The 57671-nt window shown below is 54.8% G+C and carries 39 protein-coding genes, 8 pseudogenes and 1 other annotated feature (2 of these 48 only partly in view); of the genes and pseudogenes, 27 read left to right on the forward strand and 20 right to left on the reverse strand.

The features are described from left to right. The 13 genes and pseudogenes from ASB66_RS26670 to ASB66_RS07355 form a co-directional block, all read left to right on the forward strand. Nucleotides 1–85, forward strand: a pseudogene (locus tag ASB66_RS26670) (integrase core domain-containing protein) (its annotated part extends 104 nt beyond the left edge of the window); the annotation flags it as partial. 241 nt (nt 86–326) lie between these two features. Further along, nucleotides 327–7745, forward strand: a complete 7419-nt coding sequence (locus ASB66_RS07295) for a glycosyltransferase (protein ID WP_060717987.1) — start codon at nt 327–329, stop codon at nt 7743–7745. Between the two features lie 100 nt (nt 7746–7845). Next, complete coding sequence (locus ASB66_RS07300) at nt 7846–11760, forward strand: glycosyltransferase (protein WP_081089024.1); 3915 nt, start codon at nt 7846–7848, stop codon at nt 11758–11760. 86 nt (nt 11761–11846) lie between these two features. Further along, complete coding sequence (locus ASB66_RS07305; RefSeq protein ID WP_060717985.1) at nt 11847–12659, forward strand: ABC transporter permease; 813 nt, start codon at nt 11847–11849, stop codon at nt 12657–12659. Next, nucleotides 12656–13309 carry an ABC transporter ATP-binding protein gene (locus tag ASB66_RS07310; RefSeq protein WP_060717984.1) on the forward strand — a complete coding sequence of 218 codons (654 nt, stop codon included), beginning with the start codon at nt 12656–12658 and terminating at the stop codon, nt 13307–13309. Before ASB66_RS07305 ends, ASB66_RS07310 begins: the two co-directional genes overlap by 4 nt. Nucleotides 13310–13462: 153 nt before the next feature. Then, nucleotides 13463–14734: a KpsE/RkpR family capsule polysaccharide export protein gene (locus ASB66_RS07315; RefSeq protein ID WP_147274019.1), complete on the forward strand. Its 1272-nt coding sequence runs from the start codon at nt 13463–13465 to the stop codon at nt 14732–14734. Between the two features lie 10 nt (nt 14735–14744). Next, on the forward strand, nt 14745–15836 hold the full coding sequence (locus tag ASB66_RS07320) for a hypothetical protein (RefSeq protein ID WP_060717982.1): 1092 nt from the start codon (nt 14745–14747) through the stop codon (nt 15834–15836). A gap of 3 nt (nt 15837–15839) precedes the next feature. Beyond that, nucleotides 15840–17162 carry a KpsE/RkpR family capsule polysaccharide export protein gene (locus ASB66_RS07325; RefSeq protein WP_147274020.1) on the forward strand — a complete coding sequence of 441 codons (1323 nt, stop codon included), beginning with the start codon at nt 15840–15842 and terminating at the stop codon, nt 17160–17162. Nucleotides 17163–17323: 161 nt separating this feature from the next. After that, a pseudogene (locus tag ASB66_RS07330) lies at nt 17324–18625 on the forward strand (ISL3 family transposase); the annotation flags it as partial. A gap of 88 nt (nt 18626–18713) precedes the next feature. After that, nucleotides 18714–19178 (forward strand): IS66-like element accessory protein TnpA, encoded by a 465-nt coding sequence (gene tnpA, locus ASB66_RS07340; protein ID WP_081088899.1) that lies wholly within the window; start codon nt 18714–18716, stop codon nt 19176–19178. After that, nucleotides 19175–19528 (forward strand): IS66 family insertion sequence element accessory protein TnpB, encoded by a 354-nt coding sequence (gene tnpB / locus ASB66_RS07345; RefSeq protein ID WP_060716442.1) that lies wholly within the window; start codon nt 19175–19177, stop codon nt 19526–19528. The genes tnpA and tnpB overlap by 4 nt, the downstream gene beginning before the upstream one ends. A gap of 64 nt (nt 19529–19592) precedes the next feature. After that, entirely contained in the window at nt 19593–21245 is a 1653-nt protein-coding gene (tnpC, locus tag ASB66_RS07350; protein WP_060716441.1) for an IS66 family transposase, read from the forward strand. Between the two features lie 99 nt (nt 21246–21344). Further along, nucleotides 21345–21608, forward strand: a pseudogene (locus tag ASB66_RS07355) (transposase); the annotation flags it as partial. Here the strand turns inward: ASB66_RS07355 and ASB66_RS27110 are convergent. Then, the gene (locus tag ASB66_RS27110; RefSeq protein ID WP_081088887.1) at nt 21498–21827 is read right to left on the reverse strand and encodes an N-acetylmuramidase domain-containing protein; all 330 of its coding nucleotides are present in this window, start codon (nt 21825–21827) and stop codon (nt 21498–21500) included. The pseudogene ASB66_RS07355 and the gene ASB66_RS27110 overlap by 111 nt on opposite strands. Next, a complete protein-coding gene (locus ASB66_RS07365) occupies nt 21824–22033 on the reverse strand; it encodes a hypothetical protein (RefSeq protein WP_060716334.1) in 210 nt (69 codons plus the stop codon). The genes ASB66_RS27110 and ASB66_RS07365 overlap by 4 nt, the downstream gene beginning before the upstream one ends. Before the next feature lie 129 nt (nt 22034–22162). Here ASB66_RS07365 and ASB66_RS07370 point away from each other — a divergent pair, with 129 nt between their 5' ends. After that, nucleotides 22163–23041, forward strand: coding sequence for a class I SAM-dependent methyltransferase (locus tag ASB66_RS07370; protein WP_060716335.1), 879 nt, complete (start codon nt 22163–22165; stop codon nt 23039–23041). Between the two features lie 213 nt (nt 23042–23254). Here the strand turns inward: ASB66_RS07370 and ASB66_RS07375 are convergent, their stop codons facing one another. After that, on the reverse strand, nt 23255–23494 hold the full coding sequence (locus ASB66_RS07375) for a hypothetical protein (RefSeq protein WP_060716336.1): 240 nt from the start codon (nt 23492–23494) through the stop codon (nt 23255–23257). A 50-nt stretch (nt 23495–23544) separates the two neighbouring features. Here ASB66_RS07375 and ASB66_RS07380 point away from each other — a divergent pair. Beyond that, nucleotides 23545–24791 (forward strand): annotated as a pseudogene (locus ASB66_RS07380) (IS3 family transposase). Continuing rightward, nucleotides 23829–23945: a sequence feature (AL1L pseudoknot), on the forward strand. (Overlaps the previous pseudogene by 117 nt.) A gap of 155 nt (nt 24792–24946) precedes the next feature. On the opposite strand, the pseudogene ASB66_RS07385 reads toward ASB66_RS07380, so the two are convergent. From ASB66_RS07385 to ASB66_RS27115, 3 genes and pseudogenes are all read right to left on the reverse strand, one after another. Continuing rightward, nucleotides 24947–25467: pseudogene (locus ASB66_RS07385) on the reverse strand (IS3 family transposase); the annotation flags it as partial. 24 nt (nt 25468–25491) lie between these two features. After that, nucleotides 25492–26532, reverse strand: a complete 1041-nt coding sequence (locus tag ASB66_RS26040; RefSeq protein WP_147274022.1) for a hypothetical protein — start codon at nt 26530–26532, stop codon at nt 25492–25494. A gap of 185 nt (nt 26533–26717) precedes the next feature. Then, nucleotides 26718–26810, reverse strand: coding sequence for an integrase core domain-containing protein (locus tag ASB66_RS27115; protein WP_411910125.1), 93 nt, complete (start codon nt 26808–26810; stop codon nt 26718–26720). A gap of 603 nt (nt 26811–27413) precedes the next feature. Here ASB66_RS27115 and ASB66_RS07410 point away from each other — a divergent pair. Beyond that, a pseudogene (locus tag ASB66_RS07410) lies at nt 27414–27667 on the forward strand (transposase); the annotation flags it as partial. A gap of 116 nt (nt 27668–27783) precedes the next feature. On the opposite strand, the pseudogene ASB66_RS07415 reads toward ASB66_RS07410, so the two are convergent. From ASB66_RS07415 to ASB66_RS07425, 3 genes and pseudogenes are all read right to left on the reverse strand, one after another. Further along, a pseudogene (locus ASB66_RS07415) lies at nt 27784–27993 on the reverse strand (leucine zipper domain-containing protein); the annotation flags it as partial. A gap of 92 nt (nt 27994–28085) precedes the next feature. Continuing rightward, nucleotides 28086–28278, reverse strand: a pseudogene (locus ASB66_RS26430) (hypothetical protein); the annotation flags it as partial. 232 nt (nt 28279–28510) lie between these two features. Beyond that, nucleotides 28511–30310, reverse strand: coding sequence for a glycosyltransferase family 2 protein (locus tag ASB66_RS07425; RefSeq protein WP_234614258.1), 1800 nt, complete (start codon nt 30308–30310; stop codon nt 28511–28513). A 182-nt stretch (nt 30311–30492) separates the two neighbouring features. Here ASB66_RS07425 and ASB66_RS07430 point away from each other — a divergent pair, with 182 nt between their 5' ends. After that, on the forward strand, nt 30493–31413 hold the full coding sequence (locus ASB66_RS07430) for a transporter substrate-binding domain-containing protein (protein ID WP_060716343.1): 921 nt from the start codon (nt 30493–30495) through the stop codon (nt 31411–31413). A 19-nt stretch (nt 31414–31432) separates the two neighbouring features. On the opposite strand, the gene ASB66_RS07435 is transcribed toward ASB66_RS07430, so the two are convergent. From ASB66_RS07435 to ASB66_RS07445, 3 genes are all read right to left on the reverse strand, one after another. Next, on the reverse strand, nt 31433–31846 hold the full coding sequence (locus tag ASB66_RS07435; protein WP_015914840.1) for a tellurite resistance TerB family protein: 414 nt from the start codon (nt 31844–31846) through the stop codon (nt 31433–31435). Between the two features lie 174 nt (nt 31847–32020). Beyond that, on the reverse strand, nt 32021–32695 hold the full coding sequence (locus ASB66_RS07440) for a S24 family peptidase (protein WP_060716344.1): 675 nt from the start codon (nt 32693–32695) through the stop codon (nt 32021–32023). Nucleotides 32696–32919: 224 nt separating this feature from the next. Next, the gene (locus tag ASB66_RS07445) at nt 32920–33567 is read right to left on the reverse strand and encodes a response regulator (protein WP_060716345.1); all 648 of its coding nucleotides are present in this window, start codon (nt 33565–33567) and stop codon (nt 32920–32922) included. Between the two features lie 448 nt (nt 33568–34015). On the opposite strand from ASB66_RS07445, the gene ASB66_RS07450 reads away from it, so the two are divergent. Then, on the forward strand, nt 34016–34363 hold the full coding sequence (locus tag ASB66_RS07450) for a DUF952 domain-containing protein (RefSeq protein ID WP_060716346.1): 348 nt from the start codon (nt 34016–34018) through the stop codon (nt 34361–34363). Next, nucleotides 34360–35451: a quinone-dependent dihydroorotate dehydrogenase gene (locus ASB66_RS07455; protein WP_114386342.1), complete on the forward strand. Its 1092-nt coding sequence runs from the start codon at nt 34360–34362 to the stop codon at nt 35449–35451. Before ASB66_RS07450 ends, ASB66_RS07455 begins: the two co-directional genes overlap by 4 nt. Here ASB66_RS07455 and ASB66_RS07460 read toward each other — a convergent pair. The 3 genes from ASB66_RS07460 to ASB66_RS07470 are packed head-to-tail and all read right to left on the reverse strand — an operon-like array spanning nt 35427 to nt 37672. Continuing rightward, nucleotides 35427–36770 (reverse strand): MATE family efflux transporter, encoded by a 1344-nt coding sequence (locus ASB66_RS07460; protein ID WP_060716348.1) that lies wholly within the window; start codon nt 36768–36770, stop codon nt 35427–35429. The two genes, ASB66_RS07455 and ASB66_RS07460, sit on opposite strands and share 25 nt — an antisense overlap. Nucleotides 36771–36813: 43 nt before the next feature. Continuing rightward, a complete protein-coding gene (locus ASB66_RS07465; RefSeq protein ID WP_409049935.1) occupies nt 36814–37404 on the reverse strand; it encodes a CAP domain-containing protein in 591 nt (196 codons plus the stop codon). Nucleotide 37405: 1 nt separating this feature from the next. Further along, the gene (locus tag ASB66_RS07470; protein ID WP_060716349.1) at nt 37406–37672 is read right to left on the reverse strand and encodes a DUF6460 domain-containing protein; all 267 of its coding nucleotides are present in this window, start codon (nt 37670–37672) and stop codon (nt 37406–37408) included. 169 nt (nt 37673–37841) lie between these two features. On the opposite strand from ASB66_RS07470, the gene ASB66_RS07475 reads away from it, so the two are divergent. After that, nucleotides 37842–38822, forward strand: a complete 981-nt coding sequence (locus tag ASB66_RS07475; RefSeq protein ID WP_060716444.1) for a class I SAM-dependent methyltransferase — start codon at nt 37842–37844, stop codon at nt 38820–38822. Between the two features lie 128 nt (nt 38823–38950). Beyond that, nucleotides 38951–39589, forward strand: a complete 639-nt coding sequence (locus ASB66_RS07480; protein ID WP_060716445.1) for a DUF6198 family protein — start codon at nt 38951–38953, stop codon at nt 39587–39589. Between the two features lie 403 nt (nt 39590–39992). Here ASB66_RS07480 and ASB66_RS07485 read toward each other — a convergent pair whose 3' ends face one another. Continuing rightward, entirely contained in the window at nt 39993–40874 is an 882-nt protein-coding gene (locus ASB66_RS07485) for an EamA family transporter (RefSeq protein WP_060716350.1), read from the reverse strand. A 75-nt stretch (nt 40875–40949) separates the two neighbouring features. Here ASB66_RS07485 and ASB66_RS07490 point away from each other — a divergent pair, with 75 nt between their 5' ends. Further along, on the forward strand, nt 40950–41945 hold the full coding sequence (locus ASB66_RS07490) for a LysR substrate-binding domain-containing protein (RefSeq protein WP_060716351.1): 996 nt from the start codon (nt 40950–40952) through the stop codon (nt 41943–41945). A 134-nt stretch (nt 41946–42079) separates the two neighbouring features. Here ASB66_RS07490 and ASB66_RS07495 read toward each other — a convergent pair whose 3' ends face one another. Next, on the reverse strand, nt 42080–43525 hold the full coding sequence (locus tag ASB66_RS07495; protein WP_060716352.1) for an IS1182 family transposase: 1446 nt from the start codon (nt 43523–43525) through the stop codon (nt 42080–42082). 47 nt (nt 43526–43572) lie between these two features. Between ASB66_RS07495 and ASB66_RS07500 the strand changes: the two genes are divergently transcribed. After that, nucleotides 43573–44112 (forward strand): GNAT family N-acetyltransferase, encoded by a 540-nt coding sequence (locus ASB66_RS07500; protein ID WP_060716446.1) that lies wholly within the window; start codon nt 43573–43575, stop codon nt 44110–44112. Nucleotides 44113–44293: 181 nt separating this feature from the next. On the opposite strand, the gene ASB66_RS07505 is transcribed toward ASB66_RS07500, so the two are convergent. The 3 genes from ASB66_RS07505 to ASB66_RS07515 all read right to left on the reverse strand — a co-directional run bounded on the left by ASB66_RS07505 (nt 44294) and on the right by ASB66_RS07515 (nt 49600). Next, complete coding sequence (locus tag ASB66_RS07505; protein ID WP_060716353.1) at nt 44294–46507, reverse strand: FAD-dependent oxidoreductase; 2214 nt, start codon at nt 46505–46507, stop codon at nt 44294–44296. A 15-nt stretch (nt 46508–46522) separates the two neighbouring features. Further along, a complete protein-coding gene (locus ASB66_RS07510; protein ID WP_060716354.1) occupies nt 46523–47731 on the reverse strand; it encodes an acetyl-CoA C-acetyltransferase in 1209 nt (402 codons plus the stop codon). Nucleotides 47732–47806: 75 nt separating this feature from the next. Then, on the reverse strand, nt 47807–49600 hold the full coding sequence (locus ASB66_RS07515; protein WP_060716355.1) for an acyl-CoA dehydrogenase C-terminal domain-containing protein: 1794 nt from the start codon (nt 49598–49600) through the stop codon (nt 47807–47809). Nucleotides 49601–50052: 452 nt separating this feature from the next. Between ASB66_RS07515 and ASB66_RS07520 the strand changes: the two genes are divergently transcribed. The 4 genes from ASB66_RS07520 to ASB66_RS07535 form a co-directional block, all read left to right on the forward strand. Then, nucleotides 50053–53814 carry a peptidoglycan-binding protein gene (locus ASB66_RS07520; protein ID WP_060716356.1) on the forward strand — a complete coding sequence of 1254 codons (3762 nt, stop codon included), beginning with the start codon at nt 50053–50055 and terminating at the stop codon, nt 53812–53814. A 388-nt stretch (nt 53815–54202) separates the two neighbouring features. Then, nucleotides 54203–55126, forward strand: a complete 924-nt coding sequence (locus ASB66_RS07525) for a sulfite exporter TauE/SafE family protein (RefSeq protein ID WP_060716357.1) — start codon at nt 54203–54205, stop codon at nt 55124–55126. A 2-nt stretch (nt 55127–55128) separates the two neighbouring features. Continuing rightward, the gene (locus ASB66_RS07530) at nt 55129–55941 is read left to right on the forward strand and encodes a TIGR02186 family protein (protein WP_411910127.1); all 813 of its coding nucleotides are present in this window, start codon (nt 55129–55131) and stop codon (nt 55939–55941) included. 105 nt (nt 55942–56046) lie between these two features. Then, nucleotides 56047–57671: the 5' portion of an alkaline phosphatase gene (locus ASB66_RS07535; RefSeq protein ID WP_060716358.1), read on the forward strand. 130 nt of this gene lie beyond the right edge of the window; 1625 of the gene's 1755 nt are visible here — the first part of the coding sequence; it begins with the start codon at nt 56047–56049; the stop codon falls past the right edge of the window.

A 57671-nucleotide genomic window follows, 5' to 3' on the forward strand; every position in this document is an offset into this window, starting at 1 on the left:
GGCAAGCCGACCGGGCTTCATCGAGGCCTTCAACAGCAAGCTGCGATCAGAGTGCCTGAACCTTCACTGGTTCCTGCCCCTCGCATATCCCGGTGACGTAGCCAGCCAGCTATCGTGATCACAAAAACTCCAGTGTCCGGCGGTCCAGGCTATGGGTTCAGAGGATAATAGGCCGGACTTTAATTCATTCTAACGGAATTCGCAGTGGCAGATCACTCTATGGGCCAACTCAAATTGACCCCCTCTGACCTTTCTGGTTTAAAGGCATACGCTTGATAGTAAGCTTTTTTCTTCAAACCAGCAGTCCTAAAAAGAGTGATCGCAGCATGGGTGAATTATTTAAACGTGAATTTCCGAAGGGCAACCTGGACTTCACAGGGGAAAGGTTCACTTCTGCTGTCACGGGGCAGACAGCAATTGAGCATCTGCACCGCACGGTTATCGCCCGGAACTTTTGCAAGGGTAAAGCCGTATTGGATATCGCGTCCGGCGAAGGATATTGTTCCGCGATCCTAGCTCAGGTTGCGCAGAGTGTGACTGGTGTCGATATTTCCTCTGAGGCGGTTGATTATGCGAATCGTGAATACGCACGGGAGAACCTTGTTTATAAATGCGGTAGCGCCCTGGATATTCCTGTTGACGATCACTCGGTAGATGTTGTCGTCTCTTTTGAGACCATAGAACATTTCACCGGCCATCAGCGTTTTCTTGATGAGATCAAGAGGGTCCTCAAGCCGGGAGGTCTCCTGATAGTCTCAACGCCGGATCAGGCCGTTTACTCGCCTGAGAGCGAGCCGGCAAATCCCTATCACGTTCATGAAATGTCGCGTACTGAATTCGTTGACCTTGTATCAGGGTCATTTGCACATTTGGCCCTGTTGGGACAGCGCACTTTGATAGGGTCAATTGTAGCTCTAGATGAAGTCAACCTAGCAGACGCAGGACGCACTTTTTACACTTATGACCAGCGCCCAGGCAATGCTTTCGAACGATCAAAGGGCTTGGCGAGAGCCAAATATCTCATTGCGCTTGCGTCGGACGATCCCATCAAACTCCTTGACATTGAAGAAAGCGTATTCGTTTCGACTAGTGAGATCGATCGGGCGTTGAATGCATGTGTGGATGTGAGAAAGGAATTGGCGGATGCCAAAACGGCACTTGCCGAAAGTCTTGGATCAGAGGCACGGTGGCGTGTGGACATTGAGACTATTGCAGGGAGGCTTGAAGCAAGTAAGGTCGAAAATGCCAACCTGACCAACAATTTAAAGCGTGTCGAAGGTGAATTGAGTCACCAGTTACAGAATGTTGTTCCCGCACTTGAGGCGGCGGTTGCTGACCAACGTCAAGATGCTGGTAAATTAAGTCTATATTTGCGGGAGTTAGAAGAGCAAGTTCAGTATCTAAAAAACTCCTTGGAACTGACGAGTCAGCAAAGAGACGCCATAATTTCTGAAAAAATAGAGCTCGAGAAAATCGTTACTGAGATAGAATTCTTCCAAAATAGCATAGAACAGTTGGAGGAAAATTATAGAATTAATAGTGAGAATATCCGTCAAGAACATCAAAAAAAGGAGGATGATTATAAAAGGCAGCTTACCGAGTTGGAGTGCTGTCTACATGTTGAGCGCGAAAGGCTTTCTAAGCTAGCAGTCGATTACGATAAACTTAAAGTGGAATTTCACGCCTTGAAGCGGCGTGAGGCTGACATTGCTCTTTTTGACTGTATGGCGGCGGGCGCACCTGGAGATGCCAGACTTGTGGAGATGACCGCTAGGTTGTTAAACGTCCCACAAAATTCTGGAAGCGCCCTCACTTTAGAAAGTAATTGCCGTATAGGGGTCATTGTAAAGCCCGATGCGTCTGAACGCTGGGAAGAATACGCGCGAGCGCTCCACCGAAATGCACGGTATCAAGCGGCACTTGGAGCTTGGAATCGTGCGGTTTTCCTGGCCCCTGCCAGCGCGTCCGCTCTTAGTGGTCTATCTGGTACGCTTAAGGCTCTCGGAAATCTCGAAGAAGCCAAGATCATGGCTATGAAGGCCTTTGCCCTCAATCCTGCTTCTCCAGCAATTGAGAAACAATTGGATGACGAGGATATTGATCTGGTTGGAAAGGCAGATATCGTATTAAATTCAGATCAGCCGTCATCGCACTTTAATATGAAGGAAGCTCCGAAGGGTATTCGTCCGTTTGTCATAACGCAACTTGCAAAAAAAGCAGAGAGAAATGGGCGCAACAAAATTGCCGCGAAGTATTATAGCGAGCTTGCCCTTTTATATTCCAAAGACGTTGAGGCGCTTATTCGCCACGGTGATGCGGTCGCGAGAAATAGAGGGCTGCGGGCAGCTTCGACCTTTTATCTTCAGGCTTGCGCAATAGCACCGGAACTTCCCTTGGCGCGGCGGCGAGCGCTTGACGTCAAGCACGAGAATTTCGGTTTCAAGCCTTATATAAAGGCGGGCATTGTTCGGGACGATGACGGCGTATTTACGAGTGTATCTGATGATCCTCAATTGATTTTTGATCCCGATCATCGAATTTTACCATCCGGACCCACACTTTTTTCTTTTTCTATTCAAGTGTTGTCTCAGGAAATACGTCCTGTCGTCTACGTTTGGCATGGGGAAAATGGTGAAGAGGTGTCGGCATTTACGTTGCCCGTAATGAGAGGGGACGTAAACCTGGATATCCTTATTCCCCTTCCTGACCATATAACAGGAATTCGTTTTGACCCGGATGCGTCTGTCGGAGCCAAATTTTTAATTGGAAGAATGGGTTGGCTTTCAGGCCCGTCGTTGGAAGGGCGTTTCTTTAAGCTCGCCCCCCCTAGCTACTGCTTTATGGGTGACGGAAATCCAAGTCAGCAGGAAGTAGCTCCTCCTCAATCAGAGCGCATCTTAACGGCCACTCCGAAAAACGACCTGCAGTCCGTGAGAGACAGTTTTTGGATTAGTACAGATATAGATCCGCAATTTGACCTTGGTCACAAATCGGAACTTCCATCTGGCTGGGTTTGGCTTGATTTGGAAATGTCTGCTGTGAACCGCCAAATCGATCCGATACTTTATATTTGGACTGAGGGCGAGATTGTTGAAATTCCCGTGCCGCTGTCGATCTGCGATGGCGGGTCGGCTGTGTTGGTGCACCTTCCGAATAATATAAGCCAGATGCGACTTGATCCAACGTTTCATAGCGGTATCGAATTTAGGCTCGGTAAGCTTTCGTGGCGTGAATTTCAGCGTAGTTCAGCAGTTTTTCTGCCTCTGACGAGCGAAATTGATGAGGCTAATATAGTGGATTCCAAGCCTCAGCTTGGATTGCTACCTTTTTCTATTGATTTGCAGCTAAAGCCAAGCACGGGTTTGAACCGGATAAACGAGACGATATTTGAGACCGTCAATGACGATCCGCAATGCATTTTAGAAATCGTAGAGTTGCACAAGATTGAGGGCTTGTTAAAGATCACAATCGAAACGGGAAGCAGCGACAAGGTTTTAAACTCATCGCTTTATGCTTGGTCCGGTGCCGCGGACAAACCAGTTGAATACTATTTCGATCATCTCGAAGCTAATCGGCAATATGAATATTTAATTATTTTGCCCAAAAACACGACATCTTTGCGCTTTGATCCTGCTGATATGGCCGGTATCACGATGGCATTGCCGAAGATAACTTTGACAAATGATATAGATGAAAGCGACAGTTACCAAGTCGCAAGAAACGGTGTTGCCGACAATTCAATATTGGAGCAGCATGCTGAATTAGTGCCTCTTCAACATTTGGAAAAAATATCAGACGGTTATTGGACGACAGGAAGTGATCCTCAGTTTTCTGTGTCGCTTGACAAGGGAATGCCTTCGGGCTGGACTCTTGTATCTATCGACATGAGTGTCCAAGGTGTCGTAGCACGACCATATTTGTACATATGGCAAGGGGAAAATATCCATACCATCCCATTGGCACCCATTGATGGTACTATGGTTGTAGAACAATTAATCCGGATGCCAGACCAGATAACGGCTATCCGTTTTGATCCTACTGATGCGGAAAATGTAAGGTTTTCTGTTAACAGACTGAGTTTCGTACCCGTTGTCGATGTCGCTGGCGCCGATGTGTATCGCATACGGGGAGGAGATCGTGGAGTTGATTATGCGTTGTGGAGTGAGCGTTTTGATACTCTGACCGCCACGGATCGATCTTTGATTGTTTCGTCTGTTGCACGCCTTTCGTACCGCCCGCTGATTTCGATAGTTATGCCGGTTTACAATCCGGAACCTCGGTTTTTGCGTCGTTGCCTTGATACGATTCTTGATCAACTCTATCCGCATTGGGAGTTGTGTGTCGCGGATGATTGCTCTCCCAATCCGGCAATCCGGTCCATTCTTTCAGAATATGCAGCGCGCGATGAACGTATAAAGGTCATTTATCGCTCCGAGAATGGTCACATTTCTCGTGCATCCAACTCTGCAATTGAGCATGTGACTGGTGAGTTTGTGGCCCTCATGGATCATGACGACGAGATCCCAGCGCACGCCCTCTACATGGTTGCTCACGAACTAAATCGTCACCCTGAAGCCGATATCATCTATACGGATGAAGATAAGATCGATGCCTCAGGCCGCAGACACGATCCTCATTTTAAAACGGACTGGAATCAGGAGCTGTTCTATTCGCAGAACATGGTTGCCCATCTTGGTGTCTACCGTACCAGCCTTGTCAAAGCTGTAAACGGTTTCAGAGCTGGCTTCGAAGGAAGCCAAGATTATGATTTCACTCTGCGGCTTCTCAAGCTGACGTCACCTGAACGGATTCGCCATATTCCTTTCGTTTTATACCACTGGCGTATTTTTGAGGGCGTCCGTACCTTCTCAAGCAACAATCCTTCTCGTTCAATCGACACGGCACGGCGGGCAATGGAGGAATATTTCGCCGATGTAGAGCCCGACAGTACTGTTCTTCCGATAGAAGCCTTCCCGAGTTGGTGGCGGATCAAGCGGCCTCTGCCGCAGGATTTACCTTCGGTGACGATTGTAATTCCGACTCGTGACAGAGTTTCCCTTGTGCGCAATTGTGTTAGTGGTGTTCTCGATGGCACCGACTATTCCAATTTGGATGTGATTATCATTGATAATGGAAGCACAGAGGATGATAGTCTTGCCTATTTCGAACTGATTGGCAGGGATCCACGCGTCACGGTCTTGCGTGACGATGGGCCGTTCAATTATTCGAGATTGAACAATACTGCCGTAGCGATGGCCAAAGGCGATTATATTTGCTTTCTCAACAATGACATCGAGGTCATTGAAGCTGGTTGGCTGAGTGAGATGATGAGCCAGGCGGTTCGCGACAAGGTCGGTGCGGTCGGAACGCGCTTGCTCTATGGTAATGGCACGCTTCAGCATGCGGGCGTCACTTTAGGTATATATGGTGTCGCAGCCCATGGTCACCGCCACTTCCCTGGCAATTCTATAGGGTATTTTGGTCATCCTCAGCTGGTACGAGAGACCTCTGCCGTCACTGCAGCAGCACTCGTTATGCGCAAGGATTTATTCACGGCAATCGGAGGCTTTGATAGCGCCAATCTTGCCGTCAGTTACAATGATGTCGACCTATGCCTGCGTGTTCGAGAGGCTGGTTACAAAGTTGTCTATACGCCATTTGCCCCGCTACGCCATCTTGAGTCCGTTAGCCGAGGTCCAGATGTAACTCCAGAGCAGAAAGAACTGCAACGCATCGAGCGAGGTTACATGCAAGCTCGCTGGGGTGCCCTGCTAAACAAGGATCCGCACTACAGCCTTAATCTTTCCCTTGACAATGAGGACTATCGACTTGCGTTTCCTTCTCGCGCCGTCAAGCCTTGGCGTCAGGAGGCAGATGTCGTTGAGCAGATCGTAAGAGATGCGCAGAGCAAACTTGCTGCCGCATCAGATATCGATCTCTTCGATGTTCGCGAACTGGCGATATTGGCTGCTCAGACCAGTGTCATTATAGCCGCGGCTCAACCCTTTGCCGTTCTCGACACACTCAGCGACGATTTTGAACAAAGCGGTCTTTCGCCGGCCTGTATAGCCGTTGTTGATAATACGGGTGCAAAAGAGCGATTTGTGAAGGAAGGAAGCCTGGCCCGATTTAAAATAAGGCACCCAGATATACCTGTTATTCTCATCACAGATACAGAGCAGGATTTTAATGCGTCACGCACAGTGAATCTTGCGCTTTCAGCCATAACCGCCACGCCTTATTTTCTCATCATGACCGAGAATTGCAGCCTTTCCAGCAGTTTCCTCTCGGCTGTGCTTGCGTCATATCGGGCAGCAAGCAATCCTCAGGCAGTCATCGTGCCACGTGTTTTCGTGCGTGAGAATGAAGCACGTGATGGTGTCTTCACTGACGGCTATATCGATATGCCTTTGTCGCAGATTGCTCCCAGTCTCGACACGATGTCTCCGGTACGCTCGGATATGGAGGGCCTACAACTGGCTGATCGACTTGCGCCGAATGATGTCGTCAAACGTCCAGCTATAGAGACAACGGATCTCATGGCAGGTGGCATTCTTTTCGCACAACGAAGCCTCTTAATCCCACAGGCCCAGGAGCAACCGAACACAGAGGGCGACAACTCTTCATCTGCGTTGTATGATGTATTGTTTTTAACGCAGCCAGCGCGACTTGAGGATGTTGGGCGAAAGTTGAAGGTACGTGGCGCTGATATTTACGCGACAACAGCAGCGCTCAGTGTTTTCGCTGCTCCTCGCCCCTTGGATATTGTCCATGTCTGGCAATATTGGCATGATTATTTGTGGCTGAATCAAAAGGCCCATGGTGTCCCAGACACTGGTCGTATCGAATTTGTTTGCCCATTCCATCGGGGCGACGTGTTGATCGGATTGCAAGTCGCTTTTACCGCATACAAGGCAGGTAAAAATCTGCGTTTTCACGTTGCCGAAAGCTTGCTGAGCTGGGTTCAGGATTTCCATCCGCCTTTCCCTGTCGAGGGCTTGCCAGTTCCAGTTCCTTCCGCCCAGGAAACATCTCTGTATTTGCTCCGATCCTATGAGCATCTTCTCAAGAGAGGTGATAGCAGTCCTATGATTGCTCGTTCGCATCCCTTCCGCGGTCTGGATGCAATGGATAACAATTTGGTTAAAGCAATGCTGGGGTCTGTGGGCTTAGCCCCAGATACGCCCATCGAAAGCCTTCTCCCAGTTCCCAGCGTCGAGCAACAACAAGACATTGATAAGCTGCTGGCACCTTTTGGCAACAAGGTTATCTTACTCCACCGTTCTGGGGGGTGGGGCCTGAAAACGATACCTGATACCATTCTGCAGGAGTTGGCCGAAGTTGTTAAAGATAAAGGATTTAAACTCGTCCAGATCGGTGGACCGGGCGATGCTAAATGCGCGCAGGCCGACGGTATCATTGCTCAAAACCTATCCGCCGGCCATTGGGCGGCTCTCTTTAAGAAGGTGGCCGCAGTTTTCGGTGTAGACAGTTGGTCCGCGCATATGGCCGCTATTCTCGACGTTCCACAAGTTACATTCTATGGGTCAACTCAGCCCAGGCATGTCGCTTCAAAACCGTTCTTCAAAAAAAATAATGCACCTGCGTTGATGGTAAGCCCAACAGTCGCATGCTCTCCATGCAACTCGCTAACATGTCTCATCGCTCCAGACCCGTTCTGTAGAGGCTATAATATCTCAAAATCAAAAATCGGAAGCTTCTTAGAGGAGATAGGTGGTGAATAAAATTGGTAATTAAACAACCAAGAGTAACGTCCTATATAATATAGGAATACGAGTTTTACCTGATATCAAGGGTCGTTGAAAGTGACGCTTGGTAGTAGTCATGCCGTCATTGCCGAAGGAAATTTCTTTGCTAACTGAACACCAAAAAGATTTAATTCGGCATGGTCGGCGTATTTATAAACAAAGTGGTCTGGCCGCAGTTGCTGGCGCAGGCCTTAAAGAGCTTGCTCGGTCCATAGACGGGTCTGCTGCTAACAGGGCAACCGAAGCCCCTTGGTGGAAAAATGTACTGCGTGCTTACAAGGAGTACGGAAGAAAAGCTGCGGCTACGACATTAATTGTATATTTGGGTAGGGCTTTGGACCGAGGAGTAAATTTACGCAGCATACGGGGAGGAGATCGTGGAGTTGATTATGCGTTGTGGAGTGAGCGTTTTGATACTCTGACCGCCACGGATCGATCTTTGATTGTTTCGTCTGTTGCACGCCTTTCGTACCGCCCGCTGATTTCGATAGTTATGCCGGTTTACAATCCGGAACCTCGGTTTTTGCGTCGTTGCCTTGATACGATTCTTGATCAACTCTATCCGCATTGGGAGTTGTGTGTCGCGGATGATTGCTCTCCCAATCCGGCAATCCGGTCCATTCTTTCAGAATATGCAGCGCGCGATGAACGTATAAAGGTCATTTATCGCTCCGAGAATGGTCACATTTCTCGTGCATCCAACTCTGCAATTGAGCATGTGACTGGTGAGTTTGTGGCCCTCATGGATCATGACGACGAGATCCCAGCGCACGCCCTCTACATGGTTGCTCACGAACTAAATCGTCACCCTGAAGCCGATATCATCTATACGGATGAAGATAAGATCGATGCCTCAGGCCGCAGACACGATCCTCATTTTAAAACGGACTGGAATCAGGAGCTGTTCTATTCGCAGAACATGGTTGCCCATCTTGGTGTCTACCGTACCAGCCTTGTCAAAGCTGTAAACGGTTTCAGAGCTGGCTTCGAAGGAAGCCAAGATTATGATTTCACTCTGCGGCTTCTCAAGCTGACGTCACCTGAACGGATTCGCCATATTCCTTTCGTTTTATACCACTGGCGTATTTTTGAGGGCGTCCGTACCTTCTCAAGCAACAATCCTTCTCGTTCAATCGACACGGCACGGCGGGCAATGGAGGAATATTTCGCCGATGTAGAGCCCGACAGTACTGTTCTTCCGATAGAAGCCTTCCCGAGTTGGTGGCGGATCAAGCGGCCTCTGCCGCAGGATTTACCTTCGGTGACGATTGTAATTCCGACTCGTGACAGAGTTTCCCTTGTGCGCAATTGTGTTAGTGGTGTTCTCGATGGCACCGACTATTCCAATTTGGATGTGATTATCATTGATAATGGAAGCACAGAGGATGATAGTCTTGCCTATTTCGAACTGATTGGCAGGGATCCACGCGTCACGGTCTTGCGTGACGATGGGCCGTTCAATTATTCGAGATTGAACAATACTGCCGTAGCGATGGCCAAAGGCGATTATATTTGCTTTCTCAACAATGACATCGAGGTCATTGAAGCTGGTTGGCTGAGTGAGATGATGAGCCAGGCGGTTCGCGACAAGGTCGGTGCGGTCGGAACGCGCTTGCTCTATGGTAATGGCACGCTTCAGCATGCGGGCGTCACTTTAGGTATATATGGTGTCGCAGCCCATGGTCACCGCCACTTCCCTGGCAATTCTATAGGGTATTTTGGTCATCCTCAGCTGGTACGAGAGACCTCTGCCGTCACTGCAGCAGCACTCGTTATGCGCAAGGATTTATTCACGGCAATCGGAGGCTTTGATAGCGCCAATCTTGCCGTCAGTTACAATGATGTCGACCTATGCCTGCGTGTTCGAGAGGCTGGTTACAAAGTTGTCTATACGCCATTTGCCCCGCTACGCCATCTTGAGTCCGTTAGCCGAGGTCCAGATGTAACTCCAGAGCAGAAAGAACTGCAACGCATCGAGCGAGGTTACATGCAAGCTCGCTGGGGTGCCCTGCTAAACAAGGATCCGCACTACAGCCTTAATCTTTCCCTTGACAATGAGGACTATCGACTTGCGTTTCCTTCTCGCGCCGTCAAGCCTTGGCGTCAGGAGGCAGATGTCGTTGAGCAGATCGTAAGAGATGCGCAGAGCAAACTTGCTGCCGCATCAGATATCGATCTCTTCGATGTTCGCGAACTGGCGATATTGGCTGCTCAGACCAGTGTCATTATAGCCGCGGCTCAACCCTTTGCCGTTCTCGACACACTCAGCGACGATTTTGAACAAAGCGGTCTTTCGCCGGCCTGTATAGCCGTTGTTGATAATACGGGTGCAAAAGAGCGATTTGTGAAGGAAGGAAGCCTGGCCCGATTTAAAATAAGGCACCCAGATATACCTGTTATTCTCATCACAGATACAGAGCAGGATTTTAATGCGTCACGCACAGTGAATCTTGCGCTTTCAGCCATAACCGCCACGCCTTATTTTCTCATCATGACCGAGAATTGCAGCCTTTCCAGCAGTTTCCTCTCGGCTGTGCTTGCGTCATATCGGGCAGCAAGCAATCCTCAGGCAGTCATCGTGCCACGTGTTTTCGTGCGTGAGAATGAAGCACGTGATGGTGTCTTCACTGACGGCTATATCGATATGCCTTTGTCGCAGATTGCTCCCAGTCTCGACACGATGTCTCCGGTACGCTCGGATATGGAGGGCCTACAACTGGCTGATCGACTTGCGCCGAATGATGTCGTCAAACGTCCAGCTATAGAGACAACGGATCTCATGGCAGGTGGCATTCTTTTCGCACAACGAAGCCTCTTAATCCCACAGGCCCAGGAGCAACCGAACACAGAGGGCGACAACTCTTCATCTGCGTTGTATGATGTATTGTTTTTAACGCAGCCAGCGCGACTTGAGGATGTTGGGCGAAAGTTGAAGGTACGTGGCGCTGATATTTACGCGACAACAGCAGCGCTCAGTGTTTTCGCTGCTCCTCGCCCCTTGGATATTGTCCATGTCTGGCAATATTGGCATGATTATTTGTGGCTGAATCAAAAGGCCCATGGTGTCCCAGACACTGGTCGTATCGAATTTGTTTGCCCATTCCATCGGGGCGACGTGTTGATCGGATTGCAAGTCGCTTTTACCGCATACAAGGCAGGTAAAAATCTGCGTTTTCACGTTGCCGAAAGCTTGCTGAGCTGGGTTCAGGATTTCCATCCGCCTTTCCCTGTCGAGGGCTTGCCAGTTCCAGTTCCTTCCGCCCAGGAAACATCTCTGTATTTGCTCCGATCCTATGAGCATCTTCTCAAGAGAGGTGATAGCAGTCCTATGATTGCTCGTTCGCATCCCTTCCGCGGTCTGGATGCAATGGATAACAATTTGGTTAAAGCAATGCTGGGGTCTGTGGGCTTAGCCCCAGATACGCCCATCGAAAGCCTTCTCCCAGTTCCCAGCGTCGAGCAACAACAAGACATTGATAAGCTGCTGGCACCTTTTGGCAACAAGGTTATCTTACTCCACCGTTCTGGGGGGTGGGGCCTGAAAACGATACCTGATACCATTCTGCAGGAGTTGGCCGAAGTTGTTAAAGATAAAGGATTTAAACTCGTCCAGATCGGTGGACCGGGCGATGCTAAATGCGCGCAGGCCGACGGTATCATTGCTCAAAACCTATCCGCCGGCCATTGGGCGGCTCTCTTTAAGAAGGTGGCCGCAGTTTTCGGTGTAGACAGTTGGTCCGCGCATATGGCCGCTATTCTCGACGTTCCACAAGTTACATTCTATGGGTCAACTCAGCCCAGGCATGTCGCTTCAAAACCGTTCTTCAAAAAAAATAATGCACCTGCGTTGATGGTAAGCCCAACAGTCGCATGCTCTCCATGCAACTCGCTAACATGTCTCATCGCTCCAGACCCGTTCTGTAGAGGCTATAATATCTCAAAATCAAAAATCGGAAAATTTCTAGAAATTAGCTCTGGACCAGATTTTTGACACAAGGGTATTGCATTATGAAATGCTGAATTGAAGAGGAGTATTAGGCAATGTTGAAGCTTGACTGAACGGGCAAAGTGATTCTGATGATAGCAGACGAACTGAACGAGACGAAGCGCCGCCTAGGCGTTGAAAAAATCAAATCGCGCTGCAAAGTTATAGGGGCCCTTATTCTGCGGGATATGCGGACGCGTTTCGGTAGATCCCATTTAGGATACCTTATCGCAATCGCGTGGCCACTCGTTCATCTGACTGTAATCGTCTGCATGGTTTCTTTGGCAAACCGGGTGATGCCTCTTGGAACGGAACCATCAGTTTTCGTTGCGACAGGAGTAATTCCTTACATCTTGTGTCTCTATCCAGCCCGTATGATGTGTTTTGCAATTGACAGCAATAAATCTCTTTTTCTTTTTCCAGTAATAAGGCCGATTGATATGATTGTCGCTCGGGCAGTCGTTGAATTTCTGACAGCTTTTACTGTTGTTTTCATTTTTTGTATAACGTTGTATGCGTTTGGAGTTGATATAATGCCTCCTAACGTCGCATTATGGGCAAGTTCTCTCTTAGCAACTGTTTATTTTTCTATATGTTTTGGTGTTTTGAATACTGTTTGCTTTACTTTATTTAAGATGTGGAATGCGATTTTTATCGGTTGCATTTTAATAATGTACGCATCTTCTGGAACGTTTGCGTTGCCCCAGACGTTTTCGCCTGAGGTGCGTGCAATTATCTGGTTTAATCCTCTTTTGCACTGCGTTGAATGGCTGAGGTCGGCTTACTATGAGGGTTACGGTGATGATATGCTATCTAAAACATATCTTTTATGGTTCTCCACTTTCCTGCTGTTTTTAGGATTGACGGGCGAACGATTTTTGCGAGGGAAATTGATGTCGTCATGATCAAGTTGTCGAATGTTTTCAAATTTTATCGAATAAAAGGAGGAATGAAGATCATACTTGATCATGTATCTCTCGATTTGAGGCCGGGTATATCCTACGGCATATTGGGGATAAATGGTGCTGGTAAATCAACAACAATGCGTTTGCTTGCTGGTACCGAGCTTCCAAACTCAGGCACCATTCGGCGTACGTCGCGTATATCTTGGCCACTCGGATTTGGGGCTGGATTGCATCCAGAGATGACCGGAAAGGAAAATATCCGTTTTGTTGCTCAAATATATGGCCAAGAGCCGAGACGGGCAGTCGAGTTTGTGGAGGACTTTGCGGAGATTGGGGCTTACATTAATGAGCCCTATAAAAATTACTCATCAGGCATGGCTCAGCGTTTGGCGTTCGGTTTGTCAATGGCGATTGATTTCGAATGCTACCTTATAGATGAGGTCACGGCGGTGGGGGATGCGCGGTTTCAAGCCAGGTGCCACGAGGAGTTTGCTAAACGGCGCGCAAGGTCTGATATCATCATGATATCACATTCTATGGATACTGTTCGGGATTATTGTAGCAGGGCTATTGTGCTCGCGCATGGTGTGATGCATGAGTTCACGAATGTCGATGACGCTATTGAGATATATAAAAAGCTCAATCAGTAACCTGTGGTATCACTGTCGTTTTGCCGCATTAAATATCACCAATTAGGTCAATCGACGGACTTTAGTGGACAGTAGCGAAGCTGGTTTGGCAAACGTAAAGTTCCGCAGTTATGCAAACCTACTGGAACCTGTCATTAAACAAAACTGAGAGATATGAGCGAACTCACCCATCCACATGCCAATGACACATCAGAAGTCATCAATGGCGAGGTCTTTGCGGCAGCAATTTCTATTGAATTGCGGCGAGTTGCTCGGCGTGCACGTGTTCCGAAGCCTATAAGTTCAGGCGGTGGTGGATTTCGAGCTCGACGCTCTGAAAAAATATTCAAAGCTTTGTTGGTAGGATCTTGCGTTTTCATTTTTATAATACCGTCGTTTATAATGGGAGTTTATCTTTATTTTTTTGCTGCAGATCAATATGTGGCAGAATCTCGCTTTGTGGTTAGTTCCTCTCAGCAGTCAAGTCTGGAGGGAATGGCTAGCATCTCAAGCATTCTGAGTGGCACAAAAGGACAAGACGGTTTAATCGTTGCCGACTACGTCAGTAGTGGCGCAATGTTGGACGCTCTCAATTCTAAATTCGATGTACGAAAGATGTTCTCCCCTGGGACGCGCGATTTTATTGCAGAGTTACCAACTGACAGTTCACGCGAAAAGGTCCTCAAATTCTGGGAAAGTCACGTTTCCGTGTCGGTCAACCGAACGTCTGGTTTGGTGACAATGAAAATTAGAACCTTTTCACCGAATGATAGCCTTGCACTTTCCAATGCGATTCTCGAGCTGTCAGAGGGTATGGTTAATAAATTGACGCATCGCAATGAGGTCGACGCTTTCGGGCGGGCTGAAGACGAGATGCATTTAAGCAGAGAGAAATTGGAGCGCGCGACAGCCAGTTTGCGCGATGCACGCAATTCGGCTGGTGTGCTCGATGTCACCATAACCGCTAAGGCCTATGCGGACGTTGTTTCGCAACTGCGCTTAAATCTCTCAAAGATAGAACAAGATATTGCGGCGATGACGAAAGTTGGCAGCGCAACAGCTCCTCAGGTAATAGCATTGAGGAATCGCGCCTCGGCACTCAAGGATCAGATTCAGCAATACGAAAACAGCATTGCCGGTGGGGCAATCAACATAAAAGACCCAAATCAAAATCTTGCTCAACGTGCTTTGGAACTTAACCAAAAGGAACTAGAGCTCAAAATTGCACAAGAGGAATATGCCTCGGCTGTTGCTGAGTTTGAAAAAGTACGCCTTACATCACAGCAACAGCAGGCCTATCTTGTGCCTTACATTACTCCGAATTTGGTAGAGGAATCAAACTATCCTAAAAGAGGCTTGGTTCTCTCCATAACCGTTGCAATTTCTCTGTTGATCTGGTCCGCGTTTGCCGGTCTTGCGACACTCGTACGGGACCATATGGCATAGGCGGATAATCATGCTTTTCAATATAGACACTGATATGGGAAATACAGTCGGTGGTTGGTTGGTTCTTGATAATCCAAGTGACATCCCCGTCTTTCGTTTCTCCGTGGCCGGTCGTCAAGATCTAATTTTCAAATCAAATGTTTTTCGGAGAGATCTACAGGATATCGGAATACATACAACGGGTATGGCCGGTTTTCACATTGACGAGCAAATTGTTCCAGATTTGTCTAGTCTAAGCGAATTCGTTTTAAGGGAGGCAACAACTGGGCTGCCGCTCTACGCTAGATATAATCCAGATCGGCATCTAGCGCAGAAACTAATTATAATTGACACCGGGCTTTTGCCGCAAATGAGGTCCATGCATCTTCTTATGGATTTTTTTGCAATTCGTTATCCAATGATTGAACGGTTTTCTCTTGAAACCGTCTCTTCTGTTCTAGGGCGGAATTTTTTTCAATCTGTTGTCGTGTCTGGAGATGTAAATTGGATAAGATTATCGGATACAATTGAAAAATCTGGGTTTAAAGCAATAACATTGCTTCGAGATCCGTTTGAGGAAATGGCGGAAAAATTTATTTTTCTTAAAAGAATCGCCGATCATCCTCCGAGCGCATCGTCAATGCCGTTGATTGAGAAATATAACGTTCTACTTCCGTTGGTTAAGGATATGGATTTCGGAAACCCGAAGTCGGTTCTATCTTCATTACGGGGTTTAACACGCGAGCAACGGCGATTGTTGCGGTCTCCTGTAACCTACGCCTTTGGGGCATCGCCAGATGAAGAGCTCCAACGTCGCAATGTAAGTATTGCGTTGGATAATCTGGCGAAGCTTAATCTAGTAGGTATTCGGCCGAGATTTGAGCAATATGTTGCATCTGCTTCATATTTGCTTGGAGCCCCAATCTTTGCGGGGGTCGAGTTGAAATTTTTGCCTTTTACTGGAGATTTGGCTGCCACACTAGCTGGCATTGGCATTGCCTGCGATCTTTTGGATGAGGATATTGCTTTATATTCGTTTGTCCGAGAAGCGGTTGAAGCTGCCATTGAAAATAATTTTAATGTTCAACCAAGCGAAGATGTAATTCGTGGCGGGATAGCCTGAAAAATGAAAATCGTAGACAGGTTTCGTAACAGGATCACATATCTAAGTTCTCGTGCACCCGATGTGTCAGACCAAGAGCACGATCAAAAGGAAATTCAGTCGAACGAAATTATTGGACGGGTTCTCGCCATATTGCCTGCTCGGTTAATGCGGCGACCTATCAGCGATAGCAATGTTCCTCGTATCGTCTATCCATCTGTACCGTCAACGGGGCGTGGAGGATTTTTTTACTATTCATTCCTTTTATTTGTTGTGATTCCGTCTTTTGCTACTTTGATTTTTTCTGCTTTTTGGGCATCAAATATTTACGTGGTTGAGACCAAGATGACGGTCCGCCAAGCGATCGATCCGGAAACTAATGGCACCTCTTTGAGTGGTACTGCATCGTCAATTCTCAGCAGTTTTGGTCTTTCTCAATCATCTGGAACGGCTCAAGACACGTTGATTGTTTTAGACTATCTCAAGAGCCGCGCGGTAATTTTAGATGTTGGCGGGCGAGATACGATGGAGAAGTTCTACAACCGCCCGGCGCTGGATTGGTTGTCAAAATTAGGCTCTGAAATTGATCTTGAAGCACTTTGGTCCTATTGGCGCAGCCACGTACAAGCTTCTGTTGATACGCAATCTAATATTTTAACACTGAAGGTGGAAGCGTATACTCCACAGGATGCTTATGATTTGTCGTCTTCTATTCTCCAAAGTAGCGAAAATTTAATTAATCGGATTTCGTCGAGGAACCGTCAGGACGCTCTCAACCGTGCAAAAGAAGAAGTAGATAGAAGCATCGGCCAGTTGGCAGACGCCCGCTCTGAAATGCTGGCTTTCCAACAGAAAATCAATTCTCTTGATCCGGTGGAAACGGCAAAGCAGATTATGTCGCTGACATCTTCTTTATCTCTAAAAAGAATAGAGCTTGAAACAGGTATAGCCTCTTCAAGTCTTTCTGGAGCGACTGATCGTCCGGGTGATCGATATGCTAAAACCCAGTTGGAGGTCATCAATTCACAAATCGAAAACCTAAAGGGACTGTTAACGGCTCCGGATCAACCCTTATCAGTGTCTCAACAGCTTAAAGAGTTCGAAATCCTTAAGCTACGCCAAACTTTTGCCGAGCAAATGTACACTCTGGCTCATACTAGCTTCGAAGAAGCACGTCGTAAACTTAGCAAACAACAACTTTATGTAGTGGTCGTGGTGCCGCCATTATTGCCTGAAGAGGCGCTTTATCCGCAGCCATTTATAAATATGGCCCTCGTCTTTTTCGCTTGTTTTATAACTTGGTCTATTATGTCGTTGGCAATAGCTGCTATAAAAGATAGTGAATAAGGTTATACTAACGTTTGATCTGGGAGACCATGACCATGTGTGTTTCGGCGTGCAAAAATTGACCCATTAGCGGGGTGATCGGCGTCCAATTTTGGCTCTGACTCACTTTTGATGAATTCTGGGCGTTGGCCGGCGTTGGTTTTGCAAAAGGAATCAGCGCCATGGTTCATTCGCTTCGCCCCTCCGCACTTGTGCCTCGAGGCTTTGTTATCGATAAGACAGCTTCTGCTGGCGACGCAATAATACTCGCTGTCCGATCGGCGGATATGTTCAGCCGTTGTCCAGGCTGCGGAACAAGATCGGAGCGGATACACAGTCGTTATCATCGACGCCTGACGGATCTTCCTATCGCGGGAAAGTCCGTGCGATTGGTTATTGCCGCACGCCGGTTCTACTGCGACGCAGTGCTGTGTGGCCGAAGGATTTTTACCGAGCGCTTCGAAACAGATGTCCTGGCGCCGTGGGCGCGGCGTACTGCGCGGCTTGATCATATGGTCCATCATCTCGGGCTTGCTTTGGGTGGGCGACCGGCGGCGACTATCGCCTGTAGACTAATGGTGCCGGTCAGCAACGACACCTTGCTGCGTGTCGTCCGACGGCGTGGCACCCCGCGTTTCGTTCCGCCGACGGTAATCGGCATCGACGACTGGGCGTGGCGGCGCAACCAACGCTACGGGACGATCATCTGCGATCTCGAACGGCGCAAAACCATTGCGCTTCTGCCGGACCGAGAGCCAGCAACCGCTCAGGCCTGGCTTTCGGATCAACAACAGATCAGTATCGTCGCCCGCGACCGCGGTGGCGCCTACGCCCTTGCAGCAGCCAAAGCGGTGCCTGAGGCAACCCAAGTGGCCGATCGGTGGCACTTGATGGAGAACGCCAGTCGGGCATTCCTCGACGCCGTGCGCAAATCCATGCGGCAGATCAGAACGGCAATTGGGTCCGCAACGATCAACCCGGACCTGCTGACGGCCGCTGAGCGGATCCAATATCAGGGATATCTTCATCGAGAAGATACAAACGCCGCGATTTTGGACTTAGCCAAGTCCGGTGTTGCAATCAAAGAAGTCGTTCGTCGCACAGGGCATAGTCGTGGCCTCGTCAGGCGGGTGTTACGCGGTCAGCGATCCGACGTGTTCCGCGTACGAGAGAACTCGCTTGAGGTTTATCTGCCATGGCTCGACGCCCAGTGGAGTGCCGGTCACCGCAATGGCACACAGTTGTGGCGAGAGTTAACGCGCCAGGGGTTCCGTGGCTGCCTTCGCGTCGTAACCGAGTGGGCGACGCGAAGACGACGGGCGGAAAAGATGAACTGCGATGCGTTGAGTCGTACGCCATCGGCACGGACTGTCGCACGCCTCATGACCATCGGTCGCGACGATCTCTCCAAGTCTCAGACCGTTACGATTGCCGCGATTGAAGGCGGAGTGCCACGACTCGTCGAAGCGCGGGAAATCGTCGGTATGCGCCGCCTCCATCCCATTGATTCCGCGTGTTTGTGAACATTGAGGTTTGTGCCAGAAGGTTTTCGGCAAGAGCTGGAGATTTGGCATGGCGGATGGTGAGGGATTTGTCGGGCGATGCGAAGTTGTCGAGCCTCGTCGTGGAAACCGGCGATGGCCCAATGATCTGAAGGCGCGGATTGTAGCGGAAAGCCTTCAGCCCGGTGCGCGGGTTGTTGATGTTGCGCTGACTTATGATCTTGCTGCGCATCAGCTTTCGGACTGGCGACGGCAGGCGCGTCAGGGTCTTCTGGCGTTGCCTGCCGAACTGATGCCATCCATGCCGGCCGTGCCTTGCGACAATAGCGGCTCACTCGAGCCAGCCTTTGTGCCCCTGGCGATTACGACGGAGCCGCAGGAGGCTGCCGATGTATCGCCAGTTCCGGAGCCGGTCGCGGCCCCTTCGGGGATCGTGACTATAGAAATAGATGCAGACCTCGTTGTGAGGGTTCCCGGCGACGTGCCGGTTGGTCGGGTTGCAGCCTTGGTGCGGGCGATGCGAGGGACTGTATGATCGTCGCGGGCCAACGATTACCGATCCTGATCGCGACGCGGCCGGTGGACTTTCGCTGTGGTCATCAGGCGCTGGCATTGATGGTGCAGACCGAGTTGAAGCTTGATCCGCATTCCGGGGTCACCGTGATCTTCCGGTCGAAGCGCGGGGATCGCCTAAAAATCCTGGTATGGGATGGCACCGGAATGGTGCTGATCTACAAGGTTCTGGAGCAGGGCAATTTTGCCTGGCCGAAGGTGCAGGATGGAACGATGCGTCTTTCTCGGGCTCAATACGAAGCCTTGTTCGAAGGTCTCGACTGGCGACGAGTTATGGCGCAGCGGGTAACGGCGCCGAGTGCGGCAGGATGACTCACCGGCTTGATTTTAGCATTGTTTTATTGGGCTTTTCTGCTTCGGTTTGCTATGAAGACATATGTCGCAGCCGATCGATCTCAGCCAGTTCCCGGACCTTCCTGTCGAGGTATTGAACGCCTTTGCGGCGGTGCAGTTCGAGCTGTCGGTTGAGCGCGCGGCCCGTCAGCATGAGCAGGCGGTGGTGGCCGAAAAGGACGCCTTCATCACCGCGCTGAAGGAATTGATCGAGAAGCTGGAGAGCCAGGTTCAGGACTATCGCCGCACGAAGTTCGGGCCAAAATCGGAAAAGCTCGATCCGGCGCAGATGGAACTGGCACTGGAAGATCTGGAGACCGCGATTGCCGAAACGCAGGCGCAGATCGCCTTCGTCGAGGAAAAGATCGCGGCCAGCGGACCCGATCCCGAAAAGGCCGCCCCTCGCAAAGCGCGCAAGGCACGCGCGCTGCCCCAGAGCCTACCGCGCGTCGAACAAGTGATCGAGCCCGATAGCATTGCCTGTCCCTGTGGTTGCGGCAACATGGTCCGGATCGGCGAAGACCGGACGGAACGGCTCGATCAAATTCCTGCGCGCTATCAGGTGATCGTGACAATTCGCCCGAAATACGCTTGCCCGAAGGGCCGCACGGGCGTGGTGCAGGCGAAGGCGCCGGCGCATTTGCTGGAAGGTAGCTGGCCGACCGAAGCCCTATTGGCGCAGATTGCCGTGTCCAAACATTCCGAACATATGCCGCTGAACCGGCAGGCGGCTGTCATGGCCCGACACGGAGTGCCGATCGACCGCACGGTCCTGGCGGATTGGATGGGGCGGACGGGCGCTGCGATCGCGCCGGTGGTAGACCATATGGCCAAACGCCTGATGTCGGAAAGCACGCGACTGTATGTCGACGAGACTACGGCCCCGGTGTTGGATCCGGGGCGCGGCAAGACGAAAACCGGTTATCTCTGGGCTATTCTGCGCGACGACCGCGGCTGGAACGGATCTGCGCCGCCGGGCGTGGTGTTCCATTATCGGCCCGGACGTAACGGCGAATATGCCGCAGAAATCCTCGATGGCTTCAACGGCACGATCCAGGTCGATGCCTATGGCGGCTACTCCCACCTCGCCACGCCAAAACGCACGGGCGGCGATCCGTTGAGTCTGGCCTTCTGCTGGGCACACGGCCGCAGAAAGCTGATCAAGGCCAAGCCAAAGAAGGGCTCGCCCATCGTTGACGAGGCGCTGTTGCGTATCGCCGCTCTCTACAAGATCGAAGACAGCATCCGAGGTTGTGATCCTGAACATCGCCGGGCTGTCCGCCAGAACCTGTCCCGCCCTCTGGTGGACGAGTTCTTCACATGGCTGACAGCTCAGGCCGCGCGCGTCTCGCGCAAGTCCGACCTCGGCAAGGCCATGGCTTATATGCTCAAACGTCAGGACGGCTTCCGGCTGTTCCTGGACGACGGCCGCGTCGACATCGACTCCAACCTCGTCGAAAACGCGATCCGTAGCCCGGCCATGAACCGCCGCAATGCTCTCTTTGCCGGCCATGATGAAGGCGGCCGTAATTGGGCCCGTTTCGCCAGCCTGATTGGCACATGCAAGATGAACGGTGTTGAACCATACGCCTACCTGCGCGATCTCTTCATCAGTCTCGCAAATGGCCACCTCGCCAAAGACATCGACGCCCTCATGCCCTGGGCCTATGCGCAACGGATCAGCGCCTCACAATGAGCTCGTCCGGGACTCCCCGACGTGCTCATAGGACCATCTCCAAGCGCTAGACCCGACCTTTGCAACAGGGAAATCAATGGGACGGAGACGCCGCATACAATCGTCGCCGCTTTCCAAGCCATGATCCGCAAGAAATCTCTTGCCGATCTCGAGCCGTGGTTGGAGCGCGCCCGATCAAGCTTGGTCGCGGCCTTCGCCAATGGTGTCGCCAAAGACCGGGCAGCCGTAAGTGCCGCGATCAGTTCGACGTGGTCAAATGGACAGACAGAGGGGCAGATCACCAAGCTGAAGCTTGTAAAACGCCAGATGTACGGTCGAGGAAAAATCGACCTCCTCCAGGCGCGCGTCATCGGAGCCGGATAGGCTTTCGGCCACCAAAATTGCGTCAGAGCCAACATTGGACGCCGATATGGGGTCAACTTTCCGCGCGGATTGACAGACTTGGAAAAGGCCCCAACTGACAGCCATGAGGCCGGCTGCTTGATTGATAGAACACATCTGTTCGATCCGGGCATATCGATCTGACTGCGTCAGCGGGTACTTGACATCACCCCATTTTGGCCAAGCCAGCCCAGCCTTCACCGCTTCCGAGCGCTTGGGCTCCTTGAGGTTGCGAAAGAAGACATGACCTCGGGCAGAACGATCGGGCGGTTCTGAGCGTCGAAGCCCCTCCCCCTTGCCTCGACGGCAGCGACGCTGCGCAGTGCCGCCACCTCACACCCGATGCGGCGCGCACCGCGAACGAAATCATCGAGCGACAAGCGCCGCGCGGTTCCGATAAAATTCATTGTTTTACCTATTTGCTGAAGATCAGGTCGCCCCGATACTTGGATATCAGGTTTAGAATGTTACAAAGACGACCTTGTCCACACCCATTAAGGGTGATACCGATTTTTACGTTAAAAACGGAGGTGGGCATGGAAAAGGGGATAGTTTCATCTCATTGGGATGATCGATACGAAACAGGGGTTAGGTCGTCTTGGTTTTCCAGTAAGGCTGTCGGATCTGAGTTGAACCGACGCATCACTGGTTCCGATAAGTTTTGGCTCTGGTGGGTCTTCAATGAATACCTCCAGGAAAAGCCAAAGCGAATTATTTCCATTGGATGCGGCGATGGAGCCCATGAGCTAATTATCGCTCGCAACCACTGGGCTGAATCCGTCGACGCCTTCGATTTGTCGCCAATTGGCATAAGGCAAGCCGCAGAAACAGCGAAGGAAGAAGGCATAAACGCCAACTTCTTTGTGCGCGATTTCAATGACTTTATCCAGAATCCCGGCGGAGACTACGACGCGGCGATTTTCATTGGATCGTTGCACCATGTAACCGATCTCGAAGGCATGCTGGGAGCCGTCAGGAAATCACTCGTTCCGAACGGCCACCTCATAATCAACGAGTATTGCGGGCCGTGCTACAACATCTACGACAAGAAGAGAGTCGACCTGCTTAACAGCGTTATTCGCTCGATTTCTGTGCCCTATAAAAGGCACCCCGATGCCAAGTGGGTCAACCATAGCATCGAGCATGTCTTTGCCGTAGATCCATCCGAGTCCGTCAGGTCGTCGTTAATTCTTCCATTTCTCGAGTTTTATTTCGACAAGGAGATTCATCGACCTTTTGGTGGCGCTTTGCTCCATCCGATATTCGACTTGCTCAACGCCGAAAAAATCAACGACGGGTCGGAGGACTCCGACACCGTCGTCAAAATGTTGATCGAAATGGAAAACCAGCTCCAAGCGAACGGCGTCATTCCGAGCGACTTTATGTTCGGCGTCTACCGCAACTCGAAGGTCTAATCATCCTGGTCGGCTGATGGTTTGATTGCCATCAGCCGTTCGTCACTGGTACAAATTGTTCCGGATATGTCATAAAATTGCCTGAACTTGTATGGCGTAACGTCAACATGAAGGTGTTGTTCCAACGTATGCTTGATGCCGGTTGGGCCGCTTAGCACCCCTCAACATCAGCGGGTGCTTTCATCGTCTACTTGATGCCAGTGGCTTGTTGCATCATTTCGATGCTCCTTGTTCCAGGGCCTCAATGCGGGCCAGAGATTTGGAAAGCTCGCGTTCCAACCATGCTTGGCGCATGACTAAGAATTGGTCATATCGGATGCCCACTATGCTTTTTTGCGTACCATCTTCATCGAGAACAGGCTTCTTGACCTGTCGTGTCTTTGTCACCGTAGAGGTTACAGAAACACTGTAGGTAACTTGCACCGATGGCATCGCCTCGACGGATTCCGTCATTGAACCGCCCCGGGTTTGCTGGAGACCTTAACTCGTGAGAAGTAGGGTCTATGACAAGTAAAACGACGAACAAATTTTCACCTGAAGTCCGTGCCCGAGCCGTGCGGCTTGTTTTCGATCATGAAGCCGAACATCCGTCTCGGTGGGCTGCAGTCTCGTCGATAGCGGCCAAGATTGGCTGCTCGGCGCATACACTGCATGAGTGGGTCAAGAAGACTGAGGTGGATACTGGTAAGCGCGCTGGATTGCCGAGCGAGGTGGCCGAGAAGATGAAGGCTCTGGAGCGTGAGAACCGGGAGCTTCGTCAGGCCAACGAGATTTTGCGCAAAGCGTCCGCTTATTTCGCCCAGGCGGAGCTCGACCGCCCACTGAAGCGATGATTTCCTTCATCGACGAACATCGTTCCGTGCTCGGGCTCGAGCCGATCTGCAAGCTTTTGCCGATTGCCCCGTCCACTTATTATGAGACCCAGGCCAAGCGGCTGGACGTGGATCTCCTGTCGCGCCCGTTGCGACATGTCCTTGAAGATAGAGATACGCCGGGTGTTCAATGAGAACTTCCAGGTTTATGGCGTGCGGAAAGTCTGGCGGCAGTTGCAGCGGGAGGGTTTCGATGTTGCCCGCTGCACCATTGCCGGTCTCATGAGAACGATGGGTCTTCAGGGCATCATTTGCGGCAAGCCCATTAAGACCACCGTATCGGACAAGGCTGCTCCATGCCCGCTCGACCGGGTCAATCGTCAGTTTCGTGCACCGAGGCCGGACATGCTGTGGTTTTCCGATTTCGCTACGCGGTCCTTCGGTTCACGTATGTCGCCACTTGGCAGGGCTTCGTTTACGTCGCTTTCGTCATCGATGCCTTCGCCCGCCGCATCGTCGGTTGGCGAGTGAGCCGGACCGCTCATGCGAGTTTCGTCCTTGATGCTCTGGACCATGCGCTCCATGACCGGCGGCCCGTCCATCGTGGCGGGCTCGTCCACCACTCGGATCGCGGCGTGCAATATGTCTCCATAAAATACTCAGAGCGGCTGGCGGAAGCCGGAATAGAACCCTCCGTTGGCAGCGTCGGCGATTCTTACGACAACGCTCTCGCGGAAACGATCAATGGTCTTTACAAGGCCGAGGTCATTCATCGCCGAGGGCCGTAGCGAAACTTCGGAGCAGTCGAATTCGCCACACTTGAATGGGTCGACTGGCTCAACCACCGAAGGCTGCTGGAGCCCATCGGAAACATTCCGCCAGCCGAAGCCGAGGAGCAATACTATGCTATGCTGGACGAACCAGCATTGGCCGCATAACTTAAACCAAACGGTTCCGGCAAAACCCGGGGCGGTTCACTCCGCTTACCATTCTTGCTCCCTTTATCGAGATTTCACGGCAATAGTTCATCGATCCTGTTGATCGGATGGTCGGTAATGCGGGTCTGCACCCCACGGAGATAGGCCTCCGGTGCCGGCGAAAAGCGCGAGAAGGTATCGACAACGGTCAGAACCCTGATTTTGCGGCCGGTAGCCAACTGGTCGTGTGCGCAGTCCATCACCCAAACATGATTGGAATGGGTCGGTTCCGTACGGTTAGCCCGCAGCGTCGCCTTGACCCGACGCTTGGGAACCTTGTTGCGCAATTGAAGGTCCATCGCCTTGTAAAGACGATAGGTTTTCTTCGGATTGACCGCCCAACCATCACGCCTTATCAGGACATGTACACGACGATAGCCATAGCGCACGCGCGTCTGGCAGATATCCTTGATCTTCAGCTCAGCATATTCGCCCCGCTTGGACGTGTAGACATAAGGGACCGGTCGACTTTCAACACGGCACATGCACGCCGGATCGAAACCTTCTAGTCTGACTTGAATCGTGTCGACAAGCTTGCGCTTGCGGGCAGGCCTCATAGCTTTTTTGACAGAACATCCTGCAGCATGGCCTTGTCCAGGGGCAAGTCGGCAACAATCCGTTTCAGCTTGGTGTTCTCCTTTATTGAGGGCACGTCAGCGCATCATGCAAGATCCATTTGCCAAAATTTCTTGATGGCATATTTGTATAAAATCAAATCAAGATTGATGCATTTTCTGATTTCGTGGTTGACCTCGCTAAAATTCATGAACTCACGCTCAATCAAATCCGGAGTGACGTTTTCTTCACGGTACCTCAGTGGAAGTCCGAAAATTTTGCTGAACATTTGAAAACTTTGACGCGACCGTTCCGCCAACCCAATGAAGGAGAAATGCTTATCAATATTCTCAATGGCCGTTTGCAAATTTTCTTCCGTTACAGGCGCTTCAGGGCTGACGCCAGCGATTGTCCGTGTATAAAAGTTATCAAATTCCAGTCTCTTCACAGTATTCACTGCATCGACAATATTTTCCGCTACCAACATATTATGATCGCGCTGCACGTATTTGGCGAAGAAATACAATGAAATTACGAAATCATAGGGATTGCGGAGAACCGTCATATAGGTGACAGGCCGCGCAATCTGATCATGAATTCCGTAACGAACATGACCATAAGCAACATCAAACCTATCCATTGAGAGTGAAGACAAGTTTTTGATTTGCGAAAAATCGCGATGATAAAGCGGCAGTAGAAATAGGTTCTGTCGATGCTCTTCAAGTGCCTGGCGAAGACTGGTCCCGCCAGTTTTTGGCATATGCAATACGATCTTCAGAGGCTGTGTTGTGGTTTCCAGCCGATCCTTATACCGGAAGTGACCTTGAGCGATTGTTTGCGTTCTGACCCGGACATCAAAAACGATAGCATGACCATTATCTCTGGCGCTTTGCCCGATATCACAGACCACATGCCAGCCAATCGCGCTCCAGCCAGCCCCAAGGGCCTGCTCTACATCCGACCGAGTGACCAAATGTATGTCATCGACTCTATCATCGTTAAGATAGATATCGAAATTATCCCTTTCGCCGAGAAATGCCACCCACCCATGAAATTCCACAACCGGCCAAACCAGTGCCTCTTGTGGTGTATCAATCCTCGCTTGGACGAGCATATCACCTATTCTATAACTTGAACCCTCAGACATCCCGAAATTAATCCCCCTAATGCTAGCGATTAAACACGCTTAAGCAGCCCTTACATTTGAAATCTCAATTATGTCAAATGCCCGATGTCTTGCAGAATTGAACTGAAAATCATCTTCCCTTTATTTTTCAGGTGAGGCTTTGGTTTTAATCTGGCCTCTTATGGCCTGTTTTCCCATAGCTATCTTCATTGCGAATTCGCTGGGCGTGATGTTCCCAACGATGAGTGCGGTCTGTTTCGATTGTAGTTCTCCTTCCATACTGTGATGTCCGTCGGCAATCATGCCAGCGATGAGAACAATGGTTCGTGGAGGCATTCGTCGCGGAAAATGCCATTGAACGTAATAACGTCGTTAAATAGCAAATTTGCAAGCGCCTTTTTAGTTGTGATAGGATGGTTGCCGATTGCATCGGTCGTCTATGCGCACGACACGGGGAGCCGCTTTATGGCGTTTCGCGTGGTGGTCCTTCCAATGTATGTCTCGCACGCTCCGAGCAAATGAGTGGTGAAACGGTCTTAACGCAATGGACCAGCCTCCGTCCCCGCAGGGACGCCTCGTCACGCTGTGGGCGTTACAGAACTTGAGAGTTAGATGGTGGCTGTGTCCTGTTGAAGAACTCACTGGTGCGCAGCATCGCATGCATGATGGCCTTGAGTTTGCGGGCGACAGAAACTCTGGAGCGCTTGAAGCCTAGAGTAGGCTCGGGAAATCTGCACAGCCAGTATAAGTGGAATTTCTTTCTGACTTCGGCTTATACGAAGAGTCATTGAAGATGACTCTTCGTATTCCGTTTGCGAATATCTCAAGCCACTGATGCATTTGAGATATTTGCAATCCCTTCAAGGCGAGGATGCGTCAGCATCTTCGAGCCTTGGTATTAGATGCCGGGAACAGGAGATACCATGACGAGATGACTGCGCAAGGCGCCACAGTCCGGCTTTCAAGGCGAAAGTGGCACTTACCGCCATAAGAGGCGAGCAGACGTTGGTGGAATTATTCCAGCAGTTCGATGTGTATGCCAACTAAATCAAGCAATGGAAAGACCAACTCCCTTGAGGAGGCGACAGGCTTTTTCGGTGATGAAGCGAAGGCAGAACCGGCGGGTCCAACCGTTGATGTCCAAACACTGCACGCCACGTGACAAACCCCTTTTTGACAACAATGATGGTGGCGGCATAATCGAGGTGGAAATCCACTTAGCAACCTCCCCGAAACTGTTCACGGCAATACGATGCTTAACACTGTGTTTGTCTGCCGGGGACTATAATTGGGCCGTGAAGAACTGTCGGCCATCGCAGCGCGTCCGCCCTGCCTGAAGCGTTCAACCCACCGCGATACGATCTTGGCCGAAACAGCATAGACACAAGCGGCTTGCGACTTCGTGAGCTTGCTACCGAGAACGGTGATGGCCCTTTTCTCTCGACGAAAAGGTGTCAGTCGGACATTCTCATGGATGTTCATTCGGAGCAATCCAGGAAAACTGAGGTGTGGTATTCCAGTCTCTTAAATCCGCTCCGAATGGACAACCTCCTGAAAGCTTCACATCTAGGAGTCTTCACCTGGTTGATCATCGACACGTCCATGCCGCCATGTCTGGATCGCCATTTGTAAATGACGCCGTGATCATTCCCTGTTCCCGGCAAAGCTCAGGTACATGTAGGTACATCGCCTTCCGCTTGGCCAAGGTCAAAGGATGGAAAGGATTCGTAGTTCCCTAAATCTGCTCGTCTTCTTTTGTGCAAGCATGTTAATTGGTGTACGGATTATCCATCAATCTTAGTTCATAAAAAGGGTGAAGAGTTCGAACTCGGTCCTTGTTTTACGGCATTGCAACATTGAACTAAATTTCAAATTATTGGATGAGGGTTATGATTTCCTTCACTCTCTCTTTTTCGAATTGTCTGCGGTGGTTCATTGCGGCAGGCTTCACAGTCGATCCAGGTGCCGGCTAAATAATATCCTTCTTTGATTGCACTTTTCAGTTTCGCCCGCCGCCTCTTGGTGCATGCGGGGTCTTGTTCCAGAAGAACGGTTTGGTTTTCAGCTCGATCATCGCCCGCCAGGCGGCAATGGATGTCATCAGCCAATAGAGCGGGATGAACAGGTAGCGTTTGCCGATGCGGCGGCGCTCGAATTCGGTCATGGCGGCACGGCCGAGTGCCAGGAAAATCAAGTAACTGCCGAGAATATTCACCAGGTCGATCCAGAAAACCGTCAGGTCGCGCAGCGGAATGCCCTCGGCGGGTGGGTTGGCCATGCTGTAGACGGTCATGGTCAGGAACAGCAGAAGGGCGGGGTGGCTCAGCGATGATAGCAGCATGCCGCCAATCATCAGATGAAAGACGGCAAAGGCCGATCCCCCCATTTCCTTGCAGGCGATCCGCGGTTCGCGCATGACGATCAACCAAGTCTGTAGCCAGCCCTTGAACCAGCGGCTGCGCTGGCCCATCCAGATGCGGCTGCTGACGGGTGCATCTTCAAGGGTTTGTCGGGTGATCGTTTCACAGCGATAGCCGGCCCGGAACAGCCGCAGCCCGAGATCGGCGTCCTCTGTGACATTATAGGGGTCCCAGGCACCGACATTTTTCAAGGCCTCGATACGGAAATGGTTGGACGTCCCGCCGAGCGGCAAGGGCATGCCATGATAGGCAAGCATCGGCAGGGTACCCCGAAACAAAGCCGCATATTCGAGCGCAAACAAGGCGCTGATCCAACTTTCATCGCCATTGGCGATGATCAGCGGTGCTTGCAGGCAAGCCACTTCGGGTGGGCGGGCCAGGAAATGAGCATAGGCCTCCTTGAGTTGGGCGGGATGCGGGCGATCCTCGGCGTCATAAAGCACCAGAAAATCGCCACGTGCGCCTGACAGCGCATAGCTGAGCGCCTTCGGCTTGGTCCGCGGCCCAATCGGCGGGGTCGGGACGATCTCGATATGGGCTGGGATGTCGGCGTCTGCCAGCGCGCCCAGCGTGTCCAGATCGTCGGCTTCGCAGACAAGCTTGATATCCAGCCTGGAAACCGGCCAGTCCAGCCGCCGCAGCCCGTCTATCAACTGCGGGATCATGCTGCTTTCCCGGTAAAGCGCGACAAGAACGGTATAGACCGGAAGCTCCACCGAGGCGGGCAAGACGGGCGGAGGGTCGGCCACTCCGATTCGATAGGCGAGCGTCGCGGCTCGAAAAGCGAGCATGCAAAGATAAAGCAGCGATGTCAGAATATGCATCACCGCCAGCGCGTCATAGCCAAAGATGGAACAGGCGGCGAGTGTCGCCGTCAACAGAGATCCCAGCCAGAAGCCTTGTTTGCCGGTCAAGACCATGCGCGCCGAGGACAGTGGTGCCGTATCGAACAGATGTGCCGTGGCTTTTTCCACGCGGTGCCGGGCACCAGCCTGCCAGATCGCACCGGTAAGGGCTCTCGGCGTGGTGATGGCAAGCGATCCGCGCAAATCCGGAGCATGCTCGAGTCGTTCTTTCAAGGCGTGGAATTGCCGTGCCTCGGGAACGATGACGGTTATCGGCGCGCGGACCTTGTCATGCAGCCGCAACAGGCCCGGTTTGCGCAATTGGCTGTCCATGTGGTCGGAATAGAGGACCTGCTCCACCGGAAGCACGGGCAGAAAGGGCAGGTCGAGATGCCGGGCGAGGGCGGCGTAATAGTCCTGTGCCTCCATGTCGCCAGTGGCCAGCAATTCCTGCTCTATGGACGTGCCATGAGTAAGCGCCTGATGAATGAGACGCGACAGGAGCGGCTTTGGAAGCCCGAGTTGCTTTAGCACCACCACTTCCTCACCGAACCGTTCGACCAGATCGACGGAGGATCGCAGGAGTGGCGGTTCAGGCGCGGAAAGGGAAAATGAAAAAGAGGATATATGTGAAAATGCCGCGGCGCGTTTCCTCGCCGCGATTCCTTTGCTAAACAATAACCGTACCTCACACCCCATTTGCCTGCCCGAAAGCGATGATAATGAGCCGGTTGAAAGTTACATCCCTGAAAACCAAGGGGCGCATGACGGCAATCACTGTATTGGCTGCTTTTGCCTGTGGTGTGGTGCCTTTTCTATCCCTGGGGCTCGCACCCTTGCCCGTTCAGGCACAGGCGCTTCCATCCCAGCAATCGGTGCCGGTCCTGTTCGATGCGCGGGCGCGGTTGCCGAAGCCGGATCTATCGGTGCTGCTGAGGTTGCGATTTTTGACCACGGTGGATTTTCCACCTTTCAGCTTTCTCGATCAGACCGGCCATTTGACCGGCTATAATATCGATCTGGTACGGGAGATCTGCCGCGAACTGGATGTCGAGGCGAAATGCGAGGTTCAGGCCGTGCCCTTTTCCGATATGGAGATCGCGCTGCTCAGCAAGCATGGCGATGCTGCGGTGGCGGGCATGGCGGTGACGGCAGGGTTGCGGCGGGATTTTGCCTTTTCCAGACCTTATCTGATGTTGCCCGCCCGTTTCATAGTGCTGCGTGACACTCTCGGCAAGGCCGATACGCCTGCGGCATTGGCCGGAAAGCCTGTTGGTATCGTCACCGGCACGGCGCAGGAAGCCATGCTGAAGGCATTTTTCCCAGCGATCGTGCCGGTGGGTTTTGCCGATCAGGCCGCCTTGATGGATGCGCTGAAACAGAAAAAAATCCAGGCGGCTTTCGCTGATGGATTGCAGCTCTCCTTCTGGCTGGCCAGCAACGTGTCCGCTCAATGCTGCGTTTTCCTGGGAGGCCCTTTTCTGTCGCAGCAGTTTCTCGGCGAAGGCATGACCATCATGGTGCGCAAGGAAGACGGTTTTCTGGCCGCCGCCTTTGACTATGCGCTGGTCTCCCTGTCGCGCAAGGGCAGGCTGGACGAATTGTCCCGCCGGTATTTTGCCGAGGGATTTTACTGAAATATCTCACGCAGGTGTTTTACGGTTTGCGATAGCGCGCAATGGCGCTGCGCTCGATGGCCGCGCAGGTCAGCTTGTCCAGGCCAAGTCGATCACGCAGCAATTGCAGCAGGCGGATTTCCTCCGGCAGGACGGTATGATCAACGGCGGCAACTTCGACGGCCAGCGCATAGGCCGTATCGTAAAGCCGCTCCGGCAGCGCGTCGCGGATGGTTTCCAGGGTGATATCCAGTCCTTCCGGCCCAGCCAGCATGGCACCGCAGCGTCTGGCCACATCCAACACGGTGCTTTTATCGAAGCCTTCAAAGACCGGCGTGCTGGAGACCAGATTGCCGATCCGCTCAAGTTCCCGGTCATCCATGGCATTGTCGACGGCCGAGGTCATCACCATTGCGAAAATCAGGGCATCCTGAAGGGTCACCTGGGGGGTCATGGAAATTCTGTTCCTGTCATTTGCTTTATCGTATTGGGCTTATCTTATGGGCCATCTGGATATGGCCGAAGACCGGTTCATCTTGAAGAATGGCGATTGCCATCTGCCGTTTCAAGAGGCTGGCATTCTGCCTCAGCAGACCCCTGCAAAAAATCGATGAATGGCAAATAATTCCTACTGGCTGACCCAGATGATTCGGGCGATCCATTCGACATCCTGCATATCCAATACCCGGTTCGGATGGTCTGGATTGATCGAAATGAGATCGACGGTCCGCGCCGTCTGGCGGCCTAGCACCTTCGCCATAACCTCGCCATCGCAGGTTTTGACGACGACCCGGTCGCCTCGGCGCACAGGTGCACCTGGCTCGACGATCAGAATGTCGCCATCGCGATAAAGTGGCTTCATACTGTCGCCCTGAATTTCCAGGGCATACACGCCTGGCTTGGCAGAGGTCGGTAAATCCACCAGATCCCAGCCTTGTCCGGCTGGAAAACCGCCATCGTCGAAGAACCCGCCCGAGCCCGCCTGGGCCAAGCCAAGCAGTGGAATAGTGCCGATCTGCGGCGGAAAATTGCCATCCGGCAATATGTCGTGAATGGCATGGCCCTGATGGTTGTCATTGCCGATCAGCGTGACGAATTGATCGATCCGCGCACCTGTTGCTTCCAGCACCTTGGCGATGGATTCGGTCGATGGCCAGCGCATGCGTCCATCCGGCCCGACCCGCTTGGACTTGTTGAACGAGGTTGGATCCAGCCCGGCTTTTCGTGCCAGCCCGGACGGCGTCAAATGATACTGCTCGGCAAGCCGGTCAATCGCATTCCAGATTGTCTCGTGTGAAAGCATATCCCGCCAAACCCCGGCATTTATCAGCCGTCGACAAACGGCTTCGACCCACCTCGCCATATATCGGCCAAATGTGGTCGAGAGTAAAGATCTTGGAGGAATAAAATCCTCGATTGTTCCTGTTTCTGCGCACAAAGCTCAACTCGCCTCATGCCACGACGATGCGGATTGAGGAGAGCGGACAGATCGGCATCAGGCGAGGAAGATGAAAGCCAGTCCTACCCTCAAGCGACCATGGCCATATTGAGCCGCCCCAGTTGGATGACCGCCTGGGTTCGGCTATCGACCTTGAGCTTGAGCAGAATGGCGGAGACATGCGCCTTGATCGTGGCTTCCGAAACGCTGAGTTCATAGGCGATCTGCTTGTTCAGCAAACCTTCGCACAACATGCCGAGCACCCGGTTCTGCTGAGGGGTCAGTGTCCGCAGCCGTGCCATGATATCGGCCAGTTCAGGGTCCTGTTCCTGATCCTCGACATAGGATGAAGGCGTAAAAATATCGCCGCTCAACACGGTCTGGATCGCGGAGCGAATGTCATCGATGCCGGAGGATTTGGAAATGAAACCCGAAGCGCCAAGCTCCAGCGAGCGCCGGATCGTGGCGCAATCGTCGGTGGCCGAACAGATGATGATCGGCAGGCTGGAAAACTCCGCACGCAAGGCCATCAGGCCGGAAAAGCCGCTGACGCCTGGCATGGCCAGATCGAGCAGCAGGACATCGGCATCCGGATGCTGATCCGCCGCCATTCGGGCCGCCTCGAAATCGCCAGCTTCGACAATGTCCTGCCTACCATCCATGCCGCTCACAGCTTGCCGAAGCGCGCCGCGAAACAAGGGATGATCGTCCGCGATAATGATTGTTTGCTCAGCCATCGTCTGCCCCCTCCCAAGAGCTTTCGTTGTGCAGCACCGCTCGCGTCTGTCGCGTCGGGATGTTAGTTTAACGTTTGTTCTGCTGTTTGTGCAAGCGGGAACACCGAGGCGGCCTCCGATCGCCCAATTCCCGGCTCTAATCCTGTGCTGAAGGGATGCAAGATAGCATTCTATTCATAGGGTTGGGTCAGGAATTAAATAATACCATAGATTGCTTTAGATGAACAATACATCTAGCCGAAAATGGCGGTTACGAAAATGATCATGTCTGGAGTGTGCTTTGATATATTGATGCCAGCCGCTCCAGGGCTATGTGATGGCCAGCGCCATAGGGGGACGAATTCGGTTCATTTCCGCCGTCTGATGCTGTCTGGCGTGGACAAGTCGTTGCTGTTGGGGCAAACCGGCTGAGCGCTCGTGTCCCAAAGATCGCGATAAGGATGACATCATGGCAAATGCAATCTACAAGATCGTGCCCGACGGCCTCTGGCAAAAGGCCCGTGCCGGTGGTGTGTTTGCCGGTGCGCCAATCGATCTCCAGGACGGTTTCATCCATTTTTCCACTGCGGCTCAGGCGAAAGATACTGCAAGGTTGCATTTTGCCGGACAACAAGACCTGTTGCTGGTCGCAGTCGATGAGGAGGTGTTGGGCGAGGCCCTGATCTTTGAACCCTCACGCGGCGGGGCGCTGTTTCCGCATCTTTATGCACCCTTGCCGCTCTCCGCTGTTTTATGGGAAAAGCCGCTGCCGCTTGGAGAAGACGGCCTGCACCAGTTTCCGGAGGACATGGCATGATCGATCCGTTCAAGCGCTTTGCCCGCCCGGGCCTGTTTCTGTTCGATGCCGAAACCGCCCATGGCCTGTCGATTGCCGGGTTGAAAACCAGCCTGATGCCGAAATGCCGCCTGCCGGACGATCTCCGCCTGGCGCAGACCGTCGCTGGCCTGCATTTTCCCAATCCGCTCGGCATGGCGGCAGGCTATGACAAAAACGCCGAAGTGCCGGACGAATTGCTGGGTCTCGGCTTCGGCTTTGCTGAAGTGGGAACACTGACGCCAAAGCCACAAGACGGTAATTCCAAACCCCGGATTTTCCGGTTGGTCCGCGATGAGGCCGTCATCAATCGGCTCGGGTTCAACAATCAAGGTCATGAGGCTGCCTTTGCAAGGCTGTCGGCGCGATCAGGCAGGCCGGGCGTGGTCGGCATCAATATTGGCGCCAACAAGGATGCCGAGGACCGAATTGCCGATTATGTCACGGGCATTCGGCGCTTTTATCCGCTGGCCAGCTATTTCACCGCCAATATTTCCTCGCCCAACACGCCGGGCCTGCGCGATTTGCAGGCAAAGGATAGTCTCAGTCACTTGCTGGACGCGGTGCTTTCCGCCCGCGCCGATGAAGCGGCCAAGGCGGGCCGCCGGGTGCCTGTCTTCCTGAAGATCGCCCCTGATCTGACCGAGGAAGGCATGGATGACATTGCCGAAGTGGTTCTGGCGCGCGACCTGGATGGGTTGATCGTCTCTAACACCACGCTGTCGCGTGATGGCCTGACGGATACAAGGCAGGCGGGCGAGGCGGGCGGCTTATCGGGTAAGCCCTTGTTCGAGAAATCGACGGCGGTGCTGGCGCGTATGCGCCACCGGGTTGGACCGGCCCTGCCGATCATTGGCGTTGGTGGTGTTTCCTCGGCGCAGACGGCGCTGGAGAAAATCAAGGCCGGTGCCGATCTGGTGCAGCTCTATTCCTGCATGGTTTATGAGGGGCCGGGCCTGCCCGCCGCCATCGTCAAGGGCCTGTCACAGGCGCTGGACCGTGATGGCATTGCCTCGATTGCGCAGCTGCGTGACAGCAGGGTTGATTACTGGCGGGCGCTGAAGGTCTGATCGCGGCGGCTTTTGAGCCGCAGTGCCAGGAAAAGGCCGCGAAACGCTAGAAACAGGTTGAGCGCCAGCCATAGTCCGTGATTGCCAAGCAGCGGCACGAACAGCGCCAGCGCAATAAGATAACCGGCAAAGGCCGCCAGCATCATGTTGCGCATATCGCTGGACCAGGCGGCTCCGATAAAGACCCCGTCCATCTGGAAGGCCAGTGCTCCCGTTAGCGATGTGATCGCTGCCCAGGGCAGAAACTCGCGCGCCACGCGGCGGACTTCTTCAGCCGTCGTCATCATGTCGATGATTGCCCCACCTGCGCCCAGGAAAAACAGCAGGCTGGTGAGCGCCAGTCCGAAGGACCAGACGCTGGTGAGCTTTACGGCTTGGTCGAAGGCCGGGCGGTAGCGGGCGCCGACGGCTCGACCAACAATCTGCTCGGCAGCATTGGCAATGCCATCCAGATAGAAGGAGGCAATCATGAAGAAATTCATCAGCAGCGCATTGGCCGCAAGGGTCACGGCGCCAAAGCCGGTGCCGATCCGGGTCAATATTGTGAAGGCCGCCAGCAGCACGAAGCTACGGATCAGGATATCACGGTTAAGCGCGAACAGTTGTGCGAGCTTGTTGCGGTCGAGCAATTCGGTGAGGGATGGAAACAGCGCCTTGTCGGTGCGGGCCAGAATGATCGCCAGCCCCGCCAGCGTGGCGGTGGCTTCCCCGGCCACGGCCCCCCAGGCGACGCCGGACACGCCCCAGCCAAGGTGCAGACCAAGATAGATCGAAAGCAGGATATTGACGCCGTTCAGCGCAATTTGCAGGCCAAGCGCCAGTGAGCCTTTGCCGCGCCCCAGGATGAAACCCATGATGGTGAAGTTGGCGAGCGTCAGCGGCCCGGCCAGGATGCGGGTGGAAAAGTAGATCGACGTCACTTCAGCCACCCGGCCCTGTGGCCCCATCAGCGCCAGCCCGGCCTTGAGCAGCAAGGGAGACAGCAGCAACAGCAGCAGCCCGATCGCCAGCGACAGGATCATGGAGCGACAGAACACCGCGACCTGATCGCGCGCATCCTGACGGCCATGGGCCTGGGCCACCAGGGCGGTGGTGGAGGCGCGCAGGAAATTGAGGCTTGCGAACACCAGATCGAACAGCACGGCGCCAATTGCCAGGCCCGCAAGCGCTGCGGCTTCGCCGGTTCGGCCAATGACGGCGGTATCGGTGATGCCCAGAAGCGGTGTGGTGATGTAGCCGATGGTCATCGGAAGGGCGATGGCTAGCACGCCGCGATGGGTCACACGAAAAGCGCGGTCGGGGGGATTGGCGATGGTCATGAAAGGCTCCAGCAGGCGAGGAACGGCCCGCCGAAGCCCTTTATCACCCGATTCTCAAGCGAATGCCAGTTGGCGGCGGTCCCATTTCGCTCTCCGGGCGCGGTGTGCCGGACAGAACCATCGCCCAATAGGGCTTGTTGCCGCGTGACGGTATGCGCGCCACGGCGACGCCCAGCCCGTGATAGGGGCCGAGCATATTTTCCAGATGATGGGACGAGTTGATCCAGGCCTGCATGGCGGCTTCTGCCGTCTGCTGCAACATGGCGACATTTTCAGCCGCTGGAAGCTGGACATTGCCCGCGCGCATCCGCGCCCCGAAACTGTCGCCCATACCGATCAGGTGCGCCATTTTTTCTGCCTGGGCCATGCGATTGGCCTGGAACATGGCGGCCTTGGCGGCCTGCGGATCGCTAACCAGCGCCGACTTGCCGTTCTTCTGGCGCAATGCGTTGACCATCGGCAGGAAAGCGGCTGTCTCGTCCTCAACATCGGAGGGGGCAGATGGTTTGAGCGCAGGCGTGGCGCAACCGCTCAGCAGGGCCGCAAGCCCAAGGCCGCCCAGCGCCAAAAGCTCGCGGCGGCCAGTCCTTGGTGCTGAGACAGGTTGCGGCATCAAGAGGGATTTGGATCGCATGTTATTTCCGCAGATTGAGAAGCCGGATCAGGATGAAAACCGGAATGACGATACTGGCGCCCAGCAGCAGATAGTCTCCGAACTGGCCTAAGGCCGCAAACCCCTTGTGCCAGATATCCAGGACGAAATGCCGGATACCCTCGATGATATCATAGGGGTAAATGCCGAATATCCGCATGACAAAGCCGACGATCACCGAAACGACGAGCAGCTTGATGATCGTTCGGCCAATCGAATCGCCCAGAAATCTGTTCACGCCATCGGTCATGGCCTAGTCTCCTGTTTCCCGCTCCGTTGAGCATAGGCCCACATAAGCATTGGATTATGGCGGTGCAAGCACGATGAAGGCTGTTGTTGGCGGTGACAAGATTCCGCTTGCGTTTTTCAAGGCTTGCTCCATTGCTCCGAAATCGTATTTTGAGGATCGTTCGACATCCATGCACGGCATCCAGCCCGCCTTTGGTCATCTCCCTTCAGGACAGCGCTCTTCCGGCGATATAACCGCTGATCGCCGCGCCGATTATGCCCGCATGCTCTCGGAAAGCGGCGATCACGCCGCTGCCGCAGAGTTGATGGAACAGGCGCTGGAACTTGCCCCGACCTGGGTGGCGGGGTGGTTTCTACTGGGGGAATACCGGGCCAAGGCGGACTTGATCGATGCGGCAGCCGATGCCTATCGGCAGGTGCTGGCACTCGACCCCGAGGATATTTTTGCCGCCGGGCTGAAATTGGTGCTGATCGGTGCGCAAGCCATGCCGGAAAAGCCGCCGAGCCGCTATGTGGCGGCGCTGTTTGATGATTATGCCGACCGCTTCGACACAGCCCTCCTGGACAAGCTGGACTACCGGGTTCCGAAAAAGCTGGCGGCGATGATTTCACGGATCGGTGGTGTGGACCGACGCTATCGCCGCACTGTGGATTTTGGCTGTGGCACCGGCCTGCTGGGCATGGAATTGCGGCCAAGGGTCGATTACCTCGAAGGTTACGATCTGTCCTCGGCCATGCTGGCCAAGGCACGGGAAAAACAGATTTACGATGATCTGGCGATCGCGGATTTGTCGCTTGATGCGGACGCCTGCGGTCTGTTTGGACCCGGAAAGGGTGAGGGCAGGGGGCGGGCGGATCTGGTGACGGCAGCCGATGTGCTGATGTATCTTGGCGCTCTATCCGGCGTCTTTTCGCTGGCGGCGGATCTTCTGGAACGGGGCGGCTATTTCGCCTTTTCCGTCGAAAAACAGCTGGGTGAGGAGAGCTTCAGCCTGGCGCAATCGCTGCGCTACCAGCACAGTGAGGCTTATGTGGTTTGCGAACTGGAGGCCAAGGGCTTTACTCTGCTTGAAAGCCAGCAGGACGTCATTCGCATGGATGGCGGAAAACCCATCCAAGGCATTCTGTTTATTGCGGCCAAGAGAGGCTGAAAGACCGAATATTGCGATCTTGCCGATAGGTCAGTCTTGCTGACGCAACCCGCTTGAAACCTGCCGATTTTCAGGCATCCTGATGGATAAAGCTGCGGAAAATCCGCCTGTCCAGATGGAGAATGGTGATGGCATTAATGAGCAATCTGTTCGGCATCTGGAACGACAATCCCGCCCGTCACAACCGGGCCGAGGATATTCAGGGCATTATCTGCGGAACGATGATTTCGGCGCTCGGCCTTTATCTGATTGCCAAGATCGGCCTTGTCACCAGCGGTATGGCGGGACTTGCCTTCGTGATCCATTACTGGACCGGCTGGAGCTTCGGCCTGGTGTTCTTCATGCTGAACATGCCTTTCTACATTCTCTCCATCAAACGCGTCGGCTGGGACTTTACCCTGAAAACCTTCGTGGCTGTGGCGCTGACCTCGTTTCTCGTCGAAATCGAAAGCCGCTTCATCGTCATCGAGAGCATCAATCCGGTCTGGGGCGCCATCCTCGCGGGTCTGCTGCTTGGCTTTGGCCTACTGGCCCTCTACCGCCACCGCGCCAGCCTTGGGGGTATCGGTATCCTCGCGGTCTTCGTCCAGGACCGTTTCGGTATCCAGGCGGGCTTGGTGCAACTGGCCTTCGACGTCGTGGTCATGGCGCTGGCCTTCACCGTCGTCAGCCCCTGGGTGGTCGGCTGCTCGATCATCGGCGCCGTGGTGCTCAATCTCTTCGTGCTGATCAACCACCGCTCGGACCGGTATATCGCTTTGCGGTGATCTGCCGGTCCGGCGAATAGAAAAGGCGGCTTGTGAGCCCAGCCCCTAACTGAAATTCGGAATCCAAATAGATACCGGTGCCGGGCTGCCTTGTGTCTGGCCGTGTCGGCCCTTAATCGTGCTGCCAGAGTGTTCGTGAACTATTTTGTGCACTCACTTGTCGCGGAACACTGAATTTTGCGACGCGGAAAGATGCGGTGGCAAAACTGTCGCTTTAATTGGGATGAGAGCGACAATGGAGAACGAATGGAAGGGCTGCCAATTGGCCCAGTAGCAGAGACGCCTATATTGGACGCCCATTTACCCGCGACGACCAAGCCGGCAAAAGAAGACAAGGCTGACGACTACGGCGGTCAGATTGTAGAGGGTTGAAGCTGCGAATCCTTGCTCGAAAACTCCGGCATCAGGTTCGTTGGGGTCGCCAAAATCGTTTCGTGGGTATGACTATGACAACAAGGCCAGTAGTGACCATGATCATGCCGACTATGCGCGTTGTTTCAAATTTCTCGCCAAGAAACAGTGCGGCGGATGCAGCCCCGAAAATTGGCACGAGCAGGGAGAATGGTGCAACGGCGCTGGCCGGGTATTTCTTGAGTAACTGTCCCCAGATCGCGAAGCATAAAGTGGTCGAAAGCACGGCAATGTAGAGGACCGTGCCGACACCGCCCCAACTCATTGCCTGCATCGCATGGCCGAGCGTTGCCGGACCATCCACAATCAACGACATACCAAGCAGCGGGATCGGGGGTATCAGGCTGAGCCACGCCATCAATGCGAACATGTCTACTGCAGTGCCTGCGCGTCTGAGAAGCACATTGCCCACGGCCCAGCACAAAGCGGCTGCAAGGCACAGGCCAAGGCCAGTCATTGTGAAGTCCGTGCCACCAGCCGTATCGGCGATAACTACAAGGCCCGCGAATGCCACGAGGGTTCCGGTAATCTGCCTGAATGTCGGCCTTTCCCGGAGAAATGTTGATGCGATCAGGATTGTCAGAAATGCTTGAGATTGCAGGACGACAGAGGCCAGCCCGGCGGTGATTCCAACTGCCATCCCTGTGAAAAGCAGGGCGAATTGCCCGAGGAACAACGTTGCACCGATCCATATGAAAAGAGGCCATCTGATGTTCGGACGCGGCAGGAGCAGGGCTGGAGTGGCGGCGATTGCAAATCGCAGGGCGGCGAGCAGCAATGGCGGGAAGCTGCCGAGCCCGACGCTGATCACCGTGAAATTGATTCCCCATATCGCGGCGACCAACAGGGCAAGAAGAATGTGCTGAGGTTTCATATTGGGAATACCTGCTTGAGCGAAGACGGCGGATTTGCCTTTCGTCCGCGCAGCTTAACGGGCTATAAGCCATAAGTGAAACAACTGCACTGGAATACAGATATAACCAAAACGAAAGACAGCGATATCGACCTCAACCTTCTTGTCGTGTTCCGCACGCTCATGAGCGAAATGAATGCGACGAAGGCAGCTACGCGGCTAGGCGTTAGCCAGGCCGCGGTGAGCGCAGCGTTGCGGCGTCTGCGCACGCTCTATGGCGATCCGCTGTTTGAACGGACACAGCGCGGATTTCGGCCGACCCCTCGTGCGGTATTCTTGCAGCCTTCAATCGAGGAAGCGCTCCGGATCATTGCCGGAACGCTGGATGCAGCCAATTCTGAGGCGGATGATCGGGCACGCATGGTCGTCGTTCGGATCGGCTTATCGGATGATTTTGAAATGGCGTTTGGCGCGCGAATCCTCGCCCTGGCAAAAGAGGCGATACCGCATGTCAGAATCGTGCTGCGGCAGACCAACAGCCTCGTGGCGGTTCAGGCGCTGAACGACCGCGAAATCGACCTTGCAATCACGTCGGGAGGATTCAGCGACGGGCGGCTGAAACACCTTGCCCTCGGCAGCTCGGACTATCTGGTCGTGTATGACTCTCTCATCAGAGGATCGGTGGCTCCGCTTGAAATCGAAGAATATGTCGCACGCGACCACATTCTCGTTTCCTATTCCGGGCTCACGGGGATAACCGACGATGTGCTTGCGGAACACGGATTGCGCCGGACGGTCCGGGCAGCAACAACGCACTTTTCGGCCTTACCTTTCCTGTTGCGGGGAACCGATGCAATAGCGACGATTCCAGCTCATGCCGCACAGGCGTTGCGAGATCTCGGACCATTCGCGGTGTCGGCTTGCCCGCTTAATTTCCCGCGCTATGCCTTCGGGTTAAGCTGGCGCTTCGATGCTATCCGCAATGTGCCCGTCATGCAGGTGAGGGAATTGGTCACCGAGGCTTTCAAAGATGTGCCGTCCAAGTTTTCGCAAAAGTCCTACAGAGCGTCCAAAAACGTTCCGGGGGAATGATGGCCTGCGCTGTTCAGTGCCGGAACTCTGTCGGCGACGAGATTTTCCGGATTTCGATGTCCAACGAGCCTGAGAAGGCATGATTGGATGCCTTTTCGCCCTTGTCTGGTTCAAAAAGTGCATAGGGCGGCCTGTCAGGCCCTGACGGCGGCAATCAGGCCCGCAACGCCGACAAGGGTGATGGCTCGTTTGATATTGTAAGCCAGAGCCGTCAGGCTGAACTCCCCTTTGACGTTTTCCAGCCTGCGCATCAGGAAAGCGCTCTGATACATCCACTGTTTTATGGTGCCGAACGGGTGCTCGACGCTTTCGCGCCTTTGGTCCAGAACGTCGGGCCGGGCGGCAAGACGCGCCGCCATGCGGTCGAGCACCGCTTCGTTCTCCAGGCGCGAGACGCGACGGAAGCTTCTGGTGCAGCGTTCGCGAAGGCTGCACGCCTTGCAAGCGTCGCGGTTGACATAGTCGATCTTCACATTGTCGCGGGACTTGCCAAAGTGACGGGGTGAGAGCACCTGGTCTGCGGGGCAAAGGTAAATGTCCTTGTCGGGGTCATAGCGGAATTCCTTCTTGGAGAAGAACCCCTCGGCCACGGCCGGACCGCGGATCGGCTTGGGAACATAGGCGGTGATACCGGCAGTTTCGCAGGCTTCGATGTCCTCGATCTTGAAGTAGCCCCGGTCCGCCACCGCCTCGATCCTGTCAACGCCGAGCGTGTCCATCGCCGCCTCAACCGTCAGCGCGAGAAGCCCCATGTCCAGCACCTGGTTGCAGACCTCCTGCTCTGCGATCAGCTTGTGCTTCACGTCAACGGCGAGCTGGATGTTGTAGCCGACGCCGACCTTGGTCATACGCGACATGGCGCGAGCATCCGGATCGGTGAGCGAGATCTGGTCCTCGCCCGTCTTATCCAACTCGTCCAGCAGAGCCTTGTGGCGATCCCGCTTGCCTTTGATTGCCGCAATCTTTTCCGCGAGTTTGCCATCGCCGCGACCGGAGCCGCCGCCATTGCCACCGGCTTTCGCCTCTTGCGCATCACCCTCATTGAGCCGCTTCATGTAGTCGGCCAGCTTCTCGTCGGCTTCGTTGATGAACTTGGTCAGCGCACCCCGCGTGAAGTTACGATCCTTGTTGTTCACCGCCTTGATGCGCGTGCCATCGACCGCCAGAAGCTCTCGCCCGAACAGATCAAGCTGCCGGCACAGGATGACAAATTCCCGGAACACCTGCTTGAAGGCCGACCGGTTCACGCGGCGGAAATCGGCGATGGTGCGGAAGTCCGGCTTCAGGTGTCGCAGCAGCCAGATCACCTCGATATTGCGATTGGCCTCGGCCTCCAGCCGCCGGCTGGATCGCACCCGGTTGATGTAGCCGTAAATATACAGCTTCAAAAGGTCGGCCGGATCGTAACCCGGACGGCCGGTCTCCTTTGCAGCCACCCGCACAAAGCCTGCGGCAGCTAGATCGAGGCCGTCCACGAAGGCCTCTATGAAGCGGACCGGATTGTCCGGCCCTACGTAATCATCCACCGCTTCCGGCAGAAGCAGCAATTGAGAGCGATCTGTTCCTGAAAGATGGGCCATGGAAAATCTTACCACGGACGAATATTATGGGGAATCAGACAACCGTTATGAGCCTTATTATTGTGAGAATAATCGAAACAACTCGTTTGCTGCTGCGCCAGCACTCTCTTGATGAGCTGGGCGGATATACCGAGCTCTGGTCGACCACAGCACCGGAGATTGCAGGTGTCCCAAATATTCCGCCGCTAAGCCAGGAGGAGATTTGGGCGCGCCTCTTACGGTTCATCGGACACTGGACCATCTTTGGCTTCGGACCATTCATTGTCGTTGATAAAGCCACTGATACCACCGTGGGCGAAGTGGGGTTCGCACACTTCTATCGCGGTCACGGTGAGCCCTATGATAATTCACCTGAAGCAATGTGGAAAATAGACCGCCGTTACCAGGGAAGAGGATTCGCCTCCGAGGCAGTCCAAACGGCCATAGACTGGTTTGACGAACAACGGTTTGCGAAGCGTACAGTATGCATGATCGATCCGCAGAACATTGCATCGCTACGGATCGCTGAGCAATTTAGCTTCCACCAGTTTAGGAACGCCGTCTATCGAGGCAACCCAGTGTTCCTATTCGAACGAATGGCTGGATGATCCTCCGGGGTTTTCAGACGGTCTGCCTAAGATTCGCGCAAAGATCGGCGGCACTGAAAATTCAAAGGAAAATCTGTCGCAAAACCTGCTCGCGAAAGTTTTAGTTTCGCGACAGATATTTGCGACAGGCAGTGCTCCACATTTTGGTCAAAGGTCGGGCCTCTGAACCGCCTTTTTCCGCTTAAGCCGCAGCCCTCACCGCGCCATAGGGATCAAACCGCCCGTAGAAGGTCTCGCCCTTCTGTGCCATCTCCTTCAGCAGCGGCGTGGGTGCAAAATGCGGGCCGTAGTCCTTGGCCAGCCGTTCGCAGAGTGCCACGAAGGTTTTCACGCCCATGCCGTCGATGTAGGACAGCGCGCCACCGGTATAGGGGGCAAAGCCGAAGCCAAGGATGGAGCCAACATCGGCTTCGCGGGGGTCAACCACGATGCCTTCTTCCATGGTGCGGGCGGCTTCCAGGGCGATGGTTGCCAGGAAGCGCTCTTGCAGGGTCTTGACGTTGACGTCATCCGGCTTCTTTTGCGGATAAAAGTCCTTCAGGCCCGGCCAGACATGCTTTTTGGCAGGCTTGGCGGGGTAATCGTAAAAGCCCTTGCCGTTCTTGCGGCCAAAGCGTTCTTCCTTCTCGACCATGCGGGCCACCAGCTCCATATGGCGCGGGTCCACGGCCTTCTCACCGAGATCGGCGATGGTGGCCTTGAGGATCTTGTAGGAGAGATCAATGGCCACTTCATCGTTGAGGGACAGCGGACCAACCGGCATGCCAGCGAATTTAGCGGCATTTTCGATCATCACCGGCGGCACGCCTTCCAGCAGCATGTCGTAGCTTTCCGCCATATAGCGCAGCACGCAGCGATTGACGAAGAAACCACGGGTGTCATTGACGACAATCGGCGTCTTCTTGATCGCCGCCACATAGTCCAGGGCCACTGCCAGCGCCTTGTCGCCAGTCTCCTTGCCGAGGATGACTTCCGTCAGCATCATCTTTTCGACCGGCGAGAAGAAATGCACGCCGATGAAATCTACCGGGCGTTTGGAGTTCTTGGCCAGACCCGTGATTGGCAGGGTCGAGGTGTTGGAGGCAAAAATTGCCCCTTCCGGCAGAACGGCCTCAACCTTTTCGATCACGGCCTTCTTGACGTCGCGGTCTTCAAACACCGCTTCGATCACCAGATCGGCATCCGACAGGGCAGAATAATCGTCACTTGGCGTGATCAAAGACAGCAGCTTTTCGCCGTCTTCCTTGCTCATCTTGCCCTTGCCGATTGCACCCGACACAAGGCCTTCAGCCACGGACCTGCCCTTGTTGGCAGCCTCCATGTCGCGGTCGATCAGCACCACGGGCAGACCGGCGGCGGCAGTGACATAGGCAATCGATGCGCCCATGAAACCAGCGCCAACCACGCCAACCTTCTTGAGGGTGCTTTTCGGCTGGCCTGCCGGGCGGCGCGCGCCCTTGCCAAGCTCCTGAAGCGAGATGAACAGCGAGCGGATCATCGAGAAGGCTTCGGTGGTCTGGACGATTTCGGTAAAATAACGCTGCTCAATGCGAAGGCCGGTGTCGAACGGCACCTGCAAGCCTTCATAGACGCATTTCAGAATCGCCAGAGCGGCTGGATAATTGCCGGAGGTTTCACGACGCAGCACAGCCGGTGCCGCTGGCCAAAGCTGGGCCGATGCCGGTGTCCAGATGCCACCGCCGGGCGCCTTGAAGCCCTTTTCATCCCAGGGGGCAACCGGCTTCAAGCCATCCTTGATCATCTGCTTTGCGGCTGTAATAAGCTGATCCGGCTCCACCACCTGATGCACGAGATTCATCGCCTTGGCGCGTTGCGGCGTCAGGGTCTGGCCGGTGGTCATCATTTGCAGGGCGTCCTGGGCATTGGCCAGGCGCGGCACACGCTGCGTGCCACCCGCGCCGGGGAAAATGCCAACCTTGACTTCCGGCAGGGCCAGCTTCACCGATTTGCCATTCGAGACTACGCGGCCATGGCAGGAGAGCGATAGCTCAAACGCGCCGCCCATGCAGGTGCCGTTGATGGCGGAGACCCAAGGCTTGCCATTGGTCTCAATCTTGCGCCACAGCCAGCTCATCCGGCCAGCGGAATCGAACAGCTTTTGCACGGCATTGGCCGGGTCCTTGGCGCGCTCTTCCTCCACCATGGAGAACATGCCACGGATCATGCTGAGATCGGCACCTCCAGAAAATGCGGATTTGCCTGATGTGAACACCACGCCCTTGACGGCGGCATCCGCGACAGTGGCATCCACAATCGCTTCGATTTCGTCCATCACCTCCATGGTGAAGACATTCATGCTCTTGTCGGGCATGTCCCAGGTGACAAGGGCAATGCCGTCTGCATCGGTCTCAACGGTGAAATTCTTATAGGTCATTGTCATCCCTCCCGATCAGACTCGTTCAATAACGGTTGCGGTGCCCATGCCCGCTCCGATGCAGAGTGTGACAAGCGCGGTGTTTAAATCGCGCCGCTCCAACTCATCCAGCACGGTGCCGAGGATCATCGCGCCTGTGGCCCCCAGCGGGTGGCCCATGGCAATCGCGCCGCCATTGACGTTCATCACATCATGGGAGACGTCAAAATGCTGCATGAAGCGCAGAACCACGGCGGCAAAGGCTTCGTTCAGCTCGAACAGATCGATGTCGGCCAGCGTCATGCCGGTTTTCTTCAACAGCTTTTCCGTCACATCGACAGGGCCGGTCAGCATCAAGGCCGGATCGGAGCCGATATTGGCAAAGGCGCGAATGCGGGCGCGGGGCTTCAAGCCCATGCTCTCGCCGCCGGTCTTGGAGCCAAGAAGCACAACACCGGAGCCATCGACGATGCCGGACGAATTGCCCGCGTGGTGGACGTAATTGATCTTCTCGATTTCCGGATGCGCCTGAATGCCGACGGCTTCAAAGCCGCCCATTTCACCCGGCATCTGGAAGGAGGGGTTAAGGCCTGCCAGCGACTGCATGTCGGTGCCAGGGCGCATATGTTCGTCGCGGTCCAGAATGGTCAGGCCATTCTGGTCCTTCACGGCGACGACCGATTTGTCGAAATAGCCATTTGCCCAGGAATGGGCGGAGCGTTTCTGGCTCTCCACCGCATAGGCATCCACGTCATCGCGGGAGAAACCATATTTGGTGGCGATCAGATCGGCGGACACGCCCTGCGGCATGAAAAAGGCCGGGAAGTTAACGGAAGGGTCCATGAACCACGCGCCGCCCGACATGCCAAGGCCAACACGTGACATGCTCTCCACGCCACCGGCAATGACAATGTCATCCGCACCCGTGGCAATCTTGCCTGCGGCCAGATTGATGGCATCAAGACCAGACGCGCAGAAACGCGAAATCTGTATGCCCGGAGCCTTGGTGGAATAGCCAGCCTCGAAGGCGGCAGCCTTGGGAATCACCGCGCCCGCATCCATGACAGGATCGACGCACCCCATGATGATGTCATCGACGGTGGATGTGTCGAGGCCATTGCGGTCGCGGATGGCTTCCAGCGCCTTGGCGGCTAGCCGCACCGATGGCACTTCATGCAGCGCACCATCCTTCTTGCCGCGGCCGCGCGGCGTGCGCACGTGGTCGTAAACGTATACGTCAGTCATCGTCTCTCTCCCCGGAGCGCAAAGCTCCTGATTTTTTTCAATGGTTTATCCCCGGTGGGGAGAAGCCAGATTCAATCAAAATGCCTCGGCGGCCATCGCCATCACGCTGTCAGCACCCGCTTCGATGCGCGACTTGCGCAAGGCGGTTTCCGGCATGATCTTTTCCATGAAGAAGCGACCGGTCAACAGCTTGTTGTTGTGATAATCAGCATCACTAGCGCCACTTTCAAGCGCTTCATGGGCGGCCTTGGCCATTTTGGCCCACATATAGCCCAGCACCACCAGACCGAAGAGATGCATGTAATCAGTCGAGCCTGCACCGGCATTGTCGGGCTTGGCCATGGCGTTTTGCATGAACCACATGGTCGAGGCTTGCGCGTCGTTCAGGCCCTTCTTCAACTGCTTGGTGAAGAAGGACAGCTTTTCGTCCGAGCGGTTTTCTTCGCAGAAGGCACCGATTTCGTTGAACAGCGCCATCACGGCCCGCCCACCGTTCAGCCCCAGTTTGCGGCCGACCAGATCCAGTGCCTGAATGCCGTTGGCCCCTTCATAGATCATCGCAATACGGGCATCGCGCACATACTGGCTCATGCCCCATTCTTCGATATAGCCATGGCCGCCATAGACCTGCTGCGCCATGACAGCATGGTCAAAGCCCTTGTCGGTCAGGACGCCCTTGAGGATCGGCGTCATCAGTCCGAGAATGTCATCGGCGGTCTGTTTTTCAGCTGCATCACCGGCGCGATGGGCAATGTCGGATTTCAACGCCGTCCACAGGGTGAAGGCGCGGCCTGCTTCGTTGAAGGCCTTGATGGTCATCAGAGCGCGGCGAATATCGGGATGGACGATGATCGGGTCGGCCTTTTTGTCCGGTGCCTTGGCGCCAGACAGCGAGCGGCCCTGAATACGCTCCCGCGCATAGGTCACGGCGTTCTGATAGGCGACTTCGGCAATCGACAGGCCTTGCAGGCCGACGCCCAACCGGGCCTCGTTCATCATCACAAACATCGCCGACAGGCCTTTGTTTTCTGCACCGATCAAATAGCCGGTTGCCTCGTCATAGTTCATCACGCAGGTGGCGTTGCCGTGAATGCCCATTTTGTGCTCGATGGCACCGCAGGACACGCCATTTTTGGCACCCAGCGCGCCGTCTTCACCGACGATGACTTTGGGCACGATGAACAGCGATATGCCCTTGGTACCCTCCGGCGCGCCTTCGATACGGGCGAGAACCAGATGGATGATATTGTCGGTCATCCCGTGTTCACCAGCCGAGATGAAGATCTTCTGGCCGGAAATTTTATAAGTGCCATCGCCGTTCGGCACGGCTTTGGTGCGCAGCAGGCCAAGATCGGTGCCGCAATGGGGCTCAGTCAGGTTCATGGTGCCGGACCAGGTGCCTTCCACCATTTTCGGCAGATAAGTGGCCTTTTGCGCGTCAGACCCATGCACCAGAATGGCGGCAATCGCCCCTTGCGTCAGGCCTGGATACATCATCAGCGCCATATTGGCAGACGACATATATTCACCAACGGCAGCATGCAGCACGTAAGGCAGGCCCTGGCCGCCATATTCCGGTGGGACGGCGAGGCCGCTCCAGCCACCGGCGCAATAGGCGTCATAGGCTTCCTTGAAACCCTTCGGCACGGCCACGGAGCCATCCGCATTGCGGGTACAGCCTTCCTGGTCGCCGGAAAGATTGAGCGGAAACAGTTGCTCTTCGGCAAGCTTGGCAGCTTCGCCGACAATCGCCTCGATCATGTCGGGCGTCGCGTCTTCAAAACCGGGCAGGTTGTTATAGCGCTCCAGGCCCAGCACTGTGTTCAGGATGAAAAGCGTGTCCGCGACAGGTGCCTTATAGACGGGCATGGTCAATGTCCTCCAGATTGCGGCCGGCGTCCTCCCCGGCGATGTTCTGTCTTACAAAATATTGACGTGCGCGTAAACGTCAATACGCAAAAATGTGAATTTGAAGAATGCGGCCTGCCAAAGGATAGGCCAGACGAACAAGGAATTTGTGCAGTAGAGACGAAAGGGGCGAGGACAGTCGTGCATATATCACGCCGCAGTTCCCGTTTGGCGACACAATAGGAGGCCCATATCGAAAAGGTTAAAAATCTCAGCCATTCTTAACGGGTTGTTTACCACGTTTCCCCGATTCTGCTGCGGAATGATTTGCGCCGCCTCAAGATGAGAATTGCAACCTCCAATCCCGGGTTGGGGGAGGGGAGCAGGTCTTGGGGCAGGCCCGAAACGCGAAGCGAGTTTGGAATATGAACGGACAGCGGTCTCCATCGCAGAGCTATAGAGCTCCCGGCCAGATGCCGCCTCACCAGGCGGAGACCCGTCAGGCCGACCCACGGCCCGTCGGTGCCTCGTCGCTGGATGCGCTGAGCCGCACGATCGAGGGGCTGGAGGCGCGGATCGAAGGGCTGATGAATGGCATATCCGGGGGTGTCGCCAGGGATGTTCGCCCCGCAGCCAGTGCTTTTTCCGATAAGCCATTGCAGGCTGCCGCAGAGCTGCCACTTGGCGAGACCTCTTCTTTTTCTGGCGACCGGCTCGATCCGTTGGCCGAAATTCGCGCCCGGCAACGGGCATTGGAAGCGGCACGCCCACCCGCTCCGGGACGGACGCCGCTGCGCGACAGCGATCCAAAACATCAAGCGCCTGAGAGCGTTTCAGTACGCCCGCCGCAGGTGTTGGAACTGGCCCCGCAACTGATGGCTGGCGGGAGCACTGCGCCCTTGCCGGATTTCTACAAGGCCCTGTCTACCCTGCGCGCCGATCTGCGCCAGGATATCAGCGAGAGCCTTGCTGGCGAAATCGGTGCTTTGCGCTCCGATATCCAGGATATCAGGGTGATAGCTGAAGAAAGCCGCGAAGCCGCTGGCCTGCGTGAAGATTTCATGCGCATGGCCGACAGCCTGGAGCGGATCGGCCATCCCGCTGCGCCCGAAACCGAAGCTTTGCGGGCCGATTTCGAGGAATTGCGCTCTTTGATGGACGGACTTGCCCGTGATAGCGGCACGCAGACCATGGAAACCCGTTGGAGCGCGCTTGAAGCCCGGCTCGATACCATCGCGCCTGAGCGCATTCAGCAGGACCTGTTGCAGCTGGCCTACCGGCTGGATGAGATCAAGCAGCAATTGGGAACGATCGGTGATGTGCGCTCCGTGCGGCTCTTGGAAGACAAGCTGGTGGCCATTGCCAAGGCGCTTGAGCATATCGGCCAGCATCTGGAGCCCAACAGCCAGGCGATGCTGGAGCAGTTCGGCCAGCTCGATCACCGTCTGGACGAGATTTCCCGCGCCATTTCCGTTGCTGGCCGTCATGGGGGCCAAGCCACCGACCCGCGCCTGATCGAGCGTCTGGAAGACCGGATCGCCACCATTGCCCATCATCTGGAACTGATTTCCGAGCAGACCGCAGGGTTTCCGGCTGGCGATCTTGACCGCCGTCTTGAAGCGCTGTCGCTAAAAATCGAGGATTTGGCCCACCAGCAGGCTGCCCAGCGGCTGGAAGAGCGGCTGGACGATCTGACCCGGATGCTGGAAATGTCGCAGCGCGAAAGCCTGCAACCAGAACTGACCGGCTATCTCTCCGATATCTCCCGCAAGATCGACGCGCTGGACCATGCTTCGCTGAGCGACAAGCTGGCAGAGCAGATCGCCGTGATCGGCAGGCGAATCGATCAGATCGATGCTCAGCCAGCGGCATCATCGGTGGATGAAAGCCTGCTGCGCAGCCTGGACGACCGGCTGTACTCCATCGCTGCCCGCCTGGATGAGACGAGTGCCTCGCCATCCGGCGATGGCTCGGCCATTGCCGGGCTGGAACAGCAGATCGCCCATCTCTCGGCGCTGATCAGTGCCTCGCCCTTGACGGACAATGGCCAGGGCGAACGCATCGAAGGCCGGATGGCTGCCCTTGAGGATTATCTGGCGACCAGCGACGAGTATATCGTCGAGGCTGCCCGCCAGGCCGCCGAAGCGGTGATGGACAATTATGCCCGCCAAAGCCCGGCCTCCGTTCAGGTGGCGGGACAGGACCAGATTGCCGAAACGCTTGGTGTGCTGGCCGATCATCTGCGCCACCTGGAAGAGATCAGCCGGGGCGGGGAGGAACGCAGCCACCGTACCGTCGAGGCTTTGCACCAGACACTGGTGCAGATTGCTGAAAAACTGGACCAGATGGACCGTCGGACGGCAACGGCCAGCCGTGAGGAAGACCGCACCGATACGGCTGCCGCCGCCGCACCGCTGACCCAGTCCGTTGAGACCGAGGTGGAATCGGCTGTCGTCCTTCCGGCTGAAGACAATAATGCCGACGCTCGTCCGCAGAGCGATGATGAGAAGGTGGGAAAACCCAGCCTGATCGCCGGTTTGAGCCGACGCCTGAAGCCGAAGATTAAGAAAGCGCAGGCCGAGACCGCGACACCGGCAAAGGCTGCGGCTCCGCAGCCGCGTCAGATGATCGAGGATGCGCCTTCCATCGATCCTGTCGATATCCTACCGCCGGAAGAGGCCAATGAATTGCTGGAACCCGGTTCCGGCAAGCCGGATGTGCGCAAGATCCTGGAAAAGGTCCGGGCGCGCCAGCAGGCCGGTACTGTGCCTGCTGAACCTGTGCTTGGCGCGGCCAGCGTAAAACCGGCATCAGCGGATGACCGGATGGATTTCATTGCCGCCGCGCGCCGGGCGGCGCAGGCAGCAGCCCAGGAAACGGAACGGGGCAGCCGCCCTAGCCGGACAGCCCTTGCCGACGAAGTTGCCGGTGGCTCGGCCTTTTCCCGCTATCGCCGCCCGATCCTGATGGCGGTTGGCGCGCTTTTGCTGGCGGCCCTGGCTGTATCTGCGGTAAAGACGCTTGGTAGCGGCAATGCCCCGGCGCCTGCTGAGCAAGCGCCAACCACATCGGCACCTGCCAAACTGGCGCCTTCTGCGGCTATCGAGTCACCCTCAATCCAGCAGGCGCCCCAACAACCGGTTCGGGCGGTCGAGATCAAGGCCGAAGCGCCGCAATCCCAGTCCGCCGTGGAAAGCACCGAGACGGAGCCATCTTCCGCGCCGGTCATTCCGGTGACGTCACCGACAGGCCAGGCCAGCCTTTCATCCGCCCCGATGGATGGCAGCCAGACGGTCGCCGGTCTCTCGGCTCAACCGCCGATGCCGGATGCGGCTCAGGCCGGATTTGCCGCTCCGAAGACTGAGGCTGCCAAGCCGCTGTTCGAGGTGCCCGCCGATCTGTCTCCCGCTTCCCTGGTGACGGCTGCCAAGGCGGGCGAGCCTGCTGCCCTGTTTGAAATCGGTTCGCGCTATATGGAAGCACGCGGCCTGCCGGGTGATGTCTCGCAGGCCGCGGTCTGGTTCCAGCGCGCCGCCGATCTGGGGCTGGCACCTGCTCAATATCGTCTGGCCGGGCTTTATGAAAAAGGCACTGGCGTTCAGCGCGATCTGACACGGGCGAAAGGGCTTTACAGCCAGGCCGCCGACGCGGGCAATGCCAGCGCCATGCATAACCTCGCCGTGCTCTATGCCTCCGGTGGCGATGGCAAGCCGGATATGGACGCCGCTGCCAAATGGTTTGCCAGGGCCGCCGACCTCGGCGTGACGGACAGCCAATTCAATCTTGCTGTGCTCTATGCGCGCGGTACGGGCGTGAAGCAGGATCTGGAAGCCTCCTATAAATGGTTCGCGCTGGCCGCCAGCCAGGGTGACAAGGACGCCGCCGCCAAGCAGGAAGAAGTAGCAAGATCCTTGCAGCCTGCTGCCCTTGCCCGCGCCAAGGCGAGCGTCCAGCAATGGCAGGCAATGCCTGTGAATGCCGATGCCAACACGGTCAACCTGCCGGACGAGTGGATCGGCAAGAGCCTGAAGACCGGTAGCGTCGACATGGAAAAGGCGGTTCGCAACATCCAGGCCATTCTCAACAAGAACGGTTTCAATGCCGGAGAGCCGGACGGCAAACTCGGCGCCCGCACTGTCGCCGCCATCAAGGCCTTCCAGACCTCGGTGGGCCAGGAGCCAAGCGGCAAGGTTTCCAACGAGTTGGTCAAGGCGTTGCTGGCCCATAACGGTTGATGCGGGGTCGGGGCTGAGGGCGTTTGGGCGTCAGCAGCGATGCGCCTTCAATCTGTGAGGCTCAGAGTGAACCAGACAGACGTCACTTTTCCTGCGGCAAACTCAACCGAGAGGGCGCGCCGAAATATTTTGCGTCTGCCGTTTTGCCTTGCAGGCGAACGAAATCCTCCTACAATCGCCTAAACACACCTAAGGAATGGATCACTATTGCCGGGTGCCGGGCGAGCGTCACGATTTTGGAATGCGTGACGCTTGAGGTTTTTTGGGTAACTGCCCCTAAATCTACCGGGATTTAAGGAATGATATCGTAAGGATTGACGGGCATCGTCATGGGCATTCCGGCCATGACGGCGGAATTTGGCATTTCGGGCGCATTTCGAGGACAGCCGTGACACTTTATCTGCCGATTGCGGAACTGTCGGTGAATATTTTCATCATCCTCGGCATGGGCGCGGCTGTCGGCTTTCTCTCGGGCATGTTCGGCGTCGGCGGCGGTTTCCTGATCACCCCCTTGCTAATCTTCTATAATATTCCGCCCGTCGTTGCTGTTGCCACCGGCGCTAATCAGGTGGTGGCCTCTTCGGTTTCCGGCGCCATGAGCCATTTTCGGCGTGGCTCGCTGGATTTGAAGCTTGGCAGCGTACTGCTGGTCGGCGGGTTGTTCGGCGCGTCGCTCGGCATGTGGATCTTCGTTGCCCTGCGCAAACTCGGCCAGATCGACCTGTTCATTTCCATCCTCTATGTCGTGTTGCTGGGCTCCATCGGTACGCTGATGCTCTGGGAAAGCATTGGCGCGCTGCGCCGTTCGGCCCGCAAGCAGCCAGCGCCGGTGCGTCGTCCTGGCCATCACAATTGGGTGCATCGGCTGCCCTTCAAGATGCGCTTCAAGAAATCGAAGATTTATCTCAGCGCCATTCCTATTCTGGTGCTGGGTTTCCTCGTCGGTGTCTTGACGCCGATGGGTATCGGCGGCGGCTTCATTCTGGTGCCGGCGATGATTTATCTGTTGCGCATCCCCACCAATGTCGTGGTTGGCACCTCGCTGTTCCAGATCATCTTCGTCAGCGCCTTCACCACCATTGCCCAGGCCAAGGCCAATTATTCGGTCGATATCGTTCTGGCCTTCATGCTGATGATCGCTGGCGTGATCGGCGCGCAATATGGGGTGCGGGTCGGTCAGAAGCTGCGCGGCGAACAATTGCGCGCCCTGTTGGGCCTGCTGGTGATGGCTGTCGGTCTGCGCCTTGCCATCGAACTGGTGATGACCCCTGACGATGCCTATTCGATCGTGGTGGGGAGTACGGGCCGATGATTATGGGCCGGTTCCTCCTTCTGGCGCTGATCGCACTTTCTGGTGCAATCGTGTTCGCAGGCAACGCGAGCGCCCAGATCCCTTTTCTGACCCCTGATAGTACCGGCAAGGAAACGTTGGAAATCGGCACGTCCACCAATGAAATCGCCATTACCTCGGATTTTCGCGGCGCCGATCTCACCGTGTTTGGTGCGTTGAACAATGTCGATCAATTGCTGCTGGCCATCGGCCAATATGATGTCGTGGTGACGCTGGAAGGCCCGAGGGAAGCGGCGACCGTGCGGCGCAAGGAGCGGTTCCTGGGCATCTGGGTCAACCGGAAGTCCCTGACCTTCGAGCGGGTGCCGACCTCCTATTCGGTTGCCAGCACCAGGCCTGTGCAGGCGATTGCCCCGCGCGAGGTTTTGAACGATCTGGGGCTTGGCGTCGATTATCTGCCGCTGACCCCGACCGGCCATTTCATCGGCGATATCAATATGGGTGAGTTCCGGGCTGCCTATCGCCGCCTGCAACAGACGAGCGGCCTTTACCAGGAGGGCGATACCGGTATCCGCTTCGTCAGCACCAACCTGTTTCGGGCCAGCCTGCGGCTGCCCGCCAGTATTCCCGATGGCGTGCATGTCGTGCATGCCTATCTGTTCAAGAGTGGCGTCTTCCTGGCCCAGAAGGATCTTCGCCTGCGGGTGGTGAAGACCGGCGTCGAACAGGCAATCACCGATGCTGCCCATAACCAGCCCTTGTCCTACGGCATCTTCGCCGTGCTGGTGGCTGTCATCACCGGGTGGACAGCCAGCATTGTCTTCCGCAAGGATTAAGAGGCATTTAGACAATCGACACGCAATCGGGCGTTGTCATCTGCCTGTCATCTCTGCGCCCTAAGACCGCCCTGCAATCATCTGGCACATATTGGGGGAAACATTATGCGCACCATTCTCGCAGCTCTTTTTACCACGACGGTTCTGGCAGGCGGCGCTCAAGCCGCCACGGTCTATCCGCTTGATCGCGCCACGATCCTCACCGGTTCTCCCTTTGATTTCAAGGTCGAGCTGAAATCTGTCGTCAAGCCGGAAGACGTAAAAATCACCGTCAACGGCCAGGACTACAAAGCCGTGTTCGGCAGCCAGGCACAGTTCACCGCCGAAGAAAAAGGCAAGGAAGACAAGGTACTCGGCTCGGCCCTGATCCTGCGCGATGTCAAGCTTCCGGCTGGCTCCTACAAGGTCGAGGTTTCGGCTGGCGATGAAAAGAAATCCGTCACCTGGGATGTCTATGCGACCCAGCAAAAGCCTGTTGCCAAGAATATCATTTTCTTCCTCGGCGATGGTCTGTCGGTTGCCCACCGCACCGGCGCCCGCATCATGTCCAAGGGCATGACCGAGGGCAAGGCCAACGGCCACCTCAACATGGACAGCCTCGACCGGATGGCCTTTATCGGTACGTCCTCGACCAATGCCATCGCCACCGATAGCGCCAACACCATGTCGGCCTATATGACCGGCCATAAGACCGCCGTGAACGCGCTTGGCGTTTATGCCGACCGCACCCCGAACACGTTGGACGACCCGAAGGTCGAAACCATTGCCGAGGCGCTGCGCCGCACCACGAAAAAGTCGATTGGTATTGTTTCTCCGGCTGAAATCGAAGACGCAACGCCCGCAGCCGTCGTTTCCCACACCCGCGCCCGCGCTGACAAGGCCGAGATCGTCGGCATGATGTTCAACGTCAAGCCGGATGTCATCCTGGGTGGCGGTTCGGCCTATTTCCTGTCCAAGTCCATCCCCGGCTCGAAGCGCAAGGACGACAAGGACTATATCGCCGAGTTCAAGAATGCCGGCTATACGCTGGCGACCTCAAAGACCGAACTGGACGCCGCCGCTGGCACCAATAGCGGCAAGCTGCTCGGTCTGTTTCATACCGGCAACATGGACACGCTTCTGGATCGTAAGTTCCTGAAGAAGGGCACTGTCGATAAATTCCCGGATCAGCCGGGCCTGGTCGACATGACCAAGGTTGCTCTTGATCAGCTCTCCAAGAACCAGGACGGCTTCTTCCTGATGGTCGAAGGCGCTTCCATCGATAAAATGTCCCATCCGATGGATTGGGATCGGGCGATGTATGAAACCATCGAATTCGATCAGGCGATCGGGCTTGGCCTCGAATTCCTGAAGACCCATCCGGATACGCTGATCGTCGTCACCGGCGATCATACCCATGGCGTTTCCATCATCGGAACCATTGATGACGACAAGCCCGGCACCGAGATGCGCGAAAAGGTCGGCGTCTATGCCGATGCTGGCTTCCCGAACTATGAAGACAAGGACGGCGACGGCTTCCCGGACAAGGTCGACGTATCGCGTCGCCTGGCTGTGTTCTCGTCCAACTTCCCGGACTATTACGAGACCTTCCGCCCCAAGATGGACGGTCCGTTTGAACCGGCAATCCAGAACGAGAAGAAGCAATACGTCGCCAACGAGGCCTATAAGTCGGTGCCGGGTGCGGTTTTCCGCGAAGGCAATCTGCCCCGTTCGGCCGACACCGCCGTTCA

This window comes from Gillisella vitis, from assembly GCF_001541345.2.
GTDB classification, from domain to species: domain Bacteria; phylum Pseudomonadota; class Alphaproteobacteria; order Rhizobiales; family Rhizobiaceae; genus Allorhizobium; species Allorhizobium vitis.

What these genes read in the sequence shown, in the direction of transcription:
- ASB66_RS07305 (WP_060717985.1), top strand. Translation starts at nt 11,847, where the DNA reads ATGATAGCAGACGAACTGAACGAGACGAAGCGCCGCCTAGGCGTTGAA.
- ASB66_RS07475 (WP_060716444.1), top strand. Translation starts at nt 37,842, where the DNA reads ATGCACGGCATCCAGCCCGCCTTTGGTCATCTCCCTTCAGGACAGCGC.
- ASB66_RS07480 (WP_060716445.1), top strand. Translation starts at nt 38,951, where the DNA reads ATGGCATTAATGAGCAATCTGTTCGGCATCTGGAACGACAATCCCGCC.
- ASB66_RS07325 (WP_147274020.1), top strand. Translation starts at nt 15,840, where the DNA reads ATGAAAATCGTAGACAGGTTTCGTAACAGGATCACATATCTAAGTTCT.
- ASB66_RS07430 (WP_060716343.1), top strand. Translation starts at nt 30,493, where the DNA reads ATGATAATGAGCCGGTTGAAAGTTACATCCCTGAAAACCAAGGGGCGC.
- ASB66_RS07515 (WP_060716355.1), bottom strand. Translation starts at nt 49,600, where the DNA reads ATGCCCGTCTATAAGGCACCTGTCGCGGACACGCTTTTCATCCTGAAC.
- ASB66_RS07500 (WP_060716446.1), top strand. Translation starts at nt 43,573, where the DNA reads ATGAGCCTTATTATTGTGAGAATAATCGAAACAACTCGTTTGCTGCTG.
- ASB66_RS07510 (WP_060716354.1), bottom strand. Translation starts at nt 47,731, where the DNA reads ATGACTGACGTATACGTTTACGACCACGTGCGCACGCCGCGCGGCCGC.
- ASB66_RS07495 (WP_060716352.1), bottom strand. Translation starts at nt 43,525, where the DNA reads ATGGCCCATCTTTCAGGAACAGATCGCTCTCAATTGCTGCTTCTGCCG.
- ASB66_RS07445 (WP_060716345.1), bottom strand. Translation starts at nt 33,567, where the DNA reads ATGGCTGAGCAAACAATCATTATCGCGGACGATCATCCCTTGTTTCGC.
- ASB66_RS07465 (WP_409049935.1), bottom strand. Translation starts at nt 37,404, where the DNA reads ATGCGATCCAAATCCCTCTTGATGCCGCAACCTGTCTCAGCACCAAGG.
- ASB66_RS07505 (WP_060716353.1), bottom strand. Translation starts at nt 46,507, where the DNA reads ATGACCTATAAGAATTTCACCGTTGAGACCGATGCAGACGGCATTGCC.
- ASB66_RS07440 (WP_060716344.1), bottom strand. Translation starts at nt 32,695, where the DNA reads ATGCTTTCACACGAGACAATCTGGAATGCGATTGACCGGCTTGCCGAG.
- ASB66_RS07530 (WP_411910127.1), top strand. Translation starts at nt 55,129, where the DNA reads ATGGGCCGGTTCCTCCTTCTGGCGCTGATCGCACTTTCTGGTGCAATC.
- ASB66_RS07370 (WP_060716335.1), top strand. Translation starts at nt 22,163, where the DNA reads ATGGAAAAGGGGATAGTTTCATCTCATTGGGATGATCGATACGAAACA.
- ASB66_RS07520 (WP_060716356.1), top strand. Translation starts at nt 50,053, where the DNA reads ATGCCGCCTCACCAGGCGGAGACCCGTCAGGCCGACCCACGGCCCGTC.
- ASB66_RS07375 (WP_060716336.1), bottom strand. Translation starts at nt 23,494, where the DNA reads ATGACGGAATCCGTCGAGGCGATGCCATCGGTGCAAGTTACCTACAGT.
- ASB66_RS07310 (WP_060717984.1), top strand. Translation starts at nt 12,656, where the DNA reads ATGATCAAGTTGTCGAATGTTTTCAAATTTTATCGAATAAAAGGAGGA.
- tnpB (WP_060716442.1), top strand. Translation starts at nt 19,175, where the DNA reads ATGATCGTCGCGGGCCAACGATTACCGATCCTGATCGCGACGCGGCCG.
- ASB66_RS07315 (WP_147274019.1), top strand. Translation starts at nt 13,463, where the DNA reads ATGAGCGAACTCACCCATCCACATGCCAATGACACATCAGAAGTCATC.
- ASB66_RS07485 (WP_060716350.1), bottom strand. Translation starts at nt 40,874, where the DNA reads ATGAAACCTCAGCACATTCTTCTTGCCCTGTTGGTCGCCGCGATATGG.
- ASB66_RS07295 (WP_060717987.1), top strand. Translation starts at nt 327, where the DNA reads ATGGGTGAATTATTTAAACGTGAATTTCCGAAGGGCAACCTGGACTTC.
- ASB66_RS07435 (WP_015914840.1), bottom strand. Translation starts at nt 31,846, where the DNA reads ATGACCCCCCAGGTGACCCTTCAGGATGCCCTGATTTTCGCAATGGTG.
- ASB66_RS07460 (WP_060716348.1), bottom strand. Translation starts at nt 36,770, where the DNA reads ATGACCATCGCCAATCCCCCCGACCGCGCTTTTCGTGTGACCCATCGC.
- ASB66_RS07470 (WP_060716349.1), bottom strand. Translation starts at nt 37,672, where the DNA reads ATGACCGATGGCGTGAACAGATTTCTGGGCGATTCGATTGGCCGAACG.
- tnpA (WP_081088899.1), top strand. Translation starts at nt 18,714, where the DNA reads ATGGCGGATGGTGAGGGATTTGTCGGGCGATGCGAAGTTGTCGAGCCT.
- ASB66_RS07455 (WP_114386342.1), top strand. Translation starts at nt 34,360, where the DNA reads ATGATCGATCCGTTCAAGCGCTTTGCCCGCCCGGGCCTGTTTCTGTTC.
- ASB66_RS07300 (WP_081089024.1), top strand. Translation starts at nt 7,846, where the DNA reads ATGCCGTCATTGCCGAAGGAAATTTCTTTGCTAACTGAACACCAAAAA.
- ASB66_RS07320 (WP_060717982.1), top strand. Translation starts at nt 14,745, where the DNA reads ATGCTTTTCAATATAGACACTGATATGGGAAATACAGTCGGTGGTTGG.
- ASB66_RS26040 (WP_147274022.1), bottom strand. Translation starts at nt 26,532, where the DNA reads ATGTCTGAGGGTTCAAGTTATAGAATAGGTGATATGCTCGTCCAAGCG.
- ASB66_RS07365 (WP_060716334.1), bottom strand. Translation starts at nt 22,033, where the DNA reads ATGAATTTTATCGGAACCGCGCGGCGCTTGTCGCTCGATGATTTCGTT.
- tnpC (WP_060716441.1), top strand. Translation starts at nt 19,593, where the DNA reads ATGTCGCAGCCGATCGATCTCAGCCAGTTCCCGGACCTTCCTGTCGAG.
- ASB66_RS07450 (WP_060716346.1), top strand. Translation starts at nt 34,016, where the DNA reads ATGGCAAATGCAATCTACAAGATCGTGCCCGACGGCCTCTGGCAAAAG.